Annotated in this window: 48 protein-coding genes, 3 pseudogenes and 1 other annotated feature (1 of these 52 cut by a window edge); of the genes and pseudogenes, 7 read left to right on the top strand and 44 right to left on the bottom strand. The window is 43.7% G+C overall.

The window, feature by feature from the left end; genetic code table 11:
* The 24 genes and pseudogenes from REC12_RS17735 to REC12_RS17620 form a co-directional block, all read right to left on the bottom strand.
* Nucleotides 1-745, bottom strand: the 5' end (the start) of a protein-coding gene (locus REC12_RS17735) for a hypothetical protein (protein ID WP_308896773.1). 764 nt of this gene lie to the left of the window's left edge; 745 of the gene's 1509 nt are visible here — the first part of the coding sequence; it begins with the start codon at nucleotides 743-745; its stop codon lies off the left edge, out of view.
* Between the two features lie 176 nt (nucleotides 746-921).
* Nucleotides 922-1518, bottom strand: coding sequence for a hypothetical protein (locus tag REC12_RS17730; protein WP_308896747.1), 597 nt, complete (start codon nucleotides 1516-1518; stop codon nucleotides 922-924).
* Nucleotides 1519-1904: 386 nt separating this feature from the next.
* Nucleotides 1905-2087, bottom strand: coding sequence for a HepT-like ribonuclease domain-containing protein (locus REC12_RS17725; RefSeq protein WP_308896771.1), 183 nt, complete (start codon nucleotides 2085-2087; stop codon nucleotides 1905-1907).
* Entirely contained in the window at nucleotides 2029-2337 is a 309-nt protein-coding gene (locus tag REC12_RS17720) for a nucleotidyltransferase family protein (protein WP_308896746.1), read from the bottom strand. The genes REC12_RS17725 and REC12_RS17720 overlap by 59 nt, the downstream gene beginning before the upstream one ends.
* A 234-nt stretch (nucleotides 2338-2571) precedes the next feature.
* Nucleotides 2572-3069: a phospholipase D-like domain-containing protein gene (locus REC12_RS17715; protein WP_308896745.1), complete on the bottom strand. Its 498-nt coding sequence runs from the start codon at nucleotides 3067-3069 to the stop codon at nucleotides 2572-2574.
* 61 nt (nucleotides 3070-3130) lie between these two features.
* Nucleotides 3131-3250, bottom strand: coding sequence for a ribonuclease H family protein (locus REC12_RS17710; protein ID WP_374214225.1), 120 nt, complete (start codon nucleotides 3248-3250; stop codon nucleotides 3131-3133).
* 378 nt (nucleotides 3251-3628) lie between these two features.
* Nucleotides 3629-3817: a hypothetical protein gene (locus tag REC12_RS17705; protein WP_308896743.1), complete on the bottom strand. Its 189-nt coding sequence runs from the start codon at nucleotides 3815-3817 to the stop codon at nucleotides 3629-3631.
* A 620-nt stretch (nucleotides 3818-4437) separates the two neighbouring features.
* A complete protein-coding gene (locus tag REC12_RS17700) occupies nucleotides 4438-4653 on the bottom strand; it encodes a nucleotidyltransferase domain-containing protein (protein WP_308896741.1) in 216 nt (71 codons plus the stop codon).
* Between the two features lie 328 nt (nucleotides 4654-4981).
* Entirely contained in the window at nucleotides 4982-5161 is a 180-nt protein-coding gene (locus REC12_RS17695; RefSeq protein ID WP_014904112.1) for a transcriptional regulator, read from the bottom strand.
* A 2-nt stretch (nucleotides 5162-5163) separates the two neighbouring features.
* A pseudogene (locus REC12_RS17690) lies at nucleotides 5164-5493 on the bottom strand (VOC family protein); the annotation flags it as partial.
* Nucleotides 5494-5515: 22 nt separating this feature from the next.
* A complete protein-coding gene (locus REC12_RS17685) occupies nucleotides 5516-10384 on the bottom strand; it encodes a RecQ family ATP-dependent DNA helicase (RefSeq protein WP_374214224.1) in 4869 nt (1622 codons plus the stop codon).
* Between the two features lie 226 nt (nucleotides 10385-10610).
* The gene (locus REC12_RS17680; protein WP_308896737.1) at nucleotides 10611-13667 is read right to left on the bottom strand and encodes an SIR2 family protein; all 3057 of its coding nucleotides are present in this window, start codon (nucleotides 13665-13667) and stop codon (nucleotides 10611-10613) included.
* Between the two features lie 397 nt (nucleotides 13668-14064).
* Entirely contained in the window at nucleotides 14065-15348 is a 1284-nt protein-coding gene (locus REC12_RS17675) for a HEPN/Toprim-associated domain-containing protein (protein ID WP_308896735.1), read from the bottom strand.
* A gap of 200 nt (nucleotides 15349-15548) precedes the next feature.
* Nucleotides 15549-16151 (bottom strand): hypothetical protein, encoded by a 603-nt coding sequence (locus REC12_RS17670; protein ID WP_308896733.1) that lies wholly within the window; start codon nucleotides 16149-16151, stop codon nucleotides 15549-15551.
* A 278-nt stretch (nucleotides 16152-16429) separates the two neighbouring features.
* Nucleotides 16430-17152, bottom strand: a complete 723-nt coding sequence (locus tag REC12_RS17665) for a RelA/SpoT-related domain-containing protein (protein WP_308896732.1) — start codon at nucleotides 17150-17152, stop codon at nucleotides 16430-16432.
* A gap of 6 nt (nucleotides 17153-17158) precedes the next feature.
* Entirely contained in the window at nucleotides 17159-18274 is a 1116-nt protein-coding gene (locus REC12_RS17660) for a ParA family protein (protein ID WP_308896730.1), read from the bottom strand.
* Nucleotides 18275-18409: 135 nt separating this feature from the next.
* On the bottom strand, nucleotides 18410-18649 hold the full coding sequence (locus REC12_RS17655; protein WP_308896728.1) for a hypothetical protein: 240 nt from the start codon (nucleotides 18647-18649) through the stop codon (nucleotides 18410-18412).
* Nucleotides 18650-18663: 14 nt separating this feature from the next.
* Complete coding sequence (locus tag REC12_RS17650; RefSeq protein WP_308896726.1) at nucleotides 18664-19743, bottom strand: DUF429 domain-containing protein; 1080 nt, start codon at nucleotides 19741-19743, stop codon at nucleotides 18664-18666.
* A gap of 83 nt (nucleotides 19744-19826) precedes the next feature.
* Nucleotides 19827-20228 (bottom strand): ribonuclease H family protein, encoded by a 402-nt coding sequence (locus REC12_RS17645; RefSeq protein ID WP_308896724.1) that lies wholly within the window; start codon nucleotides 20226-20228, stop codon nucleotides 19827-19829.
* Nucleotides 20229-20540: 312 nt separating this feature from the next.
* Nucleotides 20541-20837: a hypothetical protein gene (locus tag REC12_RS17640; RefSeq protein WP_308896723.1), complete on the bottom strand. Its 297-nt coding sequence runs from the start codon at nucleotides 20835-20837 to the stop codon at nucleotides 20541-20543.
* Between the two features lie 23 nt (nucleotides 20838-20860).
* Nucleotides 20861-21118, bottom strand: a complete 258-nt coding sequence (locus REC12_RS17635; RefSeq protein WP_308896722.1) for a DNA helicase — start codon at nucleotides 21116-21118, stop codon at nucleotides 20861-20863.
* Nucleotides 21119-21287: 169 nt separating this feature from the next.
* Nucleotides 21288-22355 (bottom strand): alcohol dehydrogenase catalytic domain-containing protein, encoded by a 1068-nt coding sequence (locus tag REC12_RS17630; RefSeq protein WP_308896720.1) that lies wholly within the window; start codon nucleotides 22353-22355, stop codon nucleotides 21288-21290.
* Between the two features lie 271 nt (nucleotides 22356-22626).
* The gene (locus REC12_RS17625; protein ID WP_308896767.1) at nucleotides 22627-23442 is read right to left on the bottom strand and encodes a nitroreductase family protein; all 816 of its coding nucleotides are present in this window, start codon (nucleotides 23440-23442) and stop codon (nucleotides 22627-22629) included.
* 51 nt (nucleotides 23443-23493) lie between these two features.
* A complete protein-coding gene (locus tag REC12_RS17620; protein WP_308896718.1) occupies nucleotides 23494-24144 on the bottom strand; it encodes a flavodoxin family protein in 651 nt (216 codons plus the stop codon).
* Nucleotides 24145-24325: 181 nt separating this feature from the next.
* On the opposite strand from REC12_RS17620, the gene REC12_RS17615 reads away from it, so the two are divergent.
* Nucleotides 24326-24694 carry a winged helix-turn-helix transcriptional regulator gene (locus REC12_RS17615; RefSeq protein ID WP_308896716.1) on the top strand — a complete coding sequence of 123 codons (369 nt, stop codon included), beginning with the start codon at nucleotides 24326-24328 and terminating at the stop codon, nucleotides 24692-24694.
* Nucleotides 24695-24972: 278 nt separating this feature from the next.
* On the top strand, nucleotides 24973-26865 hold the full coding sequence (locus REC12_RS17610) for a cell wall-binding repeat-containing protein (RefSeq protein WP_308896715.1): 1893 nt from the start codon (nucleotides 24973-24975) through the stop codon (nucleotides 26863-26865).
* Here REC12_RS17610 and REC12_RS26540 read toward each other — a convergent pair.
* The 6 genes and pseudogenes from REC12_RS26540 to REC12_RS17580 form a co-directional block, all read right to left on the bottom strand.
* A pseudogene (locus REC12_RS26540) lies at nucleotides 26836-26967 on the bottom strand (HIT family protein); the annotation flags it as partial. The gene REC12_RS17610 and the pseudogene REC12_RS26540 sit on opposite strands and share 30 nt — an antisense overlap.
* An 89-nt stretch (nucleotides 26968-27056) precedes the next feature.
* Nucleotides 27057-27323: a hypothetical protein gene (locus REC12_RS17600; protein ID WP_308896713.1), complete on the bottom strand. Its 267-nt coding sequence runs from the start codon at nucleotides 27321-27323 to the stop codon at nucleotides 27057-27059.
* Between the two features lie 460 nt (nucleotides 27324-27783).
* Nucleotides 27784-32193: a coiled-coil domain-containing protein gene (locus REC12_RS17595; RefSeq protein ID WP_308896711.1), complete on the bottom strand. Its 4410-nt coding sequence runs from the start codon at nucleotides 32191-32193 to the stop codon at nucleotides 27784-27786.
* Nucleotides 32186-32887 (bottom strand): DUF6063 family protein, encoded by a 702-nt coding sequence (locus REC12_RS17590; RefSeq protein ID WP_308896709.1) that lies wholly within the window; start codon nucleotides 32885-32887, stop codon nucleotides 32186-32188. Before REC12_RS17590 ends, REC12_RS17595 begins: the two co-directional genes overlap by 8 nt.
* Nucleotides 32884-34545, bottom strand: coding sequence for a hypothetical protein (locus tag REC12_RS17585; protein ID WP_308896708.1), 1662 nt, complete (start codon nucleotides 34543-34545; stop codon nucleotides 32884-32886). The genes REC12_RS17590 and REC12_RS17585 overlap by 4 nt, the downstream gene beginning before the upstream one ends.
* 24 nt (nucleotides 34546-34569) lie before the next feature.
* Nucleotides 34570-35715 carry a hypothetical protein gene (locus tag REC12_RS17580; RefSeq protein WP_308896706.1) on the bottom strand — a complete coding sequence of 382 codons (1146 nt, stop codon included), beginning with the start codon at nucleotides 35713-35715 and terminating at the stop codon, nucleotides 34570-34572.
* A gap of 352 nt (nucleotides 35716-36067) precedes the next feature.
* Here REC12_RS17580 and REC12_RS17575 point away from each other — a divergent pair, with 352 nt between their 5' ends.
* Nucleotides 36068-36238: a hypothetical protein gene (locus tag REC12_RS17575; protein ID WP_308896704.1), complete on the top strand. Its 171-nt coding sequence runs from the start codon at nucleotides 36068-36070 to the stop codon at nucleotides 36236-36238.
* Between the two features lie 2 nt (nucleotides 36239-36240).
* Complete coding sequence (locus REC12_RS17570; protein WP_308896703.1) at nucleotides 36241-36654, top strand: type II toxin-antitoxin system death-on-curing family toxin; 414 nt, start codon at nucleotides 36241-36243, stop codon at nucleotides 36652-36654.
* A 243-nt stretch (nucleotides 36655-36897) separates the two neighbouring features.
* On the opposite strand, the gene REC12_RS17565 is transcribed toward REC12_RS17570, so the two are convergent.
* From REC12_RS17565 to REC12_RS17500, 14 genes and pseudogenes are all read right to left on the bottom strand, one after another.
* Nucleotides 36898-37770, bottom strand: coding sequence for a DUF7713 domain-containing protein (locus tag REC12_RS17565; RefSeq protein ID WP_308896701.1), 873 nt, complete (start codon nucleotides 37768-37770; stop codon nucleotides 36898-36900).
* A 431-nt stretch (nucleotides 37771-38201) separates the two neighbouring features.
* Nucleotides 38202-39419 carry an aminotransferase class I/II-fold pyridoxal phosphate-dependent enzyme gene (locus REC12_RS17560; protein ID WP_308896700.1) on the bottom strand — a complete coding sequence of 406 codons (1218 nt, stop codon included), beginning with the start codon at nucleotides 39417-39419 and terminating at the stop codon, nucleotides 38202-38204.
* Between the two features lie 162 nt (nucleotides 39420-39581).
* Nucleotides 39582-39821: a binding site (T-box leader), on the bottom strand.
* A gap of 341 nt (nucleotides 39822-40162) precedes the next feature.
* Nucleotides 40163-40912 carry an AAA family ATPase gene (locus REC12_RS17555; protein WP_308896698.1) on the bottom strand — a complete coding sequence of 250 codons (750 nt, stop codon included), beginning with the start codon at nucleotides 40910-40912 and terminating at the stop codon, nucleotides 40163-40165.
* Nucleotides 40913-40974: 62 nt separating this feature from the next.
* Nucleotides 40975-43581, bottom strand: a complete 2607-nt coding sequence (locus tag REC12_RS17550; RefSeq protein WP_308896696.1) for a polynucleotide kinase-phosphatase — start codon at nucleotides 43579-43581, stop codon at nucleotides 40975-40977.
* Nucleotides 43574-45013 (bottom strand): 3' terminal RNA ribose 2'-O-methyltransferase Hen1, encoded by a 1440-nt coding sequence (locus REC12_RS17545; RefSeq protein ID WP_308896694.1) that lies wholly within the window; start codon nucleotides 45011-45013, stop codon nucleotides 43574-43576. Before REC12_RS17545 ends, REC12_RS17550 begins: the two co-directional genes overlap by 8 nt.
* Nucleotides 45014-45352: 339 nt before the next feature.
* On the bottom strand, nucleotides 45353-46531 hold the full coding sequence (gene rbr / locus REC12_RS17540) for a rubrerythrin (RefSeq protein WP_308896692.1): 1179 nt from the start codon (nucleotides 46529-46531) through the stop codon (nucleotides 45353-45355).
* Nucleotide 46532: 1 nt separating this feature from the next.
* Nucleotides 46533-47204, bottom strand: a complete 672-nt coding sequence (gene rd / locus REC12_RS17535) for a rubredoxin (protein ID WP_308896690.1) — start codon at nucleotides 47202-47204, stop codon at nucleotides 46533-46535.
* Between the two features lie 347 nt (nucleotides 47205-47551).
* On the bottom strand, nucleotides 47552-48121 hold the full coding sequence (locus REC12_RS17530) for a flavin reductase family protein (protein WP_308896688.1): 570 nt from the start codon (nucleotides 48119-48121) through the stop codon (nucleotides 47552-47554).
* Nucleotides 48122-48498: 377 nt separating this feature from the next.
* Entirely contained in the window at nucleotides 48499-49080 is a 582-nt protein-coding gene (locus REC12_RS17525) for a Uma2 family endonuclease (RefSeq protein ID WP_308896686.1), read from the bottom strand.
* A gap of 478 nt (nucleotides 49081-49558) precedes the next feature.
* Nucleotides 49559-50050, bottom strand: a pseudogene (locus REC12_RS17520) (DUF3102 domain-containing protein); the annotation flags it as partial.
* Between the two features lie 334 nt (nucleotides 50051-50384).
* Nucleotides 50385-51224: a hypothetical protein gene (locus REC12_RS17515; protein WP_308896683.1), complete on the bottom strand. Its 840-nt coding sequence runs from the start codon at nucleotides 51222-51224 to the stop codon at nucleotides 50385-50387.
* Between the two features lie 60 nt (nucleotides 51225-51284).
* Nucleotides 51285-51890: a hypothetical protein gene (locus REC12_RS17510; RefSeq protein ID WP_308896681.1), complete on the bottom strand. Its 606-nt coding sequence runs from the start codon at nucleotides 51888-51890 to the stop codon at nucleotides 51285-51287.
* Nucleotides 51891-52558: 668 nt separating this feature from the next.
* Entirely contained in the window at nucleotides 52559-52732 is a 174-nt protein-coding gene (locus REC12_RS17505; protein WP_308896679.1) for a hypothetical protein, read from the bottom strand.
* A 61-nt stretch (nucleotides 52733-52793) separates the two neighbouring features.
* A complete protein-coding gene (locus REC12_RS17500; protein WP_308896677.1) occupies nucleotides 52794-54512 on the bottom strand; it encodes a cell wall-binding repeat-containing protein in 1719 nt (572 codons plus the stop codon).
* 500 nt (nucleotides 54513-55012) lie between these two features.
* On the opposite strand from REC12_RS17500, the gene REC12_RS17495 reads away from it, so the two are divergent.
* The 3 genes from REC12_RS17495 (at nucleotide 55013) to REC12_RS17490 (ending at nucleotide 57497) form a co-directional block, all read left to right on the top strand.
* Nucleotides 55013-56941: an oxidoreductase gene (locus REC12_RS17495; RefSeq protein ID WP_308896675.1), complete on the top strand. Its 1929-nt coding sequence runs from the start codon at nucleotides 55013-55015 to the stop codon at nucleotides 56939-56941.
* 1 nt (nucleotide 56942) lies between these two features.
* The gene (locus REC12_RS26535; protein ID WP_374214223.1) at nucleotides 56943-57092 is read left to right on the top strand and encodes a PadR family transcriptional regulator; all 150 of its coding nucleotides are present in this window, start codon (nucleotides 56943-56945) and stop codon (nucleotides 57090-57092) included.
* 78 nt (nucleotides 57093-57170) lie between these two features.
* Entirely contained in the window at nucleotides 57171-57497 is a 327-nt protein-coding gene (locus REC12_RS17490; RefSeq protein ID WP_308896673.1) for a hypothetical protein, read from the top strand.
* Nucleotides 57498-57671: the final 174 nt, after the last annotated feature.

Genomic DNA, 57671 nt, shown 5'->3' with positions numbered 1-57671 from the left:
CGCTTCCGTCATTCTCAATAGAGAGATTCCATTTATCCATAAAGAAACGGATGCGCTCTGCTGGAACCCGAAGGCAAAAATCCACGACCAAACCTTTACTGCAGGTGTAAATCGCTGGGATATACCAGGCTTCATCATCCCAGACAAACTGCTTAGCGAGAGAAATTTCCCTGCCGGCTCTTTCACGATCATGATGTCCCCAAAAGTTGCCGTCAAAGTAAACTTTCCATTCAGGTATCTTCGGCTTGACAGGAACCCACGCACAGTAATCTTCCGTATATTTGATGCGGCTGTAATCAAACCCGGCCTGCAGCTTTTTAATATAAGCAAAGGGCTGCTTCATAGGCGCAAGCAACAGCTTCTCCCGAATGGCATCCAGCACAGCCTGCTGCTCACCGGTGATGGGATTGTCCCGCAGGAAAGCGTCAAACTGCGCTTGATCCCAACAGTATACCTGCCCCAGTGCCACGGCATGACCGCAAGCCAGCAGGAGCCGCAGGAAGTCCTTAAAATCTCTTGCCACAGGATGCACATAACTTCCCGCCGTTCTCATCGGGCTGACGGCAAACATCATCTCACCAAAGCCGCGTACGAAGCAATAGTGAATACCATCCGTTCCTGCCCAACCGATCACTTTCGCACCCTTGGGCGTGCAAAAATAGTTGCTTTCGCTCTCGTCACGCTCCAAACCAACGCGGGAGCCGTCAATATTCAGTTTTAGATATTTTTCATAAGTGGTTGCCATCATGACCTCACATTCTATGTATACGTCTAAAAGTAAGAATAACGCGAACTGACGTTTTGTGTTAACAAAATAATTATTGGACAAAAGCAATCCATTCTAATAGCATAATAGCATGCAATTCACTTGGCCTCGAAAACAAGGGATAATTCACAATTGGACATACTCACTGCTATGACCTACTCGGCTAGATTCAAAAACTCTGTATAATTTGCCTCACCTATATCATTTAACTCACTTTGCAGTTGCCCATTGTCATTATACAGTTCAATGTTTTCCAAAGCTGATTCCCGCGTTGAATAGACTATATAAGCATTTCCTACTTTCTCCTTCACTATTTCGCCATTCTTAAATTTAACAACGATGTTTTGGATATCCACTGGCCTCTTTATGTCAGTGTCAGAGTCCCATTTAGAAGCATTGAAGGTTCCAAATACAACTGTCCTGTTATTGTACTCTATTACATTAGCATTAAAACACTGGCTAAGAGGTTCTAAAACTCCCCCTGCCATTTTTTCAACACTTTTATCACTCGCTATAATGAATAGATTTGTCATCGTATGTCCATCGCCTGGATATTTGGAAGCCAAAACTAACGTCTTGTCATCTAACGGCTTTTGATAGATAATTTTCAATTCCCCCTTATTTGATGGTTGTGTAATTTTGTAAGCCGAGTCAATACTTTCTGAGATATTATCAGTTTTCCGATTAGAGCATCCTGCCAAAGTAAGCAAACTTAACAGCGCGATGGCACTAAATACATAAAGTCTTCTCATCTGAAGTTCACCCTCTCCTGTACCTTACAGACAACGTTTGACGTAGTTTCTTTTTCGCCGAACTTTTATCTTTTCCTTCCATCATTCACCAAATAATTCAAAAACTATAGAAAAGGGCGCCAGTCAGTCTTAAAAACTGATTGGCGCCCTTTTCTATTTTCAAGCCACACAATGATAATGTTACGTAGTATAAAATCAAACTTTAATAACACCACTTAATCTGTTTTCCCTATGGCCTAGAGAACAAAATCAATCCTTACTCAATGATTCCAATAACTCCTGCAGATAGTTGATTTGTTCCGGTGAAAGCTTTCTGGCTGTATCCATAAGACGTCGAAGTTCCGGCTCAAGCTGCGGACGTTCCTCGGCAAAAAATTCTGTAAAGATTACGTAAGAACATCAGGCTGTTGAATTATGCCGGAACAATAGTCCTTAAGTTTCGGAATATCACTTGTAATCGTTTCCCATAAGCTTTTATCGTCAATTTTACCATAGTTATGAACAACTACATTACGCAAGGCCTTGATATAAAAGCACTTCTTCCTTCTGGATTTTACGCAGAAAATCATCATCCAGACTTCCTGTTGTCAGAACATCGACTTTTATCTGTAAAGCTTCCTCAATTTCCGTATACAGCCCACATAAAGCAAACATCCCTTTAAGAGATCCTTTATCCACTCGTAAATCTACATCACTGTTTTCTGTAACATCTCCACGAGCATAAGAGCCAAATAAATACACCCGTTCAACGCCATATTTCCGGGCGATTGGTTCGACAACAGCTTTGATTTCTTCTATCGTATGCTTTTTAACCGGCATCGCTCTTACCTCCGTAGAATCAATTACGTGAATGGCACTATTTATATTAGTATATCACAAACCCTTTTAAAAAGGAGAATGCACTGTGGAATATTATGGTATATTTACATATTTTACAATCCATAGATATACTATTAAATGAGGACTACCGGTTAGACAAATAAGAGGTTTAGAGCTCTAATTCTATAATTCGCCATCACAGCAAGAATAAGAGACGGAAAGTACCACCTCCCATTACTTATTCTCCATACTCCATATCAACTCATTGGCAATATTCGGGCTATCAAGCCGCATGATACTTTCTTCCGCATTACCAAAACTCAAAAGATTTATGCTTCCGTACCATACAAGCCTTTGGTCAATAATTGCATATTTTTGATAAATCTGTGATTTAAAGATAATACTTATACCGGCATCTTTCATTAAACCCACTGTCTCCTGTAACCTACTCCTATCCTTTTCCTTAAAATCTTCACCAGGTCTGGTTACCACGATCACTCTCACTTTATTTTCCAAGGCAACCATAAGGTATTGCATCATTTGTAAGGTTCGCTTCCTGGTAAGGAAAGGACTGACAATCAATACTTCCCTAGCTGCATTGATAATATCATTAGAATATACCGAAAGGAAATTATCTTTATCAAAGATACTATTGTTGGACTCCTCCGCCATTGATTCACCTTTAGCTTTATAGCCAATCGCAGCATAGCCGTTAAGCCGTTTATGATACATCTTCTCCAACATCCTGATATTGATATCCACATAATCATAGATTTGAACTTCATTTTTATTCTCAAAAAGTCTGTGCAGCAATCCATTTCTGTTCAATGGCTTCTGTCAAATATTTCGAGTCGCTATTGATAGTCACGCGGCATTTTTTCTTTAAAACTTCCAGTTCTTTGATGGCAGCCATTAACTCCATCCGGTTATGGTTGTATTGGCGTACCTTACGGACAACGTTAACGTATAGTTTCTTTTTCTCCGAACTTTTATCATTTCCTTCCACCATTCACCAAATATTTAGCGCCTAAAACTGATTGACATCCCTTTGCTATTTTCAAGCTACACTATGATACGCAGCTTTATTTATTGATATGAATCAGGTAGGAGGCCACTCATTATTTGAGTGACCTCCTACCAGTCGAGTAGCCAAGAGGAGTTTCACCCCAAGGCTCTCACAGATCCGTACGTGAATCTCTCGATTCATACGGCTTCTATATATTCACTCATTAAAATTTCCCACCGAGAGCCCAATGTGCAAACAAGTTGGGCTCTCTTTTTCTTACCTGGACTAGCCATTCTTCAGCTCTCCGGCGGTGTCCACGAAAATTCTTGTACTTACATAGCCCACTTTATCAGGCGCCTCTGCACGCAGTCCAGCGCACGCTTCTGCATATCCTTCCTGTTCCGCAGGTATATTTTGCAGACAGCCTTCGGTTTGAAGTTTTCTGTACTTTGTTCCATCCTTGGTAACCTTCATTGACTGTCAACCTCCTAAAGTTCGGCCCTTCCCACTGACCGTCGACTGTTTGTGGTAATGTACTATGGCTTCTGCTTACTTCTCACGATAAATCTTGTTTCAACCGCGCTTCATACGCTCTGTTTCCGCACGTCCGTGAGACCTCCCCGGGTAAGGACGCAGTCTTTCCTTCCACCTATCTGACACATTTACACCGTAGACTTCCAGATAGTTTAGGGCTTTGGTTTGTCTTGCAACCTTACCCAGTCTACATATGCCTGATGTGATTTCTGTTCGTCAGACCAGAAGTTTGCCTCCAGCTTCCTTTAAACTCCACCTCGCGATGGATGCTCTTGCTCTTGGCTATGTGCTTGGCACTATCAACCCGCACTCGGGACTTTCACCCGTTAGACTGAGCCCATGCCGGGCGCACAAGCATAGGCCCCGCGCCGAAACGCGCGGGGCCTATGCTTATAAGGAAGTAAGATTACACTAAATCTTACTCCTTTATAATTCGTAGAGCTTTGAACGGTCAAGACCTATATAAGAAACTTGTATCACTTAAGACTCGGTAACATAGATAATCTCCTTTCTTGCTCTATGCAGCACTATGGGATTGGCATACCTTTCAATTACAATATCTATGTGCTTATTTGTAAGTTTTTGAGCTCATCTCTAAACACTGACAGTGATCGGTAATCAACATTGTCTTCAATGAGGATATCTATGTCATTAGACGTTTCTCCTCTTGCCATAGAACCGAATACTCCTAATTTGCTCAATTTGAATTTCTTAAATAGATTATTTTGAAGCATAATACTTTCTAATTCAGATATCTGATGATTTTGCCCAGGCATTCAGATCACATCCTCTTGTCATTATCTAAGACTTTTTTGTTTAATACCTTTGGCTAATTAATAAACTTAACGATTAACCCGGCATTTTCTCATCTCCAATTATTGGTATTCTCAGCATAGCATGCGGAAATTGTCCCGTCAATGTGCTTTTCTTGGTTTTAATCAGCGCATCAATATAAATCACCTATCTTAAAAGAACCCGGCCCAAAGGCCCTCCGTGTTTTATGTCGGAGGGCCTTTGGGCCGGGTTATAACCTTGTTTAATTATATTTCTATAATAAATGTCAATTAGGTCAGACGATAGAGTTCGAGATATTGAACCTTTGATTCAGTTGATAGGTTCCCATTTACATCGTACTGGAGAAGTAATCATATTTTCCTTTTTCAATTCTTTAAAAGCTTTATCAATTTCTTTACGGTCCAATCCAGTAATCTTCTCAATTTCTCCCGCACTCACAGGTTTTCCTGCTTCTTTCATTGCTTTCATTACATCTTCCAAGATACTCATTATTCATAGAAACGAACTACTCGCTGGCCCCAGGAATGTTCAAGGAGGGGATGAACATATTCAATATCTTTCATAAGGTTTAATTTGGCAGCAAAGCCGTCCATATCTTCTTCCTCAAAATATAACTCACAGGCATTGTTTCCAAAAACAATATCTTCATCTTGCTTATAAATAAAGCCTTTCCAAGTATCAGCAGTCTGCAAGGCAATACCACCTGTCAAAGTCACATTTGCCCCGAAATCTGCAACAATCTCTAACCCTAAAACATCGTGATAGAATTGCTTTGCTTTTTCTATATTTCTTACAGCAAGCAACGTGCAAGTATACTTCATTCTCATGATCCTCCCATGCAGATTAGTTCTGATTAATAATCATGGGCAATATTTTCTCAAAGTAAAGCTCCGGCAAAACAATCCTCACCTCGGCCTCCATATTTTCTTTCCGCCAGTAAACAATAAACCGTATCTTGGCGGTTTTCAGCACATAATTCTTTTTCCCCATCAACTCGATTTGTTGCAAAAATTGCCGGGAGAATTTGAGAACAGCCTGGCCCTTGGCATTATAGCAACCCTTCCCGTCCACACCGAGGAACTCCCCGCTGTTCAGATCCTTAACCAGATGCCGGCAGGAGAGGAAAAAATCCAACTGAACGTCCCGATGGGATAATTGCATCACCAATTCCTGGGGCGGACCATAGGGTTGAGGATCAACAACCACTTGCATAGCCTCGGCTTTGATGAAATTCAAATAGTTCCCGTTATCATAAAGGGTAAGATTATTCCTGGCCCTGGTCAGAGCCACATAAAGCTGGCGTTTGGCCTCCTGGGTTCCCGGGTCAAAGTGGTCCAGCATCAGAAAGACATTGTCAAACTCCCGGCCTTTGGCCTTATGAATAGTGGACACAAAGATCGTTTCCACATTTTCGCCAATAAAATCCTCCAGCGCAGATTCGCGGATAAAGATCTCCAGGTCCGATTGATACTTATACTTGGGATTCGCCGCCTCAAAATCCTTAATCAGATTGAAACAACTCTCTAAATTCAAGCTGCCCCTAAACCGCTCCGCCAGTTTCCTCTTGGCAGTTTCCCAAAGATCATCACGAATGATATAAACATCCTCCATCAAATTTAGGCGGCTGAGGAAATAGCGGATTTCCAGCAGGTTATAGAGGTTAAACCCCTCATTGGACTGGATCAGCCTGGCCTGCCTGCCCTTCTTCATAAGCAGCCCGGCAATCTGTAAAGCTTCCTCATTCCTTTTGGTCAAAACACAGGTGCTGCCGGTCAGCCCCTGGGCCAGGAGGTCCTCGACTAAAGGCGTCAGCAAATACTGGCTGCCATAGCAGACCCGTTTAATCCTGCCGTTGTCACTCTTGACAGCCATAATCGGCGTGTGCTTTAAGCGGTTGGGCAGGCGCGTTAAAAACTGGTTGGCAAAATCGACGAGATTGCTTTTGCTCCTGTAGTTTTCCACCAGTTCAACCAGCACAGCCCCATGTTCGGTGATCAGGCTCTCCATATAGCGGGAACTGGCCCCCCTGAATTCAAAAATATTCTGGTCGTCATCGCCAACGGCAATGATCCGCATGCCCTCGTTCTGTTCCATCAAAGCCTTGATTAAGGCAAACTCATGGGCATCCATGTCCTGGGCTTCATCGATCACCAAGACGGTTTTCGTGATCCGGCCCGGTTCGACTTGTCCGTTCTTGATCCGCTTAATGGCTTCCTGGATGACATCCCCTGACTTTTCCAGGGAGCCGACTCTGCCCAATAAGTCAAAGCAGTAAGAATGAAAGGTTTTGATCTCAATATAGTTGGCCACATTGCCAATCAGCTTTAACAATCGCTTCTTAAATTCCGTCGCCGCCGATCTGGAAAAGGTCACCATCAGCAATTGCTCATGCTTGACATCTTCCATTAACAGCAGGGAGGCCAGCTTATGCACGAGAATCCGCGTCTTGCCGCTTCCCGGTCCGGCAGCGACGACCATAATCCTGGATTCCTTATCCTTGATGATCTTCAGTTGGGTCGGGGACAATTCGCCAAAGAGCTGTTTGAACTTGGCAGGGGTAATATTTCGTTGGATTTCGTCCTGCCGGCTGCCTGGAAAATATCGTTGCAGAAAGGACGTGTAATTCAGCTTAAAATAATCATCTACAAATTGGAGGGCCTCTTGATAGTTCCTGATCATTTTCCGGGCATATTCTCCAACAATGTGGATTTGCTGGACTTTATTCCGGTAATACTCCTCCAGCCTCTGATAATCCTCTAATTTGTAGCGCTTCTTGTTGTCCTGCTCCAGGCGTTCAATGGTCAGCCCATTATAAACCACCATAAAACCGCCCTCGATCTTCAGTGCTTCGATTCTGGAAAGATAGAAAAGGGCATCCTCGATCTCCGCCGTCGTCGCGCTGGTCTGAAAAAGGGTGGACCGCCGGTCGTATTGATCTTTCAGTTCCAAAACCGAAAAGGCTACCGGCACTTCCTCCCGGCTGCTTTCATCCGCAGCCGGGTCTGCCTGGCTTCGATCATAAAGCACATCCAAAATAAAGCGGGCAATATCGTTGCGTTTTTCCAGCTTAGCCGTCAAGGTTTCACTATCAAACAGCGACAGAACGGCCAGATGGTTTTTAGAGTGAGGTGTGGTCTGCCGCCTGATCCAGTTTTTGATTGCCCAGAGATTCAAAATAGTTTTGAGCTTATTGGGCAAAACTTCTGCACAGTCCGCCGCTTCCGCCTGCTCATTCAGCTCCTTGAGATGAATGATTTTTTCCTCATCACCGATGATGGTGAGGAGAAATTTTTCGATCTGCTCATAAGTTTTCAGAATACCCAAAGAATTCTTCCTGCTATCCTTTTTCTTAATAAAGGCATTCAGGTCTTTAGCATCCGCTAAAATCTTTTCCTCCCGCAAAAGGTTGACAATCTGGATGACGTCCTCTTTCACAATCCCCAGATGATCGGAGATATAATCGATCCTTGCTTCCGCCACTTCATCCCCGGAGCGTCCTTTGCTTTTACTGGAGATCAGTTTCTTGATGATCCGTGTGGCCTGTTCCTTTTGCTTAGCACTAAAACGACCGGAACGGTCAATCCTCTGAATGGCCTCTTCGGCATTTCTGGCTAAAATGCTGTTGGCATAGAGTCTCGGGCTATTCTGGCCTCTTTTCAGATAGCCGGCATTTTCCAAGGCGGCAATGGCCGTAGCCACTCTGGTACCGATTTCCATGATACTGTCATCCCAACCGGCCTTACGGGCAATTTCCAAAGTGGATTGAGACACCTGCTTCCGGGATCTGGTGAGATCTTTCACCGCTTTCCAGACCTGCTGGATTTCCTGTATGCTCAGCTTGGTCCGGTTCAGCATCTCAAAATGCTTACTCAAATCATCGTCATTAAACAGCACACAACAGGCGGCGGAAATCGTTTCGTCCCGTCCTGCCCTGCCTGCTTCCTGAACGTAATTCTCCAGGGAATCGGAGATGTCGTAATGGATGACCAAGCCCACATCTTTCTTATCCACCCCCATGCCAAACGCCGAGGTAGCGACCATGATCTGAAGTTCTCCCCGCATAAAGGCATCCTGATTTTCGCTCTTCTCCTGTTTGTCCATCTGACCATGGTAGGCTCCGGCCTGATAACCGTCTTGGCTTAAGTGCTGGGCCAATACCTCGGCTTTACGGGTCCGCGACACATAGATGATGGTCGGACAGTTCTTTTCTTCGATCATATTTCTCAGAGTATTGTACTTATCCTCCTCATCCCGCTTCGCGAAGACCTCATAATGAAGATTGCTTCTGGAAGCATTGGAACTGAAGACTTCCAGTTCCAGTGCTAACTTTTTCTTAAAATAGTCCCGGATGTCTGCGATCACCTTCTGCTTGGCTGTAGCCGTAAAACAGGAAACAGGAATCCCTTCCGCAAGGCCTTTCATTTCCTGATAGTGTTTGATAAAGTCCCCGATATATAAATAGTCCACCCGGAAATCCTGGCCCCAAGAGGAAAAACAGTGGGCTTCGTCGATGACGAAACGGACCACATTCCTGCCTAACAGCAAGCGTTCAATGGTCTTAGAGCGTAAAGACTCCGGCGAGATATACAGAATGGAGGCCGAACCATTTTCCACCCGTTCCAAAGCCTTGGCCCGTTCGATGGGGTCTAGCAAACCGTTAATCGTCACAGCATCTGTGATATTCAATCGTTCCAGATTATCCACCTGGTCTTTCATTAAGGACTGCAAAGGAGAAATAACGACGGTCAGCCCCTTGGTGCTGACTCCGCTCATTAAGGCCGGCACCTGAAAGGTAATGGACTTGCCGCCCCCGGTGGGAAAGACGGCCAAAAGAGATTTGTTGCCAACTGCGGCTTGAACGGCCTTCTCCTGTAAAGGTTCCCCGGCATAGGTCCGGTAATGATCAAAGCCAAAGAAATACTTCAGCCCTTGATGAACGTCCAGGGCCTGATCGCAATACCCACAGCCTTTCAGGCACGGGCTGCTTCTCAATAAAAACATGATTCGTTCTACTGCGGGATAGCTCTTCAAAACCCAGGGCGGCGTGATAGAATAGCGGTTATCCGTATGGATCAGCGCCAGACAGTAGGCCAGTTCGACGGGATAGTCCCCGATTATCCGGGCCAGGTCACTGTTGACACATATTTGGGAATGAAACTTTTCACGAATTGCTTTTTCGAGATGGATCGTGTCTCCTTGATAGCCCAGGAAATGAAAGAAGGAGACAAACTCCTTTTGCTCTCTCAAGACCTGATAAAAGATCTGTTTTAAACCGTCATCCGCCTGCTGAAAGGCCGCAATCTCATCAAAGAAAAGGTCTTTGGCCTTGATAGCGTCATTCAGCGGGTTGTTGGTGTCTTCAGTTTGCAGCTTATCGTCCTTGACCAGCTTATGATAAGTTTTGGCCGGAAAAAGCAGCGGGGAAAGAAACAAGGTATCAATAATTTTCGGATCATCAAGGCCGGCAGCAATGAGGGCCTGGCGAATGTATTGCAAATCATGCTTGAAAATATTGTGGCCGCAAACATAGTCCGACCCATGAAGAAACCTAGCGAAGTCAACCAGAGAATTGGAGTGAAAGGAACCGCCGTCGCCCTTGACACCGCCGATATCCAGCACTTTGCCACTTTTCGGTTCAATTTCGGTATCGATAAAGACGATGGGTTTCAGGTTCGTTCCCTCCTTTGTTCCTAATTGGAGAATGCAAGGCAACCCCTTTTTACATAGCCGGCATCAATAGTGTTATTATTTCCAATAATACGTTTTGTGAAAACAACTGCGCCACCCTTAACTTTTTCCTGATAAATTACCTAGATATTTAGGGACTTCCAAATTATTGGCCTAATACGGATGATGTGCGGTTCACAACGCAACAGAGTTAGACAGTTATATGGAAAATTCAAATACCTTCTAACAAAAGTTGTGAAGAAAACTATTTCTACATGAAATATCTGAAATCATACGGCTTATTATAAATCGCTTCGTCCTGCTTGGACATCCGTGAGAGTACTTTTGCAAAATCCAAAGTAACTGGCAATTGCTTATAAAGGCTGTCACCACTATTCCAGTTCATTTTTGAAAGCATCAGAATTTCATTAACCAATACATCTCCTGATGCTTTTCCATAAAACCGCTTAACTAGCAATGGCGAAGGTATACCACGCCCGCCTTTATAATAGTTGTGCCCAATCCCTGATAAGTCATTGTGTTGGATACACCCATGCGTCCATAGTAAAAAGCAATCATCATCCAACGGCATAGCTGTTCCTCGGTGGATAGCGAACCGCGCCGGATCCCTTTTGAAATCTATCGTATCATACCGAATAGCACGCCATGAAGCATATTCTTGAATCTGCAAAAGTTCGATATCATCGATACCCTCAAGGGCCTGTGTAAAACCCTTTATTTCTTCTTGAGTAAACGGTGTAGTCTTATGTACAACGATACGCCTTAACGGATTTGTCGAATCGTATTTGTAGTATTGATCACGAAGAGTGGACATCATTGACCTTGCCTCATCACTCTTCATATAGGGATTACGACCCCAGAATCCGGGATCATCAATTTTTCTAAGCAGAAGTCGAATCCCGGTTCCTGTCGAATCGAACAGTTGACTGCAACCGATACATGTACCTTTACTTTTCGAGATGGCATAACTTACGCCGACAAAGGCAGTCTCTTTATTCATTGTAACTGGTTGCCAAAGAATACCTGTCGCTTTTGCGTAAAGGCTGGTAGACAAACCCCACATAACCTTGCATTGATCATAGTAGTCTATGGACCTTTCCTCAATAAATTGCACTTTAACAGATTTGTCTGTCGCATATAGCTTTATGGCATCATGAAGATTGAAATCAGTCAAGTGATTTTCTCTGAATCGAGAGAAAACGGTGGGAATATATATGACAGCTATGTCAAAATTGTTTTGACCTGCGAGTCTGTCAATAGTTCTCTTTAAACCATTCGAATAGTCGACTTCGTTCATGTTGGAAGTACGGCTTTGAGAGTAAAGGAATACTTTGGTTGTATTATTTTCCGCAGGAATTGATAGGCCTCTCTTAAACACAGCATCAAATCCAGAATATTGTGTTAAAAATCCATCGTTAGGGTTCCGTGGCAAGGCCGGTTGATTAAGTTTTGACAGATGATTCAGAAGTTTTCTTATTTGTTCTTGCGGTGAAATAATAGCCAGTTCAATAGATGGTCTATGCGTTTGTTGCGTGTAATAGGAGCAATCAAGTGGAGCATATTTTGAAATACCTTTCAGTTGATTAACAGACCTTTTGCTTATGTCAGTAACACTAAACTGCATTTCCGGTTCAGAGAAACGATAGCATGTTTTAGTAGGCCAGCTTTGGACACGGGAAACACCGCCACTACTTATGGGGACTTTGTTAAAGGACAACGAAAAACTCTTATAGGAAAATGAAAAAGGCCTATTTTTTGAGAATAACAAATTCCAGAACTTTAGTTTTTCGTTATATTGTCCATTATATAGCTTCGACATTGCCGAATTGATTCTTCTTTGATTTTCAAAACGTTCAAATGTATTGCCACCGTAATCAGTAACAAAAACTGTGGGGACTGTGTTCAAATAAATTTTACCTTTGTAAACAGAAAGAGAGATTTCAATAGCTTCATAAATCAAGCAGTGGAGATCGTAATCCCTGCGGCTTACTGTGGGATCATAATATTTATTTCGCCGGAATTCAATCATTCCAAATTCACTAATCAATACCTTTTTTATAATGGAATATAGCATACCAATATAAATTGAATCGGTACAATACAAAATGCGGTTTGAAACCCTTTCTTGTTCTATTTGAGATTTGACATGATAATCGAAAACCCTGTTTATTTCATCTGTTTCATCAAAACAATATATACGACTAGCATAAAGCGCTGCTATAATTCTGCTATCGCCGATTACCTCTCTCAATTGTTTCCAAGAGGATATATCCGTATCAAATACCATACACGATGGGAAAGATGTTGATTCAAACGCGTTCAGTTTGGTAAAGTTAGTGTTCGGTGCTATTTGAAAACTGATGGGGAGTTTTCTATGGGCATAGTCTTTCCATAGATTCTCAATGACATCGTTCTTACTGATCTGTGTCGCATAGATACTGTGCATAAATTTATCGAAGCCTTGAATTTGCACTATGCCAGAATTTTCATTTACCTGACATACTCTTTCCATCAGAGCGCTTAGGCGGTCAGATAATTGCACACCTTCTGGTATTGTCCAAATCAGGCCGTATTTCAAAAAATCAGAATTTATCATTCCAGCTTCAAAAATACTCATAATGGATTCATCTGAACCTGAATACCCGACTACGACAAGTCCCTTGTTAACGAGAGATACTGAAAAGGCCTTTTGCATACTAGCTTCGAGTCTCTGGAGTTCAGTTGGCGTATTTTTTATATGGTCATATCGGTAATCGCCATGCAGTTTTATAACCGACGAAAGAGCATTGCTTGGAGCAACGCTTTTATTGGCACTGCTGTAGACATTAAAGCTATGATGTGGAACAAGCGTCTTGATACCCGCTTCAACAAGTTCATCAAAATTCGTTGTCCAAATGTTGACGACTTTCTTTTTGATAAATAGGTTGCCTAGACATAAATGTCCTATTGATGGCGAAATGTCATTAACTTTGCTCAGTATGTAACGTTCTCTTGCGATAGCAGTAGGATGGCATAGTTCAAAATAATGTGCATATTCTTCAGGTGCCCAAAGTGCAGGATGACCGCCTTGGAATTCAAAGTAATTTTGCAATTTTTTTCGTGTGATTTCAGCATTCAGATCTTTGAACAAATCTTTTGATACACTATTTTCTGTGCAATACAGTTCACGTTTGAAATCCCAAATCATTGTTCCTCCAGTGGGGATTCCGGCTTGAGCGGACGCGCCAGAACCCAAGAAGAAATCAATCTCTCCGTTGTTCATAACAGACAAATAACGAATCAGAGTAGCCTGATTGATTACTCGCATTGCCATATCCTCCTTGGGCTTGAGGCTGTATACCTTTTCTCTAATTACATCTTTAACCCATACCATTTTGTCTTTAGCTGTTGTTTATAGCATACAGACTCTGTTTTAATACGATCTAATGAAAACTAGTGGAAGCCCACATATTCTTGGTAACTCACCTTAGCATGTGCCATTTCATTTCTTTCGGTTGTAATTGAATCGGCTATTTTCATTACAATTTCATGCCGTTTTTGTTGATCATTCCAGTCTTTCCAAAATTATATATGTCGAGGTATATTGATTCATCAGTTATTTCATGGTCAGTATTCATTAAAAGATCCTTATAGCTCTTGAAAAGATATATTCGTTCATATAATCATCGAGATTCGATTTTTAACAGGAATCTTATAACATTAACTTATTTGCGTTTTTGTTCCCCTTCATAATTAATAAATGCCTGAAAAATTGTATTAAGCAACAAATCCATTTCCCTCCAGATTTCAAAGTCTATTATTCCATTTATACTCGTTGCTTCTGCTTTTCTATTAAACTTCTTTTGTACTTCACCCTTCTTAATAATTTCACCTTGGTAAGTACCTATTTTGTCTATATAACCTTTCCACATAATTGGAATCAAGTTTCCGTTTTCGGTTAAAACATCTCTTCCAAGGAATAGTTCTATTGAGCAAGCCTTTCTGTTAATATCAACGCATTCGTCTTTTGTCGGGCCAATGGTAGGGTAGTTTTCTGCAAGTTCGATATGTGGTAATGTAATTATTCTAAAGTTTAATGGAGGACTAATAGTTTTCAGTAGTTCGATTTCTGAACATCCTGTTGCATCATTATCATATAAAGCAATTATCCTATTTTGAATGCCAGCTCCGATAAAGGCCTTAACATAATGGGTTAAAAAGCTTGTGCTTCCTTGAACATTTGCTCCAGAAAAGTCTATAAATGAATAGTATTTTTTCATATACGGGTATAAAATTTGCATAGACTTTGATATTACATCCGCGTCGTATTTTCCTTCAGTTAGAATTATTGTTTTTTGTACGCTAAAATCACTATCTTCTGGAAATTCATTACACCATCCACCATTGAATAAGTCCGTATAGTCTAATACAATTTGCATATTAGGCTCAAAAGCATCCAATAATACTCTAAATATTTCCCAACGGGAAGTATATTCAAAATAGATGCCAAAGAAATGTTCATTGTCCTCAAATGGTAAGGAATCGAGCACAATCCGCTCTGCAACAGATAGATCTTTTCTTTTACGCTGTTTTTCTAAATTTTTATATTGGCACTTTGTATAAGCAAAATGGTCTTTTGATAGCATAAGCGCATACCGTTTTGCAGCTGTACACCATTTGTCAAATGTAAATTTTTCTCTTACTACCTTACTATCATATTGGTCATGCTTAGCATCAAAACATTCGTCGAGAAATTCAATTTCTTCTTGTTTACTTTTATCAAACGAATTTCTCGCAGCTTCAACGGTAAATCCCAAACAATCCAAGCTCTTTTTAGCCCGTTCAACAGTTGTAATAAATGAATAACAAGTATAAGATTCGCCGTCATCATCAGTACATTCTTTAACACATCTATCTTCCGGACAAAATATTGTTAATAAATCACCAAACGTGTTTTTGTATGATAGAAATTCATATGATCCAATTTTAATCCCTACAATTTCACCCATAAATGAATTTATCCCCTTATGTTATTATTTGAACTTCTAGTTTTAGCCTAAAGTAATCTTACTTATCTCCATTTGTTGCATCAACTTCTTCAAGAATCTTAAAGGAATACTCAACCTTCCCATTAATTAGCTTTATGTGAACATGAATAACTGGAGTCTTGATCTAAAGATCCTTCTAACCGGGTCGGCAAGACCTATCCCTAAAAGAAAGGACAAAAGACTTCATCTGGATACGGGAGGCGACTGTTATGGTACCTAATAAATTCAAGGTATCGCCTTACATCTGATCGAAGATCGTCAAATGAGCCTATCTTTCTATCTCTAAAGGAGTGAATTGCATTCCGCCTCTGCTGAACATGCAAAACCCATTCTTTCCACTCACTATCATTAAGCCAAATTCTTTTGATGAAAAACTGCCTAAGTTGCTCAAGCTCTAACCGATCGGAGTCAACTAATTTGTCACGTTTCTTAATTGCATTAACATCTTCCTGATAGTCCATGTAATAAACTGAAAGGAATAATTTCATAGTACCTTCAACGAGACTCCCTAGATTTGACCAGGCCAAAATCAATCCGCCGTCGTATTTTTCAGAAATTGGATCATCCTCCCATTCACTTAGGTAGTGAGCTAAAGATACTTGCCAGTCAAGACGGGATTTGGTCAATAACTGTGCTGCCTCTATTGGGGCCCATCCCTGAGCACTCGACCAAAATTTATTTAGCTCTTCAGTAAATCGGATAATACGGTGAATTACTTCCGCTATGTTCATTAAATTAACGTTATTATGATTAGAGAACTTCATCTATGTGCTTCACTCCTGACACTATTAAATTGACCTAGGCATGTCATCTTACTGCTGAATTTGCGAATAATCTTTTGGATAACCAACCAAATATATCCAGAAAGTTATTACGAAAATAGTCCCTTTCTCTAAAAACAATTACTTATTATTTATCCCTTACAAATATGTCCATATTTGGACTTCTGCTAATTAGCCAAACTGGTATATGGATAATGGAAAGTTCATCCGCCTGACAATAGAAACAACTGGTGATCCACCATGGAATATGGAATTTACAATTACAAATCTTTATCAGTTTTTTCAACGTATTCTTTATAGGATCTGAAAATAGAATCTGACAGCCTCGTTCCAGTAGAAACAAGTTTAGATAACACCCTAAGTTGTTCAGCACAAGCAATACTTTCGACTTTATGTGGATAATTAATGGCGTGGTCTATTTCTCCCCATATTTCTTCAAACAACGTTCTCACTTGTATTTCACAGCATATATCGCTTTTATTATTGGGTTTCACAAGATAATGAACACTTGTATAGTATGAATCTCGGACTTCTGTTAAAATACCTAAACGGCCAAAAAAGGCTTTAGTTTCTGGATCCCAAGTATAGGCTTTTGGATCCTCTCCCAAAACCCAGTCTCCACAATCAACCTTTCTAATTATCTCTGTATGAATTGTCTCGAACTGATCTTGATATAAGTGTAGCACACGTACACCCGCCAGATCTGTGACTTCACAAAGCAATGAATTCTCTGTTACTTTAATTCCTTTTTCGGCTTTGCGTTTCAGTTTATCTCGAAGGTGCTCCGGGTCTTTTAATCTAGCTTTAATAGAATGAGCAACCGGAAATGGAGGAGTATGTAATGTTGGATTCAATTCAAAAAAGGTTTTTACTTGATTCAGAAATTGCTCTAAAAGAAATTGTGTCTGCCTATTACAATAGAATTTAATCACGGGATCCACAAGGTCAACCTCAACAATTTCTTTCTTTTCGAGAAGCTCCATTGCTATTTATAGCACCTCCGCCCGTCCAATAAATTCCTTGGCAAAAACATGATAATTTTCTTGTGTTTCTTTATATTTTTTAAAATGGCCCGGATTGGGCTCTTCGACTAATAAAGAGTCCAGCAATTCCGGATTATTTTCCTGATAATATTTATAAGTTTGAGGGACAAGCCACATTGGACACTTCAGCGACTGCGCCACAGAGGGAAATGTGTTATGAGAATGCATAACCGCATCACCTCCTATTGGATTCATAATGTCAGCAATAGGAGCTCTGTTTTGAGGCATTATATATCGATCAACGATTTTCGGCATTTCTTTTGCGTATGCATAATGTGCAACTGCCAAATCGTACTCATTAAGATTCTTAGACTGCTTTTTGGCATTGTATATTGTATATCCAAGGAATTGAACAAACTTTTTAGGGAACCTTGCCCTTTTATCTTCGGATATAAGTTTATATATCGTCTCAAACTCTCTCTGCCATTGTTGCAGAGAATTTCCTATGTTACGAATACCATATACACTAAACATATCTGGCAGGGCAGGAATTATAAAGCCATCAACTGTGGAAATGATCACTTTATTAAGAATTCCCAAACTAGGGGAAGTATCTATCAAGACATAGTCATATCCATTAAGTTTCTTATAAATTTCACATAATCTACGAATATTCGTCACGTACCTAATACTCACATTATCGCTTTGGTATAATCCGCTCCAACGCTCTGCAAGTTTATTTTCATATTTATGTAGGGAGAGCCGTCCAGGGATTAAATCCACATTATTATAGAGTTTAATTACCGGCGGATACTTTGTCAGTTCATTTAATCCATCCTCTGTAGGTTTAAGAAGAAAGTGAATTGACCTAGAGGTATTTATTATTTTCTCTAAGCCATATCGTTCAACAGTTGGTCCGTAATCATCGATAAAATCATCTTCTTCTTGCCAAATCTGATGCAGTCCGTCTTCAAACATACCAGAAATAGTCATATTACACTGGGGGTCTAAATCAATAAGAAGAACCTTTTTTCCAATTTCACCCAGTGCACATCCCAAGTGAAAACCTAACGTTGATTTTCCAACGCCGCCTTTATTATTAAAAAGAGATACAATCTTCATTTCTTACCCTCCCTTTATAATCTAAAAATGCTCCTATATCAATATCATTAGCTTCAATATTTTATTTACTAAACACTCATGCAGACTACAAAAATCGTACTCACAAATATACTAATCATGAATCTATATCCTATATTATAGAAGAAACCCTGTTGGAATTATGATAGGTTTCACCGTCAATCTCGATGGCGATTTTAAGTCTTCGCTTTCCAGCGCAAAATCAATGGAGCGTCTATGTCCATAAATATCTGTGACCGGATACTGAAGAAAGAGATACTCCGCTTGTTCCGGACCAAAGGTATCACAGAACAGCTCGACAAAGAGATCTTCAGTGACGCTGCCCAGGCTTCCCTTCTGCATGATCTTTTCTGTCAATTTCCCTCAACCTCTCAGTCGTCCCTAACTTCTTTCAGCAGGAGCCTATCCCGGAAAGCGCCTCTCTCCTCAACCTTTTGCTTCCTGATACTCTCGAATTCCTGCCGGGAAACCCCTTTATAATCCAGGATGGCATAGACCACTTCCACTAAATCCGCTAGTTCTTCAACCTTTTGGCTGTCCAGGTACTCCTGAAGCTCTTCCCCTAACTTTAATAAGTCCAGGTACCCTGTACCCGAAACCTTTTCGATAATGGCTTTCTTGCCACTGTCTTCGATGATCTGAGGTATCTTATCACGAACCAGTTTGTTGTACACTTTTATCCTTTCTGATTTGCCGTCACGGACTTCCTTCTCATCTATTACCGGAATAGTAATGAAGCCATCTCGGTCATCGCCAATCACCTTTCCCTTATGCCTGGCGAGCCAATAGGCGGCGTAAGCACATAAAAAAGCATCCAGCCTGTCCTCAAGGTTCTTATACCCCTTTTTAGACATAGCTTGAATGCCCTGTGAATGATCGAAAAAATTGTCTATATTACGGATGGGAGGATCAAAGTCCCCCAGCCTTTGCAAAAGGCTGACCATCCGCCCCATTTCTGTCTTGGTTGTTTCAAAAGCAATCTTATGTTTAATCTTATATCTAACTTGAAAAGCATCGGGAAAAAGACCTAAGGTTATTCCCGTGGGAAAGGTTTCCACAATCACGTGCTCTTTATTGCTCAAGTCACCAGTGAGGGCAAAAGCCGGCATCCGCTTTTGAATGGTTTTGACCACTTCTTCTCCCCTGACTGCCCCGAAGTGCTTGAGCATAAAGCGTCTGCTGCAGGTGAAAACGGACAGATTTCTGCCATGAATTTTTTCTCTCATAATAGCACTGTCACAGTACCGGGCACCTGTCTCGTTATTCACGATTAAAGGAGCATCAATCCCCACGATGGCTCCTGTCCGGGCATACTCTGCTACGATATCCCCAATCATTTCATCGCTGAAAACCTTGGACTCGCAAGAGATGATTTCCCCATTGTCAGCAATCACACAAATTCCCGATTCATTGGCATAGATCCAGGCTAAGTCGATTCCGATATAATGCATTTATTTACCCCCAAAAGCCCTTGGTTTTAAGTCACTTTTTAAGTGAATCTATCATACGGTCTTTATTAACACCAAAAGTGTGATCAATTAAGAAGGTCCATGCCGATTTGGGAAAAGCCTTGAGCCTCTTCTCTGATGTCTTCCTCCAAGTCGGGCATATTCATAGCTATTGTCGCTAATTGGTCACAGCGCTCGTTTTCCGGATTCCCTGCATGACCTCGTACCCAATGAAACTTGACTTCATGTTTTTGGATCATCGCCCACAGTCTTTTCCATAGATCTACGTTCTTGACCCCTTCCGTCTTACTCCTCATCCACCCTTTACGCATCCACTTAATGATCCATTTCCGTTCAATGGCTTCTGTCAAATATTTCGAGTCGCTATAGATAGTCACGCGACATTTTTCCTTTAAAGCTTCCAGTCCTTTGATAGTAGCCATTAACTCCATCCCGTTATTGGTTGCATTGGCGTACCTTACGGCCAACGTTTAACGTATAGTTTCTTTTTCGCCAAACTTTTATCTTTTCCTTCCACCATTCACCAAATAATTCAAAAACTATGCAAAAGGACGCCAGTCAGTCTTAAAAACTGATTGGCGCCCTTTCCTATTTTCAAGCCACACAATGATAATGACACGTAGTATAAATGAAGCTTCAATAGAACCACTTACTCTTTTTTCCTATGGCCTATAGAACAAAATCAATCCTTGCTCATGGACTCCAATAACTTTTGAAGACAATCAATTTGTTCCGGTGACAGCTTTCTGGCTGTATCCACAAGACGTCGAAGTTCCGGCTCAAGCTGGGGGGCGTTCCTCGGCAAAAAATTCCGTTAGGGTGATATTGGACTTTGCCATCCAATTTTTTAAAATAGGCATAACTAACCGCCATCCTGGCTGCGGGGCGGTTAGTTCTTTTTCCGGGGAATCCTTCAACTCTTCAACTGCCTGGCTGCAGTTCAAATTCGGATTCAAATCCGAATTTGAGGAGGCAAGCTGTCCGGCTCCGTACTCTGTGAAGATACGCATCAGTTTATTGGCCCTGTTCCGGGTATCCGTCACGATTCGGGATATCAGGGTGATCGCTATGACCACCAATTCTTTACTCCATCTACCGGTTATAGGCCTTTTAGGACATCATGATGTCCTACGGCTCGTAAAATAATGGTATCACTTATCCTTTCAAAGATTATACGAATATCCATATTGGCATAGGCTTCAATAAACGGGGTGTCTTCAATCTTGTGAGTTTGCAAAGATAGATGCCCTGGGTTATCGGCAAGGAAGCGGAGGGCCTTTAAAACCTGTTTTTGCTCTTTTGGCGTTAGTAATAGATAGTCTGTATCAAATGGTTTGTTTCTTATTATGATTGGCATGGGGAAGATCCGCCCCTGACTTAAGCAATTTGCCCACAAAAAAGGGGAGCCTTTGCAACTGCACTCAGTTCCAAAGGCCCCCCTTCTTTTATCTTCATTCCCAGATACCGGAAAAGCAATCGTTCCCTTTTGTTCGCCTTACCTCATTTTCCCAACCGCCATAATCTTATTAACGATCTCTCTCATAAGGAGTTATTGCCCATTTGACGCAACCGTCTTTTTGGCCTCCAAAAACTTCGTAGCCTTCCAAAATATCATTTAAAGGTCTCGTATGGGTCAGCATAAAACGTGGATCAAGTTTTCCTTCTTGTATTTTTTGAAGCATTTCTCCAATACCCTCCCCTTTATGAATTCCCATTCGTATTGTAAGGTTCTTAGAGAAAATTTTATCCATGTGTACGGTTAAAGGTTTAGAAAATACTGCAACTGTAGATACGATTCCGCCGAATTTAGTAATTCTTGTGGCGAGTTCAAAGGTTTGTTGGACACCACCCGATTCAATGGTTGCATCCACACCGGCCCCCTTGGTGATCTCTTTAATTCTCTCTTTAACATTTTCAGTGCCTGAATTAATGACCGCATCAACTGCCTGATTGTGCAGTAAAAGCTCTAAGCGTTCAGGCAGCAAATCAATAGCAATCACTTTCTTGGCCCCAAAAATTGATTTGGCAATTAAACAAGCCGACATTCCGACGGGTCCCACACCGACAACGGCTACTATTTTTTCAGAATTCACTTCCGCATTTTTTACGCCAAACCAACCTGTTGCCAACATATCGGGGACAAGAATGACATCTTCCTCTTTTAAGCTGCTTGGTATAGGCAGGCAGAACAGGTCGGCTTCGGGTATCCACACATATTCCGCTTGCGACCCTTCGAGTTCCCCAACACCAAATATCCCATACTTTTCACATAAGCCGGGTAATCCGCTTTTGCACATTTTACACTGGCCGCAGAATACCGCCGGAAAAACAACACAACGCATCCCAGGTTTTAACGATTTAACTTCAGAACCGGTTTCGACGATTTCCACGCAGAACTCATGACCTACAATTTTGGGCCTGGGAGCGGTTGGAATATGGCCTTGCACCATATGAATATCGCTTGTACAGATTGCTGCTAAAGTCACTTTGCCAATAGCATCCCTGGGGCCGGTGATTTTAGGTACCGGCACATCATCTAAACTATAGTTGCCCGGCCCATGATAGACCAGAGCTTTCATTGTCTCCTGCAACATCTCTTCAACTCCTCCTGGTAGTTTCCTTTTAAAATCAACTAGAGAATGAATATTCATTCATAATCTTCTCAATATTATAGCACATAAAGTAAAATTTTAAATATTCTTAACTCATCTTTTTACAATCATAACGACGTATTGTACTTTGCAAATAAACAAGGGCCTATGCTCATTCAAAGCATGGCCCTCTGGATAAACTAATTAAACTGTGCTCCGGACATTTATCGGGAAGTGAGAAAAACACTTGACTATACCCGGAATTCTCTCTCCTTTAGCCCCACCACGACACTTGCAAGGGATTTCTGTCCACTAATCGTTTATAAGTATACTTTGGAAAGCCTACTAACAATCCACCGGTGACTACCATCTTTTCCGGCAGGCTCAAGATACTCAACAATGGTTGATAATTGGCAGAGGCGCACCCTTCAAAGAATCCCGCCCAACATGTTCCCAACTCGATAGCCGAGGCGTAGAGTTCAGCGTATGCAAGGGAAAAATGTGTATTATCCCGTCCACGGAGATAAAAGTCCTTTGGAGTCATAGCTACAATCAGACATGGAGCGTTCCGTAATATGACATCTTGACCGGTTTTGCGATAAGTGTCCACCACTCCACTATAATACTGTGCCCATGCAGAACCCTTTCTTAATTGTTCTTCCATCCAATCAACTGTAGCAGCCGTTATTTTGCCTAGTATTTCAGCGTTATCAATGACGAGATAAGCAACACCTTGGGTGTTGCCTCCGCTTGGTGCCAAGCGCGCTATATCGAGGAGCTGCATTATTTTTTCCCGGGGTACAGGATTTTCTTTGTAGCGGCGAATAGACCGTCGGGAGCGGAGAAAGCGGGCTGCAGTGTCAGCGTCAAGAACAGGTACATTTTCAAGGGGCAACTGTTTGGCGAACGGTGCCTTAACGTTATCTATTGCCGCCGCGGGACACACAGCTACGCAGTGTCCACAGGCAATACAATTCCGCTCTGTGGCCCGGGGCATTTGGTTCTCGATAATGATACTTCCTGAGGGGCAGACTTCTGCACAGATTCCACAGCGGATACATTTTTCCCGGCTAACTTGAATCAGATCCATATTCAAACTTTCATCACTCCTACTTTCTACTTTTTCCGGTCTTTTGCAAGGTCAGATCTCATCAGATGCAAGTTTTACTCCCATTTCAAAAGCCCTTTGGCAATCAAGCGGAAATTGTTCAGCTTTCTGTTTTGCCTTAGCCTCTTCGGAGAACATCGACGACTCATATTTTTCATAATCAGAAAATTGATAAGTATCATAGCTATATAGGCTTGTAACAGGTTTTCCTATGGTTTTTTCAATCATTATTTCATGTAAATTCAAACTTTGCTTAAGTCCAAATTGCTCAACTTGTTTTTCTGTTGCGTTCATAGTATAAATAAATCCAGCTTGAATTTTCCTGGGATAAACTGTTGCTATTTCCGGATTATAAATGCTATGGGAAAACAAAAAACGCTCTAAAAGTGCGGTCATTCCAGCTGTAATGCTCATATAGTAAATCGGTGAACCAAAAATAATCGCATCAACCGTTTCTAATTTTTCAAGAACCTCTGCTAAATCATCCTTCACGGCACATTTTCCATGCTGCCCGTCTTTTCTTTTACACGCAAAGCAGCTGACGCACCCTTTGTAATTCAAATCATTAAGATGAATTAATTCAGTTTCAGCTCCTTGTGAAGCTGCCCCTTCAAGAGCTTTGCTTAGTAAGGTTGCTGTATTCCAAGTTTTTCGTGGGCTGCCGTTAAGAGCAATAATGTTCACTATATTTCTCTCCTTTAATTATGTTGAATTATTGAATACTACTTAACTTTACGAATAACATTTTTCACAGCTATTTTCATAACCTTACTTCATGATATAATTATATTACTTGGTCAAAACTATACAAGTACGCAAATTATTTTGACTAAGTATATTATATTTGACCAAAGGGGTCCGATCTATGGGAAATAAAAGAATTGATAAGCCCTTAACTACCCCTGTACAATATTTACTGCAAGTACTCGGCAGCAAATGGAAATTGCCTATATTGTGTCTATTAAGCAAAAAAGAGGTCGTACGGTTTAATGAGTTAAAAAGAGAATTAGCTGGAATTACTAATATGTCCCTGAGTAACTGCCTGCAGGAATTAGTGTGTTATAAAATAATCAATCGTGTCCAATACCTGGAAATTCCGCCTCGGGTGGAATATTCCTTAACAGACAATGGCAAAAGTTTGCTTCCTATATTAGAGGATCTTGATGAATGGGTCAACAAGCAACTGGAAATTAATTACGAAAAGGCACCGGAAATAGAACAGGGGGGCTCTTAACAATTTCAATGACAACCCTATTTGGCATGATGATTGTCGGCCGGCAGGATGATGTCCATAGGCATAACTTTTTCCCCCAATTGTCCGGCGGTTCAGTTCGCAATAATCCTACCTCTGTTCCGCCCCATTTACTCACCTTACTTCCCCTTGCCACACGTTGGATTATTATTATTCTTCCTGGTCTAATTTTCCAAAAGGAATTCTTCTTCAACAAACGAATAAACGTTTGTATTTGTTTTAACGCATAAAAAAGCAACCGAAGAAGGAGCAATGACACATTGAAAAAGGGCAAAATCAGCCTCAGCCTCATAATCGGTCTGTTCATACTATCTTCAATCATCACTGCCCAACCTGCCTTTGCCGCTGATTCTTCAACGGCCCCTCTGCTTTCCATCAGTACCAGACTTGCCGGTTACGACCGCATTGATACGTCAATTGCTATTTCTCAAGCCATGTTCCCTGCTGATTCCAGTGCCGGTGCCGTACTTCTTGCCACCGGCTTTAATTATCCGGATGCTTTAGCCGGTGCAAGCCTCGGTGTCTCAGAAAAAGCACCTCTTTTACTGGTTGACACTTACGGAGATAATCAGAAAACCCTTGCGGAAATTAAGCGGGTTCTCAAACCGGAGGGCAAAATCTATATTCTGGGCGGCACGGCAGTCGTACCTGCAGCACTGGAAGCGGAGCTCAACGCTCAGCCGGCTTATCACTATGCTGTCCGGCGCCTCTCCGGAGTCACGTGTTACGGAACAGCGGCGGAGATCGCCAAAATTACCAAACCAACCGGAGGCGGCGAAGTGATCATTGCCACCGGGGATAACTTCCCGGATTCTCTCTCCATCTCCCCTTATGCTTCGGCACATGGTATCCCCATGGTCCTCGTTCAAAAAAGCAAGATCCCTGCGGAGTCTTTGGCCTGCCTCCAAGACCTTAACCCCACGGAAATCACCTTGATTGGAGGAGTGGGTGCTGTTGGTTCTGAGGTTGAGGAACAACTCCACAGCCTTTTCCCGGCTGCCGGTTTCCGACGATTCGGAGGTTATGACCAGTATGATACCTCAGCGATGATCGCCGATGCTCTCTTTGGTGATCAGAGTCCTAACCTTTTCGTGGCAACGGGGACAAATTTCCCCGATGCTCTGGCCGGTTCAGTTTTCGCCGGTTCGACCCAATCCCCCATTGTCCTGGTTAAACCCAACGAGATCCCTGAGAATCTAAGCTCCGTCTACCTCAGCTTTCTTTCACCCAAGACCATCGTTGCCTTAGGCGGTACCAGCGTCGTTTCAGATAATGTCTTTAACAGCTTAAAATCCCTGCACAACATTGATCCCGGTAATATTCAAAGCAACTTGCGCAACCTGGGACTAGCCGCCGCCAATGATGGCTGGATCTACTATACAAGTGGTTTGGATAACCGACAGTTATATAAAATGAAACCTGATGGGTCGCAAGCGACTAAAGTCTTAAATTATAGTGCCGGATATCTAAGTGCAGTTGGCAATTCTATCTATTTTGTTAACGCGCAAGCCTTATATAAGAAAGTCCTCAGTGATCATCAACCTGATCCTTCTCTGATAGCCACAACCGGTATCCGCTATGTCTACGGGGTCTACAAGCAGGTATACTATGCCAATGATGGGGGGCTGTTTACTGATGGCAATGGCTTTTATGCTTCGCAACGAATTCTGAGTAATCCCCGCAACGTCGTTATGGACTCCGGTTATATTTATTATCAGCCTGCCTCCGTCATGGGGCCCTTTTCCATCAACCGGGTGAATCCGGATGGGTCCGGGGATACAGTGCTTGTGAAGGATGATGTCAACTCATTTTGTATCAGTGATCAGAAGATTTTCTATATCAGTAATAACGATGGTAAAATTTATTCTGCCAATCTTGATGGTTCCGGTATAAAAGCAGTTACCAATGACGCTGCGGGAACCTTAAATGTGCATAACGGCTGGATTTATTACAGCAATCAAGCAGATGGCTCCAGGCTTTACAAAATTCAAATTGATGGTTCTGGCCAAACAAAGCTCGCGGATCAGAATGAAATCAACGCGATTAATATCGTCGGTGATTGGGTCTTTTGTACAAGAGGGTTGTCCGTCACGACAGGTGACTCGTCGGTCTATATGATGAAATTAGACGGGTCTGGACAGCGAAAAATATGATTTCTCAATTTTAATTCTATGAACGAGGCCCAGAACTTCTTCTTCGGTTAGGTCAAAGAAGCTTGCGACATGCCTCTTGGGAATAATCAGAACATGCCCTTCATTGACCGGGAACTAATCAAAAAAGGCCAGGGCCAGATCGTTCTGGACAAGGATAGCTATCTCTGGGAGTTTACAAAAAATACATTCACTTATTTTCCTTCCCCTTCTTTCTTAACGATGTGATTTTCTCTCTTGCCTGCCTTTTTCCGAAATGCCTTTTCTTGTCGTTTTTCATACATTTCCCGGATCCAGACACTTACAGGAGCCTTCCATTGTTCACTTTTACTAGGTATGTTTTTAATTAAGCTTCTGGGATTTAGTCCCATTTCTTTAGCCATTTTCAAGGTTTCTTCGTTAAGCCTGCACTTCTTTTTTGCTTCAGCCCATTCTGCATCCTTCTTAATACTGTTAGCCAATGCGCTTACCCTTTCTCTTTGCTCACTTTATATCACAGGTAATCTGGTTGCATATTTACAATCTATGGATATTATATTAAATAAGGACTGACGTGTTGCAAGCACGCCGGCCCGGCAGATTGTCTAACCGAACGGTTAGCCGGATTTACGGGTTATAAGAAATAACCGCAAACCTTGGGGGCGGTTATTTCTTCTTCATGATCATAACAATGAGCGCCGCAAATGCAATCATGAGATACATCGCTTCAAACATTGAGATCATCTTACCACCCTAACCGTCCCTCGACAACCTGTTACAAGTATTATGTCATAATTTTCCAAAACAAGATGAAAGCTCTCTGCCTATTCCACTGGGTTCGGGCCGTCTCATAACACGAGGCGGCTTGTTTTATTCCTCACAGCAATGTGTACTCTATACTGAACTTGGAATCATACATGTTGAAGCACGCCTTGCCACTACCTACTCAAATAAATTCATCTGCTTATTCTCCGTCACCCTGAAGATGGCCTTTTCCAGCTTCTCATCATGATAAACGGCACTTTCATCGCGGATAATTTCTTCAAACTTCAAATACTCATTGGTACCGATGGAACTGGGTCTGATCTTCAGCATAAAAATCAGGTTAAAACAATTGAGGATGGAGTTTTGTTTCAGGTCGGACAGACAAATAAGCTGAGTCCGGTGTTTGCGGGCAATTTCAAAGAGCGGGTTGAGCAGGTGTTCCGAGGAAATGGGACCAAAAGGGTTATCCATGACCAGAACACTGGAATCCTTGTCTTCCTCGGCGCCCGCAGCCTCCAGAGTCCGCGACCGGGTATAGGCCATTAAGGCTGAAAGTACGGAGAAGTAGACGACGAACTTTTCCCCGCCTGAGTTCTCCCGCATGGCATCCTCCCAGGTTTTCAGGCCGCTGTTTTGCATGTTGAGGTCAATCTTAAAGACTTTGACCGGAATATGAGAAGTATTCAAATAAACATTCAATAATTCCCGGCTGTACATCAGTTTAGCAATCGACTTTTTAACCTCATCCTCACTCTTTTCCTGCCGGGTTTCCTCCCGGACCTTGGCAATACATTCCTCAATATAGTCCTTCATCCGGGTGCCTGCCGCCTCATGGGAATCCAGGGATAGCTCAACCTTGAGCATTTGCACGGGTCTGCTTCTTCCCTGCAGACGCACCTTGGAACAATCAGATATCCAGTCGATTTCCTCGTAAAATCTCATGGCCTGAAGCAGACTCTGCTGGACCATGTCCTTTTTGTTGCGCTCCAAATTGGAGAGCTGAGTTTCATGAAGCTTGATCAGCTCCTTAAGCTTTTCTTTATGAAGGCTCATCCGTTCATAAAGGTAATAGAAATCCTCAAAGGTCATCCTGGCCTTATCCCAAAGCTGGTCCAGGCCCTTGAAAATATTGCTGATATTCGGATTTCTTTCCCGGTAATTTGCTTTCAGGCCTGTGTAGTTATGTCTCAGCCTGTCTGCCTGGGCTTTAGTTTGATTCTCGACGGTGCGATAGCCTTCCCCTAAGCTCCCAGTTTGAGCCTTAACATCCTGCTCCGGCTTAAAGTCTTTCTCCGCTTCAATCGTCAGATCCTTTACATAGGAAGTGATTTGATCCACCAGCTTGTTATAGTCGTTCATCTGACGGAATAAGCGGCTGTTTTCCTGCTCCAAATGGGTTTGCCGTGCAGCCAGCTCCTGAAGGCGCTCCCGGAAATCACCTTTAATATTTTCCGGGCTGAGAGGGGCTTCCGCTCCCAGCTTTTGCACTTCCTCCCCGGCAATTTGACATGCTTTCCGGGCCGCACTTTCAATTCTGGCGGCCTCCAGGGTTTCTTTCTGCAGCTTTAGACGCAACGCTTCAAGCTTAGCGACTTCCGAATTAATGGCATCAAGCTTTTCTTCTGCGTAGACTGCTTGACTGTAGTCGTCTGCGGAGAGTCCCAATTTAGCAAGTTCTTTTTCCTTTTTACTGCCTTCTGAAAGCAGATCTTTCCGACGTCTTTCCAGCAGTTCGATTTCCCCGCTATACTCCCTTTTTAAGGATTGCAGCCTTTCTTCCAGTTCTTCAAGGGTTCCCGGGACGATTTCCGCTTCAGGAGCCCCTTGGTAGAGGAGTAGTTTTTTATCTATTGCTTTGGATTCCGTCTTCTTGTTCTCAATCTCTAAGATTAAGCCCTGAATCTCCTGTTCGAGCCCTTTCTGACGTTGGGCTAAGCCGGACTTTCTGCCCTCTGCTTCCGAAATCCCTTCGCTCACTGCAGACAATCTCCGCCGGCAGGCCTGGTAATCCTTCTCCTGCCCTATCCAGGCGTCAAACATTTCTAAAGCTGCCTGAGCTTTTTGCTGAGACTCATTGTTGGCAGTAATTTTTTGTCCCAGTTCTTCCTGAGTCTGGCGCAGGTTTTCTATTTCCTGGGTCAGACCTTTTAATTCCCGGTCCAGCGTATGAATCGTAGTTTCACTGGCGGCCATCTTCTTGCCTAAGAGATAACGGTGATCCGCCTTATAAGCAAAACGCCCGCAGATGGTTTGTTTGGCAACAACGTCATTGCGTTCCCCCGTATAGTGCTGATACTGTTCCTCAGCCTCAGTTTGTTTTTGTCTCAGTTCTTCTTCCAGCTTTATTAAGCCGTCATTATCAAATACCCTGCCTTCATACAAACAAACTAAGGAAATTCCTGTCTCCGTCTGAATCAAATGATCCATCTTAGTGGCTAGGCGCACATTCAAATCCTCATAAGCAATGACCGGAATAGCCCGGCGCAGAGTCAGGTTCTGAATGGACTCAACCAAAAGTTCAATCCCCTCTTGGGGCAGTATCAGGGCATAGGGCAGAACCGGATTGCCTTCCAGCAGCCTCTGCCTGAGTTCCGGGGTTTGATTGCGCAAATAAGCTTCACCGGTTTCATAGGGAATATCCTTATCGGCCAGAACCGCGATCAATTCTTCCGGTACATGCAGTCGTCCGTGTTTCAGAGAAAGCAGGGACTCCGCTGAAGCGTCCCGCAGACGCACGGCCTCTTCAAGGCTGCGGGCCAGATGTTTGAGCAATTGGTTGAAGCTTGTGTGCAGGCGTTCCTTGTCAAAGCGAAGTTCCGGGTCAAACCCATACTTTTGGAGGATTCTCCGGATTTCTTCTTCCTGCTCCTCGTAGTCGGCAATCTCCTTCACCAGGGAGCGGAGTACGTTCTTTTCACTAAGCTGTGTTTCCCGCTTAATTTGAATTTCCTGGGCTGCCTCAAGTTGTCGTTGTTCAAGTCCGGCCTTTTCTTCCCTGAGCTTTTGCCCTTCCAGCTGGAGATCGTCCCAAGCCTTCTTAAACCGGACTCTTGTTTGGGCGATGTCACTCTCCGCTAATTCTCCCAGCAGATTTCTGTTGAGATTAAGTTTGAGCTTAGCTCTGACCTCCCGTTCTTTAACTTCAAACTGTAGCCGTTGCTGTTCAAGGCGGCCTTTCTCCCCCTCATAATTCCGCAATTCCTGTTCCAGATTGCCTGAGTCTTGTTTCACCTGCTCCAAGGCGCTTTCCCGCTCCGCCTTTGCCTGATTTAAGCGCAGCAAAGCAGACTCCAGGGTTTGGGAGAGTTCCTGAGTTAATTTTAGGAGAGTATATTCCAGATTTCGCATCCGCTCATCCGTATTATATTGGGATTTCGAAACCGCCAGCTTCTCATTAAGCCCGGCGAGCTCCACTTCTTTGGCCTTTATCTCGTCCCTGATTCCTGCAGCCTGCATGACCATGCGGTCGAATTTTAAGGCTTCCAGCGTTTCTTCGTTCTCCCGGCTCCGTTTTTCAGCTGCGGCAAGTCTTGTTTCGGCCCAGGCAAGCTCATCGTTTCTCTGCCAATAGGTGTTGGAGCGTTCCTCCAGGTTAATCTGCTGCTGCTCCAGTTTCATGGTCTCTAAAGTCTGCTTATTATCTTCCTGAGTTTCTTTAAGCCGGACGGTTTCCGAGTCCAAATGATGATGCAAAGCGGCGAGTTTTCCGGCCAGGCGTTTTTGCTCTTCCAAACCGTTCAGCAGGTCGACTAAAGTGTCCAACTGCTCACCATAACCCCCCAGGAATTCATCCAGAACAGCTTTTTCCAAAATAAAGCGTTCATTCTCAATGACTTCCCGCACTAAACCTTCCAGCATTTCCTCCAGGCGGTGTGCTTCGGAACGGTCTTTGTAGATGACCTTCTCGATGGTTTTGATAATCCATTCGTTTAAGAGCTGGCTGGAGTTTTTATACTTTTGGAAGATTTCATCGAGACCACCTTCGTGGTCATTAATTTTGGCAATAATATTGCGCCATTCATCCTGGGCAATCCCAAATTCAGCCAGACGTTTCCGGTAACGTTCTCCATCGTCATCGTAAAAACAGCCTACATGATAAGGATCTTTCCGCTCTCTCTCGCTCAGCATTTCCCGCGCTTCTTTAAAAGGCTTGATCTCCAGGATATTGCCTTTTTGACGAATCAACTCCATATGGGCCAGGTCAAAGGGGTTCGACGCGGTATAGTTTGAGGTAAAGGTAAAATACTTGATCCGGTTTTTCTCATCCTCCACCCCGGAAACTTCCGCCGACACCATCCCGATGCCTGTCAGCAAATAACCGGCGGCCGCGTCCAGCTTCCACTCGATCAAGACATAGACCGGCAAACGCTTTTTGCGAAAAAACTCCCTGATCTGCCGGCCCTGGATTTTAATTTCCGGAACAATAGGCTGAAAGAACAACTGGACCAGGACGCTTTTTCCCCCGCCATTGGCCAAACTGAGCAGGGCGTTTTCGCCGCCGTGAAAATTAAAGGTCTCGTCCTGAATATGCCTGGAATCATTATTGTAGGAAAAGTTGATAATGCGTAGGCGGTTGATTCTAGGCATCCGGTACAACTCCTTCGAAGAACTCTTTGATCTCTGTCACCCGGCTATCGTCCAGGTAATAATTTAACATTAAGTCATCCAGCTTTTTGGTGGGACGCAGTTCACGATCCTCATCCACCAGTCTCAGAAGATTTTCCCGCTCCAAAAGCCGGCAGCTGTTTAAAATCGTGCCGGTTTTTGTTTTGCGGCCTCTTTCCTCGAAATCCTGTTTGCTGTCCCAGAGCTCGGCGATTCTGGTAAAATTCAGGGCGTACTTTTCCTCAAGAACCTTAGTCTCTTCCCGGTCTGCTAAGGCCAGGGCAAATCGCCGGTCCAGCTCTTCAATGAGCTTGCTGATTCTCAGAAATTCCCGCTGCTTGGGATTGCGGTTCCGTCCTCCGTAAAACAAGTACAAAATGAACATGGCGATATAACTGAGCAGGTAGGCGTCAACCAGCCGGGCATCCGCCGCTACCCCTTCCCTCAAGTCCTTGGTAGTGAAGCCCAGGACTCCGTTCCCGCTGTTGGGCAGGAGATAGATGCTTCCCCCCACTTCGATGGCTTTAAAATCCAGTTCTTCCTCAAATTCCGCCAGGATGGCCCGCACCTCAACGTTGCGAAACTCCAGGAAGAGGTCCGCCTCGCTTTCCCGGTCCAACTGGCCCTTCTCCAGCAGCCGGCGATAGATCTTAAGAGCAGTTTTTATATCGCTCACTCCAAGTTCACCTCAATCATAAAATCGCTGATGGCGATCCGCCTGCTGAACAGCCCTTCCCCTATCTGGGTCTTAATCTCGTGTTCAAACAGTTGTTCATCCGGTTTGCTAATCTCCAGTTTTTTGATCCCATATAAATCTGGCTGATCATATTCAATCCTGTATAAACAGTAGCTGACATCAAGCTCTCCGGTGGCATTGGCTACCACATCCTCCTGCTGGGCTTGCCACTTCTTCAAATCAATCACCTGAAGATCATAAAGCTTGAGCATGGTTTTAAAGATCAAATCATCCCCTGTCAGTTCTTCAGATAAGCGGTCATTGGTCTCTAAATCCTGAAAAAACTCACCGAACCGGAAGGACTCTTTCCTCCGGTGCGCATACTCTAAGAGACCGCGGACAAACTCCAGATTAGAGTCATTAATCCTCTCGATTCTGCGCAGCTCCAGGTCTTCGCCTAATTCCTCCAGGAAAATACCCGGCGCAGCCTCTTCTTCCTTTCTCAGCTGGGCCTGCCTTTCATAAACCGTCAGCAAGTTAAGGATACGATCCGGATTGGGTTTAAATAAGGGATTTAATAACTGCCAGAGAGAAGAAAGCTTAGTTTCCGTACAAGTTTCCAGGGGTTTGAGGATGGTTTGCTCAAAATCATAGTAGCGGGCCCTGGATAGAGCAAAGGAATCGGCAATGGTTTCCTTATAGATTCTGGCAAGACTAAGCCGTTCCAGGATCAGTTCTTTTTGTTCGCTGATGGTTAAATGAATATTTCTGCGGATCACAGCAATCTCCGAGCGGGCTTTAGCCATTTGCTCATCTAAAGCTCCCCGGGTGTCCGCCTCTTCTCTGAGACGTTCTTCCGAGAGGACAATCATCTCCCGGATCTCGCTCATCATGCTGTATTCTTCTTCCAATAAGGTATAGGTGCCGGAAACCAGACGCTCAAACTCTTCAATATTGACTTCGTAAATGTTTTCCCGGACTTTCTGAACAAACTGGCGGATGTCGTTTTTCTTTTGCCGGATCATTTGCACAAGGTTGGCACTTTGTCCGATGGCCTTTTTATAATTTTTGCGCTTAATCAGTTCGCGCAGTTTTAATTCTTCAATCGTAAAACTGATTTCCTGCTCCACTTCCTTGGTGCGAAACAGCAAATCATACCCTTGGTCCGTCAATTGATAATTGATGCTGTAACCCCGCTGGTCATCGATCAGCTTATCGTCGATCAAGCGGATACGGATCCGCTCCATTCCCTGCCCGTATCTCATCACCGGATAATACCTGGCCTCGCCGCCATTTTGCAGGATATCCTTAACGATGTACTCAGCGAGCCTGCGCATAATTTCCGGAGAGCCTGGGGACAGACCCGCGGTTCTTGCCTCAGAAACAAAGGGCTTGTCCCCCTGCTCCGGGCTGAAATAGTCAGGGATAATCTGAGCCAGGAACTTGGCAATGCTGTCTAAGGTGCAGTCTTCATCCTCGGTCAGGGTTTTTTCCATAATAAAAACCAGGACCGAGAGGATGATATTATCCAGCTGACCCGGTTCAAATAATCTCTCCAGCTCCATATTCCGATTGCCGCGGTTAATAATAGAATCAATGGCTGCGACAAGCTTCATCCGTTGTTCAAAGCCTTCCAGCAATTCAAGTTGTGAGGTCATCACTTTGCCGCACCTTCGTTTCCCTTAGGTTAGTAGCTTCTCAGCAATTTGATAATTGATAATCTCTTGGGGTATGTACCTGCCGCCGGACAAGATTGCTCCCAGCTTCTTTTCTTCGGGCATCTCCAATAAGGAGAGAAATTCCGGAAGCGGACCAACCACGCCTCTTTGGTCCAGGGATTTCGGCAATTCCGCGGATTCAGCCAGCTGCAGCATCAGCCGGTATAGTCCGGCGCAAGGTTTCAGATCCAGGGCAGGGTTGGCATCTCTGGTTCGAAAAAACAGGCGAATCCCCTCCCAGTCGAGATCTCCGAAGTAAAGGAACCGGGGCTGTCTCCCAGCCATAATGGGCTCGGTCTCAGATTGTGTTGCAGTTGAAGTTATGCCAATAGGAACACGTTCACGCAATTTGTTATCTGCAGAAGAATTTTCTTGTTGATTGTAAACCTTTTCGACCCCCAACATAGTCGCGGAGTATTGTTCCAAGGCGCCTTTTTTCGTAATCTTGTTCCCTTCACCATAAAGGAGTACATCGACAGCCGTGCCGGCAATGATATTTTTTCCTGTTGCCTGCATCAGCTTGCGAAAGGTAAACCATGTGTCTTTATTCTCGATCACCAGAACAGTCCGTGATCCTCCTTGCGGATGATGATATTCAAAAAATGGTTCGGGCGTATCGTAATAATTAAGGAAATTTTCTTCCAAGTGATTATATTTCAGAACTTCTTTAACCCTTGCCAGATGCTCATCCAGGAACTTTTCCCGGCCCCAGATTGAAAATGAACGTTCCTTGCGAGACATGGGCCTAGCTAGTAAGTCCTGAGCAAACCACAAATATTTGCTGATGCCTTCCAGGATTGTCAAGTGTTTTTGATATAAATCCGGTCTTTGTAAATAGCCCGCGATATTCAAACCCGGATTGAGCCGGCGAATGGACTCAGCTAGGCCAGTATAATCCTCCTGGGGTTTAACAATCCGGTATTTATTATAGAGCGGCGGCAGGCGTCCATTCTTTTTTGAGGACTTTATTGGAACAAGAACTCCGTTCTCGACCAACTTTTCAACTTCAGTATGGAATAGATGGTAATCGGGTTCTGCAAAAAGGCGCTGCAATTCCTCGTCAGAAATTGTATTCTTAGCATTGCAAAGCAACTTATTTTTTGGTTCCATGCCAATCTCCTCTTAACCAAGTTCAACCAACAATTTCTGACAATTATAACATAACTATACCTTTTTCTATTAGCATTGACAACGATTAAGCTTGTTAACCCGAACCATCAACTGCGCTGTCGAAAAAAAAACGAAAATATCTTGTAAATAGGGGCTAAAAAGGCCCAAGAGATGGGCTTTTTCAGGGCTAACGACTTAGAAAATAACCATTGACGATATAAAAAAATTTTGGATGGATGAGCCAAACTTTTTCATACAGCAGCCACACTTATATTGCGGAAGACTATATTCCTTCCGCTTGAATAATAATAATGCTATAACAATTGTTCAATTTTACGAGGGGTGGTACAATATGGATAAAGGGAGTATAGATAACGAAAGGGATGTTAATATGGCCATAGCTAAAGAAGCTAAAAACAACGATCAACCAAATAATTCCAAGATCCATAGTCGTAAAATTTCTAAAGCTATCAAGGAAGTTACATCTCAACATTCAAAGCTCCTTAAGAAACTAGCCGAATAGTTATGGATAATATCGACCTATTATCTGTTAATGATATTCTTGAAATTCACAATGAGGCAATTAAAGTTTTCGGTGGAAGCTTCGGTTATTACAGTGATACTGCTTCTAAAATTCAAAGTATTCTTGACCAACAATACCCTCATTTTGGTTACGATAAATATCCCAGCCCTTTTAATAAAGCAGCAATGCTATGGTACTTTCTCACTAAAAATCACTGTTTTGTAGACGGAAATAAAAGGGTTGGATTTTATGCTGCAGTAATTCTTTTGAAGATAAACGGTTATTTAGACCAGGTCGACGACGATGATGCCTTTGATAAGGCAATTCAGATAACTGCCTCACAATTAATCGGCGATGACTTAGACAAATATATTAATGACCTATCATACTGGCTGGAAGAGCGATTTTCCGATTAACTCAGATCTCATTTTCGGGATCCAGGCTGAAATCAACGCAATCATATCGGCGGGGTTTGGGTCTTTTATACAAGAGAGCGCCCGCCATGACAGGTGGCTTATCGGTCTACATGATGAAATTAGACGAGTCTGAACAGGGAAAAATATGATTTCTCAATTTTAGTTCCACTAATGCGAACATCCTCTTCCGGTGAGAAGAGGATGTTTTTTCATTAAGCAGCATTCACTTGATTATTCTCTGTATCACGATTTTTTCCCAATCACTTGGTCAATCATCTCCACAAGATAATTCGGAAAATCATCTGTGTCATTATCTATAGCTGCGAGCCTCCTTTTCATCTTTCTCCCAACATCTTCCGCATCATCCCGGCTGCCATACTTGCATAGCAACTCCAATTCATCTATCCGTTCAAACAGGGCCTCTTCACAAGCACTTTTATGTTTGTAACTTAAAAAGTTATGCTCTAAAAACCATCCCAAAGTCCTCTCAAACCGCTCCATGATAACGTTGGAGTTGATACTTACCCTATGTAATACTGTATCTTTGCCAAGGACTTCATCGGACAGATCCCTTATCTGAAAATCCAGATTAAAGCCCTCAAAAGCCGTGAGTGCACGCCCAAAATCATCTAGAGAAATTCTTTTTCCATCCACAATCAAACATATATTTTCTCTTTTAGAGTATTGAATCCGACACGTGCCAACACTCTTAAGGCTATATTGCTCATTTTTTAGGTGAATTGCATTATCTATAAAATTACTATCCAGCCTACGTGAAAGCGTTTTGTATCCGAGACCAGTCAGTATCTTTTGATGCAATTGTTCAATTGCCCATACCTGATTTTCTTCCGGCTTTAGAAGTATTTCAAACTGATAACCACCATCGATTTCTTCTGCTTTCCATACAGAAAATCCCGGCATAATCATATTTGAAATCTCAAATTGATGCACAATCCTTTCGGCATCATTGAACGATACAATCTTAGAGAAATTATTCGTGATGCTTACTCCAAGTAACTCAGCCATATATTCATTATGGCAATCCAAGCAAAAATCGCCGATCTCTGCATCATGAATACTAGCTTCATTTGATTTGCATTTATGGCATTTTTTCATGATCGGGCTCCTTTAGATGCTTTTATTCGTTGTTCGTTAAGAATCGGCGAACTTGTTGGTATTCTTGCCGAGACATGCCCGCCATCATCTGACGAGCACGCACAAACACAATCCCACTATAATTGTCACTTCTTTTCTATGTTTTACCTCATCAATAATGCTCTCCAGACAGCTGTCCATTTCATCCAGTGACACTTCGGCACATCCAGCAGACGGTCTTCCTCAACAGCAGCAGTTCTTCGCACAGTTTCAGCATTTCTTTTGCGACTGGTAAAACGCCCCTATATTCATGACCACGAGATCACACCTCGCCATTTTTCGTATAATACATAGGCTCACCGGAAGACTTGCACAAAGTCGCAATTGCTTCATGTTTATTTTCTCTTTTGCTTTCTTCTTTACTATCTCATCAAACAAAAATCTCATGCCAATCAGGCCTGCTGGTACCCCTCCAGGAAATCCCCCAGGCGCTCACAGGCAATTTTCAATTCCTCAATTTTTGGCAAATATACGATACGGAAATGATCCGGCAATTGCCAGTTAAATCCCCGCCCATGGACCATGAGGATATGTTTTTCATGCAGGAAGTCCAGGATAAATTTTTCATCATCCGTGATGTTGAACCGCTTGGTATCGATCCGGGGGAAGACATAGAAGGCCGCTTTAGGCTTAAACACCTGCAGACCCGGAATATTGTTTAAGGTATTGACGATATATTCGCGCTGCTCATAGATCCGTCCTCCGGGTAAAAGGGTGTCGTCGCATTTATCGATGTCCGCCAGGGCTGTTTTAATGACGTATTGGGATTGTACATTTGAACACAACCGCATGGATGAGAGAATGTTTAAGCCATCAATATAGCCACGCGCCTGTGACTTGTCTCCGCTTAAGCACATCCAGCCGCAGCGGAATCCGGCGATCTTATGGGATTTGGAAAGGCCGTTCAAGGTTACAATAAATAAATCGGGAGCCAAGGAAGCGATGGATGTGTGCTGATTGCCGTCCATCACCAGACGGTCATATATTTCGTCAGAGAAAATAATCAGACTGTGCTGCCGGGCAAGTTCTACAATCTGCTGCAATAATTCGGTTGAATATAATGCACCGGTCGGATTGTTGGGATTGATGACAACGATACCCTTCGTCTTTGAGGTTATTTTTCTGCGTATATCCTGGATATCCGGATACCATTCGGACTGCTCATCGCAGATATAATGGACAGCTTTTCCCCCCGCCAGAGTGACAGCCGCCGTCCACAGCGGATAATCGGGCGAGGGAAGGAGAATCTCATCTCCGTTGTCGAGAAGTCCCTGCATGGCCATAAGGATTAACTCACTGACACCATTGCCGGTATAGACATCGTTGACTCCGACTTGCGGTATTTTTTTGAAATCACAGTAATCGACGATGGCTTCACGGGCTGAGAGAATACCCTTGGAGTCCGAATATCCTTCCGCCTTGTGCAGATTTTCCGTCATCTTGTGAATGATTTCTTGAGGGGCCTCAAATCCAAAAGGAGCCGGGTTGCCGATATTTAAACTCAAAATATCCACGCCTTGACTGCGCATGCGCTCCGCTTCCTCGAGCACGGGCCCGCGCACATCATAGCAGACATAATCCAGCTTTTTTGACATAGTAAATGTTCTCATTAAAAAATCACCGCTTTCCAAAATTTTTGCCATCTGCTTAACGGATGGCTTTATTTGTAATTCAGGAACTTACACAACTCTCTGCTTTAACGGCAAGGCAGCTTTGATTGGCTTCCTCAAGAGGCTAAAGCCCAAAATAAAAGCCCTAAGCTGACTTAATCAGCTTAGGGCGAATTGGCAAATCCGTGTTACCACCTAAATTCAGAGGTTACTCTGCTCTCTGCCGGCACAAAATGCCGCTTCCGTTATAACGGTCGGAACTCCGGTAAAGCTTACTGGACAGATATCACATTCGGCCAAACAGCTCAGAAATGGCTTCCCTGTTTTCTTCACGAAGATTTTCACCGGTCATCTTCTCTCTGCCATCCGAAAACAAGTACTCTTTTTCTTCATTGCTTTAATATTTTTAATTTTTGCTATTGTAGTTTATTCATCTAAAAAAGTCAATAACCTTTTTACAAGATCCTTTGACTCCATGTTTCATAATCGAACTTCCATCTTCTCTTTCCAGCAAAAAGGGACTTATTGCTGGAGGTTTCGTCTCTGTTTTTTCAGCTCGGCAATTTCCCTGACGGATAGCCCAATAGGAGTCCAGTCTGACAGAGGCCCGCTGACAGGATTGAAAAAGATTGTTTTGCCAAACTTCCTCCGCCTACCAGGACAGTCTTTATATGTACCTTTGCTGATGCCAAATGTCTGTAGTCGCAGCTTACTTCTGTGAACCGCGAACTGACTCCTTCCCATTATTCCAGCAGTTCTCTTAGCATCTTCTTAGGGTTATTGATAAAAGCACGCGTGACCTGATAATGTTCGGTATCCTCATACTTTACAACTTCAATTCCTTCTTTAATTTCGTATATCCGGGCCTGGGGATAGGCCATGATTATGGGGGAATGAGTGGCAATAATAAACTGAGACCCCTCCCCGACTAAATCATGCATTATGGAAAGCATGGACATTTGCCGCGTTGGCGATAAAGCCGCCTCAGGTTCGTCCAGAATGTACAGGCTTTTACCGCCGAACCTATTTTGAAACAGGGCAAAAAATGACTCGCCATGGGATTGCTCATGCAGCGATATACCGCCGTAAGACTTAATGATTGGCGGTCCGCCGGGTTCCGAATCCAAGTCATCTATGTTTGAGGCAAAATTATAAAAGCTTTCCGCTCTTAAAAAGAAACCATCCCGGGGCCTTTGGGTGCCTCTGACAACTTTAAGATAATGATTGAGCTTGGAATGAGTCGCTCTCGACGTAAAATTAAAATTCCTGGTACCGCCTTCAGCATTAAATCCATAGGCTACGGCTATGGATTCCAGGATCGTTGACTTGCCGGAACCATTTTCTCCGACAATAAAGGTGACCTGCGGATGGAAGGATAACCTCTGTAAATTCTTAATCGCCGGCAGATTAAAAGGATACTCGGAAAATGACGGGACTTTTTCTCTATCCAATTCGATATATCGTATATACTGCTTGATACCGTTGGCGTCCATTGCATCATCTCCTTAATTTCCTCATAAAGGCCGCTAAACCGAAATCTTCAAAGAGCTGGTTTTTAGAGCCTGGGATCAACCGGCTCCGCTTCTAAAGCCAGGGTTGCCAGCACGCATTCATGAATCCGGCTGAGGGGCTCCCGATTGACAAAACGCCTGACTGCTTCCGCTCCCAGAGCAAATTCCATCAGGGCATGACGCTGTTTACGTTTAACATTGCGCTGCTTTAAGCGCCTCAGGTTCTCAGGCTGCAAATAGTCCAGGCCGTATATAAGATGCAGATACTTCCGGCCGCGGACTTTAATTGCCGGTTGCACCAGCCGGCCTTTTTCATTCCTGGCGATAAAGGTTTCCGGCTTAACCACAAAACCTTCATGTCCCTTTGCCGTCATTTCCTCCCACCAGAGAACGGCTTCCTGCTCAGACTTTTCATCCGTCACAACTTTGTATTCAGTCTCCAACAAGAGAGAAGACAGCTTGGCGAGCTCCTTATTCCGCTCCATATGCCAGAGGTGAGATTGGTCAAAATAGGTCCGCCCCCGGTGAGCCAGGACATGAAAGGGCGCAATTTTGATTCCCTCACCCCCCCGGGTATCCCAGCAATAGTTTTGAAACACTTCGCGAAAGACTTGGGCATTCTCCACCTTTCCCCGGAACTCCCCGATCCAGGAGTCAACCTCCCAGCCGTTCAGCCTGGCCAGCTCAAGTTTTTCTAAAAGCTTTTGGCGGTCCAAGAGAGCGGCTTCGGAAACGTGAGCGTACTGAGAGCTAATCAACTCCTTGGCCTTTAAATTCCAAGGCAGAATCTCTGCATCCAACAGCACAAAATCCGTGTCGAATTTTGCAAAATACTGTCCCTGCTTCAGGTCTCTATTCAGTTGCCCGATGATCTTCCGTGACAACTCCTGTTCAAAAAACCCCCGGCCCGTCCTGGTATAAATAGTTCCCAACGTCGGTCTTCCGACATATACGAGCGCATCTGCTTCATCTCTGAATAAAAGCAGAATCCCCCTGCTGCCCATATGTTTCTTCTCCGCTATCATAGTGGTGATTCCCTGACTCCGATAGTAATTAAAAGCCTCGCGCGGATGTTCAAAATAATTATCCAAGGGCGACGGAGCGGGAGCGGGACTCATGGTAGGAGGGATATAGGGCAGTTCCTCCAGCGGGACCGTATAATGGGAAACCGTTTCAATCGCCGGTTTTACATAATCAGCCTGAATTTTAATTTCCCCATAATCTTCAGTCATTACGGAATAACCGGTGAGAAAACTCCGGATATTGGGAGGATTAAAGCGTTCTTTTTTCCATTGCTGCAGAAAGCTCTCCGGATCTTCGGCATAGTCTCTCTGAGCTTCAACCGCTGCAAACGTCTTTTCCGGGTAACGGTAAGCGGTTAACCTGCCGCCGAAAACGACGCCCTGGTCAATATTGATCGTGTTGTTGACCACCATCGGCTGGGGCCGCGGGTCATGCCCCCAGATAATCATTTCTCCCGATACATGGTTGACAAACCAGTCTTTGCGCACCGACTTCCCGCTTTCTCCGAAACCGTCCGTATCACCATAACGGCAAAAGTCGCTGATTTGTTCGGATTCCTTGCCGATGTAGTGATCCCGTATGCCGGCATGAACTGCGACAACCACTCTGACGCCGTTGCTCGTAAATACTAAATTTGCAGGTGCGCTTAGCAGCAGGCTTCTCACGTTTTCCTTCAATTCCGCCGCGGCTTCATGGCCGTGTTCCCGCTCATAAGCGGCAAACTCGACCGCAATCAGCTCATCCCCATGACTTAATTCGACCTTACGGCCGGACAGCCAGCGGGCAATCTTCCAGCCGTGGTTACTGTCGACCATGTAGGCTAAACCCTTTTCTACATGCTTAATAAAGAATTTGAGGCAGTCAATACTACGCGGACCCCTGGAGAGCACATCCCCTACCGATACGAGTTTGCGGCCTTGGGGATGAGTGTAGACTCCCTCTGCATCTGACCGGTATCCCAGTTTCTCCAGCAAAGCCAGAAATTCGCTATAGCAGCCATGGATATCCCCGATAAAATCAAGACCAGCCCCGACCTCTTTGAGCAACGGATTCGTTAAGCGGCTAAAACGCGCCTCTTCTGCTTCCTGTTCGTTTAAGATATAGGAACCGGAAAACCCCTCCGTCTTCAGGGAACGCAGATTACTTTTGAAGGTTCGTACTTGCTGTTTGATCCGCTGCCGTCCTCTGGGCTGCTCCCTGTGTTCGTCCCGCTCGAACAATAACCGGTCATCGATATCTAAGGCAACAGCCATGATGGGAACATGTTTGCGCCGGGCCAGATCAAGGTACTTCTTCCTGTCTTCCGGCCAAAGATGAGTTGCGTCTACTACAGTCAGCTTGCCTAAAGCGCAGCGGGACTCCAGGAGATAATCCATCGCTGCAAAGGCTTTTTGAGAAATCAACTGGTACTCCGCATAAAGCACGTCTTGCTCATCTTTAGAACGTTTATCAAGTTTTATAAATTCCGTATCGGCAACCAGGACCCTAAATTGATCCGAACTGACAATCTCTGAAGGCAGCAAAATCCCCTGTTTGACCAACCGCCTGAGTAAGGTCGTTTTGCCGCTGTTAGACGGCCCCACCAGCAAGACGATTCCCGCGTGAGGAACTCTGATTTCTTTACTCATTCTTCATTCCACCTTGTTCTGAGAAGATAGCTATTTGTGAAGGATGACCATACCCTTCGGCTTCCGCGCCGATGCCCTCTAATCGGACCTTATAGGAATAGTGCTCCGCCAAAGCATGGGCCCACTCCGCAAACTTAGCCCGGCTCCACTCAAAACGATGATCTTTATGGCGGAACTCCTGGTTTTCCATCTGATAAACCGCGTTATATTCTGCATTCGGAGTTGTAATAATTAAAACCTTGGGCTTGTAGCCGCCCAGGATGGTGTCCATCACCCGCGGCAGGCGGTCTTCGTCAATATGCTCGATGACTTCATTGAGAATCATCACATCTTTAGCACACAATTGCTCATCAAAATAAAATAAGGAGCCCCATAGCGGGGTCGGTGCCATAAAGCCCTCCTTGCGGCCCGCTTCTGAGAAGCGTTTGAGGGCCCGGAGCTGTTCCTTCTCTGTCGGCTCCACCGCTAAAATCTCTTTGACACCCGGTATAAAGCCAAGTCTGACGGACAACTTGCCTTCCCCTGCCCCGAAATCAACGATACGTTCTTTGGCCGGCAAACTTTGCACCAGTTTAACGACCCTTTGATAGCGCAGCTCATTTAATCTGACGACAGGTTGGGGGCTCAGAGTAGGTTCCGGTGTTAAAGCTTCATGGTCACCCTCTGTTTGAACGGGATTATCGGGATTATCGAGTTGATCAAGATGATTGGATTGGACAAGATGCCCTTCCATCCGCTCAATCAAGTCTCTAAAACGCAGCGTCCGTTGAATAATCAGCTCCTTCAGGGGGTGACCGCCCAGCCATCCTTCCCCATATCGCTCCAGCTTTTCTATCTCACGCTCATCGATAAAATAATGCCGGTAATTATCCAGGACCGGAATCAGCACAAAGAGATGTTTAAGAGCATTTTGAACAGTTTCCTTACCCTGTAAATGTATAAAACGGGCGGAGCTTCTCTCCTTGAGCTGGAAGTGATACGAGGCTTGTCCCCGCTCAATTTCTATTTGATAACCCAGCGGTTCAAACATTCGCTTAAGCGCAGCATCCGGCAAATCGGTAGCCACCGGTCCAAAGCCAACAGTCAGGTCAAAGGCATGTTTAGCCCACTCCAGATACTCTTCTTTGGGCCGGCCATTCAGAGCTGTTCCCAGGGCCGAACGAATCTGGGAGCAGAAAATACTGCTGACAACAAATTCCCTGTCATTGATATATTGAGTAATTTCATAAGTATCCGGGCTGTTTTTAACCAGTTCAACCGGATCGGGCGTGACAAAGATCACAGCTTCGACTTCACACTCACTAAAGACAGTATAAGTAAAACGAACGCGATGCCCCTTTTCCATTCGGTCATAAAGATTTTGCGGATTCTTGGACAAGAGAAACGAAAGCATTTTAGCTCCTTCTCCCGTCGCTTTTAGCGCTAGCTGCACATGAACAAACTCCTGTCTTTTTGAATTTTATACAATTATACCCTATAAATCGTCATTCCATAAATCATTATTTCAAGTCCCCCCACGCCCAAGATCCCTATTCTCTGCCCCTGCTGCTCCCCCTAAAAAAATCGGACCGCCTCCGATGAGTCTGGTCCGTAATCTGAGTCTGCCTGTCTTTTGCCACATATAGCAAAGCCAGAACGTCTAAGACGCTCTGGCCGCTAGTTATTCTCCATTGCCTGCTTTATTCATTACCTATGGAAAAAGCCGCGGCAACAAAAGCAGCTAAAAATGCCGTAAGTTCTTGGAGTAAAAACCGGTCTCAGATCATGACCATCAATAGTTTTCTTTCCTTACTTCAAAATAGCTCTGGGAATATTTACATACCGGACACACTTCCGGAGCTTTCCTGCCCATGACCAGATGCCCGCAGATACGGCATTCCCACATGGCTTCTTCACCTTTTTCAAACACCTGCTGCATCTCCACATTTTTCAATAACCTGCGATAACGCTCTTCATGGGCCTTCTCAATGGCCGCCACCCTGCGAAAACGTGCGGCTAATTCTCCGAATCCTTCCGCATCGGCATCTTTGGCAAATCTTGCGTACATATCCGTCCATTCATAATTTTCACCTTCGGCCGCATGTAAAAGATTCTCAGCCGTCTTGCCCAGATTTCCCAGTTCTTCAAACCAAATACGGGCATGTTCCTGTTCATTCCGCGCTGTTTTCAAAAAGATTTCCGATAACTGATCGTAACCCTCTCTTTGGGCGATCGAAGCAAAATAAGTGTACTTATTCCTGGCCTGGCTTTCTCCCGCAAAAGCTTCCAGCAGATTCTTCTCGGTTTTGGTTCCGGCATAGGAATTAAGGGCTTTAGCTTTCTCTTCGATGATTGCAAAGGCAGAAGCCGGCTGCTTGCATCTCGGGCATGTAAAGCCTTCCGCTAATTCTCCCTCGTGAATGTAGCCGCAGACGGAACAACGATATTTAGCCATTTTTTTCTCCTCCTGAACTTTAACTTTCTTATTTTTAAGTATCTCCAATAACCTTTCGACAGCGTCTGCCGGGAAATCTTCCGGCTGTGAGGCATTCAGCAAGGATTGAAGAAGGTCCTGAACGTTCTGACTCTGGGGAAGCATATAGCCGGCTTCCCGGAGAAGATCTTCCGCCATAATTCTATTTGATGTACTCAGAGCTTGGGCAAACCGGCTCAAAATAGGGTTAGCGGAGGTTTGCACAATGCCGGCGGCTATCTTTTCCTGTTTTGTCTTGCTTTCGGCCAAGGAAAGCAAGACTTTTTTAACTGCCTCCGTTTTTTCCTGCTGAGGCGGAAAATCCTCCGGAATCAGGGAAATCGCATGGGATGGGCAGGCATCAACACAGGCGCGGCAGCCCTTCAGACATTTTAAAGCATCAATCTGACCCGTTTCGGTATCGGTTGCTCCTGTAGGGCAAACATATAGGCAGAGACAATCTTTCGTACATAATCTGATGTTTCTCACTGCATGCATTTTATTTACCCCCTTTTACCTCTGTAATTTTCTTGTTGGGAACTTTGCAAACCGGACAAATTTCAGGGACTTCCTCCCCTATGTAGACAAAACCGCAAATCTCACACACGTAAACATGCGTATTTTCCAATAAGGCATCCTGTTGTTTTTCATACCTGTTCAGCAGGGAATTCAATAGTTTGGTTACTTTTTCCCCCCATGTAAGCGCCCTGAGTGCTCCTCTGTCGGCAGCGCCGGCGGCAACTGCAGTGGCTTGTGCATAGCCTGAACTTAAATTCTGCTGAATCAGTGCACTGAGATCGTTTAACCGACTTTCACCCTGCAGGCCGTTTTTACCTTCATAGTATCGGGCCAACTGGTTAAACAACTCAGCCTCCTCAGTTCGATACTGTTTTTCACATCCTTTGGCAAGATTGGAACACAATGCGCTCAGTTCCCCAAAGGACAGCTCCCGAAGTTCATCCCGGTCATTTTCTCCGGCGCTTAGCTCCGGTACAACAGGCTGACTGCCAACTTGTTGTTCAGCGAAGTCAGCTTTCGCTGCCCCACATAAGGGACAAACCCAGTCCTCCGGCACATCTTCCCATTTTGTCCCCGGCGCAATTCCTTTCTCCGGATCGCCCATAGCTTCATCGTAGATATAACCGCAAATAGAACATACGAATTTTTTCACAACCTAGCCCTCCTTTTCTTATCATCTCAGTCCCTGGTTACACCATCATTAAGGCCCCCCCTGGGCCGGAGGATTAACTTCCTGTCCCATTATATCACTCTAAATACGCTCAAAAAAGGGATATGGAAATATTTCCCGAGGCAAAACCTTCATCGTTTTTAAAGGAAATGGCAACCCGTTTTGCCCAATGTACAAATATTAAAAGTACTTGCCGGTTTCTAGCGATCCGGGCACAAATAGCAAAAGCCAGAACGCCTAAGACGCCCTGGCAGCTATTTTATAACTCTATCCGCCTAAAATGCCCTCTAATTATAATACTTGAGGTAAAAATTAATTTTTTTAATTCCCTACTTTATTCCGTTGCCGATGGAAAAGGCCGTGGCAATTTGCTTCCCTATGCCATAGTAATGTCTACCTTCGGGAGCATAAATCAAAGGCCGTAGTTGTTCCACAAGAGGCTGGTCTCCCTTTTCCTGCAGGCTGTCATCCATTTTAACATCCATAACCTCACCAATAAACTGAGTGTGCAGGCCGATTTCAACGACCTGGATTATTTTGCACTCTAAATTAATCGGGAATTCTTTGATATACGGAGCATCAACAAAATCACTTTTTACCGGTGTAAGACCGGTCTTGGCAAATTTGTCTTCCGTTCTTCCGGTTGCCATGCCAAAGTAATCGGCCTCTTTAATATTGTTTTCTGAAGGGATATTTATGGTGTAGGCTTTTTTCGACATAAGGTTGCCATAAGTATAAGTGGCTTTGCGCAGCGAAACCGTCACGCAAGGCGGAGAAGAGCAGCAAATCCCTCCCCAGGCAGCGGTCATGGCATTCGGCTTGCCTTCCTCATCATAGGTACCTACTACCAAAATCGGCGTAGGATAAATCAATGTTTTAGCACCCAAACTTTTTTTCATACTTTCACCTCTTCAATTATTGCCCCTATCCCATCAATAGAGAAGGGCATGTTTCTCGTTCTGAAACCAATCTTCTTTAAACTTAGCCCCATTATTGAGAGACAAAAGGATTACCTAAAAACACTAAGGATAGTGCAGGGTCCCCTTACTGTTATTAATCTTCACCTATTATTAATGCTTATTCTTGAAACCATTGCAATAGATCCGATTTCTTTTCTTTCCATTGTCCAATTATCTTTGCCAAAGTGAATAAAATAAAACCCTGCAGTATAACACTGGGGCTCACAAAGTATTCTTCATTCCTGTCTTTATGCTGTAAGACAAAATAAGGACATGTAAAGAAGAAGTGCAATAACGATACACAATATCTTAGGCACTCACTTAAATAACTCTTCAAGATTCATACTAAATCCTTGCAAAACCTCTGAATGGGCCACCCCTGTTTCCTTCAATACCTCGAGCTGCTGATACTGACCTTCCTCATTCAAACCATAGATCTGTACAGTATTCAAAAGAGGATTAACAATCCAATACTCTTTAACCCCGGATTGCATATATAAATTAAGTTTCTTAACGAGATCATGAGCTTGATTTGAAGGAGATAAAATTTCAACGATAAGTTCAGGTGAACCGGCATATTTATTTTCACCAAGTTTCGTTTTATCACAGATAACCGATAAATCCGGAATGACTACCTTGGTTTTTTCGATCTGATCTCCTTGATCAGGATCAGTTGTCCTAAGCTCAATGTCAAAGGGTGCGGTGAAGACTTCACATTCTTTCCCCTCAAGAAAATTGAATAACCTCGCCTGCAATCTGCCGGAAATTCTTTGATGCTTTGTCGAAGGAGATGGGGTCATATACACTATCCCATCGATATATTCCAATCGACCCTCGGAATTCTCCCTGAGTTTATTATATTCAGCGATTGTAATGACTTGAGGTTCAGTTAAACCCACTATAAACCCCCCTCATTGGCCAAGACTGATGGATTTACCATATTATAGCACAATTCAATTGTACATTCATTAATATCAAAGCAAGCCAGCAAAATCAGGCATTGGGTAGGGTTTGACAAATGATGGTGTGAGAAGCTCCATGCTTATCCCCAATGCGATCACGCGCATTCGTATTGAGGATAAGCATTTTATATGAGGTTTATTATACCCGTCTGGCCGCATAGTGCTGCCCGTAACACCCACTTAATCTGTCACAAGGTATTTTTCGACAAGATATGGGGGTAATCCTTTTTCGATTGCCTATAAGATAATGGTAAAAAACTTACCCTTGATGTTCTAAATCCATTCTCAAAGTATAAATAGTTCAAACAGGGAAATCCTTAAAGAGGAAAGCATTTCCCTGTTTTTTTGATGAAAAGAGTCTCTATGTTATAATATACTATGTTAGCTTAATATAGTTCAATTTGCATTATTACTAAGTGGTTAATTGGGCAAGTTCGCTGCTTTTCAAGATCAGGTCTTTTGGGAGGTCTTTTTTCTCCTGAATGGCCTGGTCTTTGTCCTTGACAGCCTGCTGCAATTCCAAGTTAGTCATGCTCTCAACACCATGCTCGGCGATAAACTCTTCCCGCTCCTCTTCCGGGATCCCAAGGAGGATGAGCGCCTGGGTGTAGGTCAGATTCGTTACCGGTGACGAATCTGGATGGTTGTCACTGTCGGAGGCGGCGAGCAGTTTCGTCCCGTACTCTTCGCAGAGCTGCATTAACCTATCGGCCGTTCGCTGAGAGTAACTGACCGATTCCTTCAACCAATTGCCCCATTCTCCATAGGGAAGCAGGTCCTTGGCCTCCTTCAGGCACCGGCCGATCTCAATGGCGCTGATAAGGAGGATTTTCCCTGCCCGATATCTGATCGTATTTATTTCAGCCACAATCACAAGCGGCGTACGTTCTGTGATCAAATCATTCATCCTACTACCTGTCCTTTCTGCTACTTTATTCACAGAATATGGAGCTAGGCTTAGGCGTGTGACAAACTGAAATAACTCTTCATTAATGGAGTAATCCTGATATATTGTCGATGGAGAATAATCCTATTTCGACCTCTCTTCCCCTCTGATTTTAGCAGAAATCGAGGTCAGACAAAAACGTTAAATAACTTCGAATTTGATACACCTTTAAAATTAAATACCAGTGATATCAATGGTTTGACTGAGGTAGCAGCTAAAGTGCTAGGTGACAGGCTCTAGTTTTGATGTCAATTAGCACTTTCTATGCTTGATCTGATGTTCACTCGTAGTCATGCTAATTTTTCTTTTTAAGATAATCCTGATACATACTCTCCATTTTTTCCCCACTAAAAGGTAATCCGAAAACTGTACCATTTGTAATGGGTTCTTTTTGAATGGTTCCATCTATTATATATTCGATAAATGGCCTAATGAAGTACACATCTGCATCCACCAATTCTGTGTCAAGATTACATTCTACTGTTTGAGTGGGTTTTAACTCAATGCCACTAATATCGTTAACCGTATTATTTCCTAACTTGAATGTTGCATTTTTTACAAGGACTTTATCCGAATTAAAACCGATATTAATTAGTTTTAGTGTTTTGGTCGATATATTTCTAAAGTCGAACATTATTTTGTTATTAGAAGATATATACATCTCCTTAGATGCAACTTCGAGGTTTTTCGGGGAATCATTAAACGCATTTATGAGCCAATCACTAAATTCATATTGTTTATCGGTTCCATCCTTAAATTTGATCCTCACGCCATGCACATTACAAACACCAGTGTTTTTAATTCTTAGCACTAAGCTTAAATTATTCAGCTTACAATCTTTATACTCACTGCCCTTGGAAACTTCCCATTTGCTAATTTCAGCCACATCTTTGTCGACTATTAATTGAACACTATCAACTATTTTTGCTATGTCCACATTTCTGTCCGTAATAAAGGTCAACGGGAAGGTCACTTCCTGCCCAACAAATGCTGAAATATAAAGCTTTGTCTTTATAAAACTAATGCTATAATCAGGCTTTGTGTTGTTCAAAGTTATTTTAACGTAAATTACTGATGTTAGCATAATACTAATAATTACAACTAATAGCACACGAAGAGTAGTCTTTTTTCTCATAACCTTACCTCTTTTTAAAAAAACTTACAGAAGTTCATTCAACGATATTAATTATTAGAATTAATTGTAAACAACCATTAGATAGGTATTGGCCAATGGTTCATATACATTGTTGTAATAAGAGGCGTCTACACGATAGGCGCTTCCTCCAAGGGGAAAACGTTTCTCAGTATACACATACTTTTCTGTGAAATCTGAGAAAAATCCCAATTTACTTAATCTAGTAGCGTCAGCTGGAAGTGTTATTGCAACAGTATATGTTGTAGTTCGAGTAAGTGTAGCTACAACCTGAGCCTTGATAGCATTTGTGACGTCAATAGTAGTTGACCCACCCAAAGACCAAGCTGTTGCTACTGCCTGACTCCAAGTATAGCTTGATGCATTAGCCCAACTACTTGTAAGATACTGTGAGAATAATTTGCTATCAGTACGTGCCCACTGAACAGCGCAGACGTAATAATACGTTGCAATATTAGGCTGGCTAATACTACTAGTTTTACTGGTATTTTGAGGAGTCATATCTACCTTCGGGATGTCAGTTTGATTTATATATCCTGTATTGACAGACCCCGCTTTGCTTAACAACTCGCTGTCTGTTGCAAACGCAAGTGAGGCCGATGAGGCCACCATGCAAAGTGCAAGTATAAAAGTTATAATCTTTTTCATTTATCTTTCCTCCCTCTAAATTGAAAAGAACCGTAATGAATGAACTTCTGTAAAGCAAATCTTACCTCTGTATCTTTTATGATCTCCTCCTCTACCTTAGTCCTTTGAAAATGTTACATTTAATCTAATGACGTAGACACTCTGGACTAACTTCTTACAATATATAGAGGGTTTTAGTACCCCAAAAGGTTACATATATTTAAATTATTTCTTCAAGAAGGATATTGGTAATATTAAGTAGAACTAACTATAAATATCAATTATGGGGGTGAAAGCATGGGGTCAACGCCTTCAGATCATTTGTTACTTTGCTGGTATGATGATCTGGGGGCGTCTTTATTTAAACGGCGAAAGCCATTCAAATACAATAGAGCCTACTCAACGCTTCAGCCGCTATTAATTTAATGACTTCGGGAAGTATTAGCGTTCATACTGATTTTGCTTTTTCTCTCCTTACAAACACCGAACTCCCTAGGTCGACTTCTTTGGAAAAATAAACCTTTTTCTTACCAAATTACTTTACTATAATCTAAATACTTTTGCACCGTAAATCGTACTGCAAGATACCGCAATTCGTTTGCGGTCACCGCAAGCCTATTTAATTACGACGAAAAAAGGGACCACGTGGCCCCTGAAATATTTTTAACCCTCATCATTTAAACCTATTACTATATGAAATCTCCATTAGGAATAAGACCGAGACGTTTGGCTTCATATATTGCTTCTGATCTCGAATGAACATTTAATTTCCCGAAAATTTTAGTCAAATTATACTTACCGGTGGCGTCCACGGTTACACTGTTGGGAAAATCCGGCTTGTAACTCGCAAAGTTGCTAATCATGGGGCTTTCTTCTATTTCTAAGATCCCTCAGAAATCTCAAGAAGTTAGCCGACGCGGGACACTACCCCAGAGACTGTTCAACAAACGTTCTCAACTCATTTGATGTGTCGTATGACCAGTTTGAGAACGGATCCAATGTCAGTTTTGTAAAGTCTACGCCCAAATATAGTCGGCCCCTAACAACTGGCCCATCTTCGAAATATAAGATGATTATATATTTTTTCACTGAATCCGGTGACGTATATCCCTTATTTTGCTGTACAGGGATTGACTTACTAACTAAATTGAGAAACGAATCCAGATCATTACTGCTTGATAATGTTAGCTGATGTACCCATTGATTTTGTTCCCATGGACCTTCAATTTCAACCTTTTTAACTCCTTTAAATTCTAAATCGTTTGCAATCAAACTTATTGGCATAAAATAACTTCTGTCGTTTAAGGACGCTACTCCTGGAGTGTATCCATCCAGGATTAAATAAGCACCTATAACGGCTCTATCGAAAAGGACATAAGCCTTAACTAAACCACCATTATATTGTGAAGTCTCTTTAAGAGTATAAACTAACGCCTTTACCTCTTTTCCCTTATATTCTGACAAGTCAAACCCAATTTTTAGTGATGCATCATTGAGCAGATCAACATTTCCTTCTAGTTTAAATGCCTGTTCTTTCGCAACATCTTTCGGGTGTAAGTCATATTTTGACAGCAGTTCTTCGGCTTGACCACTTAAGGTAGTAACGTCGGAATCCGCTTTTAGACCTATCCGTACATTCTCTGGAACAACGGATTCACCGCCGAGAGCAGTAACAATACTACTTGAAGTGAGTTTACTTCGTACGAAGGTAGCAGCATCAAAAGTGTGAATCGTTCCGTCCGTGAGAACAATAGCAGATTTCGTCTGCGCTGCAAGTGGTGCGCCAGCAATAGCATCAATGCCATTTACGATGTTAGCGATATAGACATTTTTAAAATCAAGGGATGAGCTAAAATCTGTGATAACTTGGTTGTTGGTGTCATAGGCTGTCTTGCCATAATGACGGGTAGCATTGGGAAATTGAGCCTTTACCGCATCACTGATGACACCAAGTCCGCCAATAACATCTGAGGAAGTAACATTCACGTTAGCAGTTAAGAACGCTTGAACACTAGCAGGAACTGAAGTTTTTTCGGTTAAGAGAATCGGCTCATTGGAAGCAGCTGCAATCGGAGCAATCGAGAGCGCGTCTTGGTTCGACCAACCGTTTGCAACGGCAACTTTAGTGACATGGGCACCAAGGGCAATCATTTCCCTAGCAATGTTCACGGATGTTTCGAAGCGATCAACCCCAGCGAGGGATATAACAGTAATACCCATGCCGGTCAATTGGTCAAATACTGTTTGGTTAATGACAGCAGCTCCACTGGTCACATAAACTTTCTTAACATTGAGCTTGATAAGTTCAGCTTTGGTGTCAGTATTCAGCATTGCTCCCGCTTCTTGCAATAGGATAGGGGCATTAAGGAACTTGGCTAGTGGACCGACGGTCAGTGCATCAGATTCGCCATAAGATTCTGAGGATGCTAGAATTGCAGTTCCAGCCCAGCCCGTCTGTTCTGCGATTACTGCTGCGGTTTGTGCTGCAGATGTGCCTGCTAAACGCGATGCTGCTGTTTCAGTAGCAAATACATTAGAAAGCAACATTGTCAACATAATAATTGCGATTGCGAAGAAATTTAATACTTTATTTAATTTTTTCATGCAGTCGAGCAAACATGACCAGTCTTTGGTAATAATCATGTTTAAGTGGCTCTCCTTAATTGTTTAGTAAATCACCTTAATAGGGTCGATAAATTGCGGGAAGTACCGATCCCTAGGGGAAAGGGTGGGATGCTTGCTCTTTTGCTTTCCATTGATTATTAGAACGACTAACGTCGTAAACGTTACGGCAAACATCAATGCCTGGTATGTACTTATAAGCCTCACCCCCTTTCCGGGGTTCGGCCGCCCACCCGCCTTATTCATTCGTACAAACCTAGAATACCATAATTATACTAATCATCCGAATAATTTTGTCAGCTCAACAAAATTAATTTAGACTCCACAGTACTGCCGGTGTTAGAGTTGTACCACAGACAGACCTCATGGCTCCTTCAGATTCTCTAAAGGATAAATAGTTTAAACGGGGAAATCCTTAAAGAAGAAAGCATTTCCCTGTTTTCTTGCTGAAAAAAGCTTTCATGTTATGATATACTATGTTATTTTAACATAACACCATTATGGCTAATTGGAGGTAGCGTATGTACGAGAAAGTATCAAGCACCGGAAAAATCGGTCGGGTTGAACTGAAAAACCGTTTCATCATGCCTGCAATGGGCTCCCACCACGGAAACGAAGACGGAACCGTGGGGGATGAGCTGATTGCCTACTACGCCGCCCGGGCAAAGGGCGGCTTTGGTCTGCTCATTACGGAATTCACAACCATTTCACCGGAGGGAAAAGCTCTTCCCGGCCAGCTGGTGAACTACTCTGCTGACTGCATCCCAAGCTTTAAAAGGCTGACGGAGGCCATTCATACCCAGGGAAGCAAAATTTTCATGCAGCTCCAGCATTCCGGCCGGCAGACTACTTCCCTCTTTAGCGGTTTGCAGCCGGTGGCTCCCTCACCCATCCCGTGCCCGGTGAATAAGGAACTGCCACGGGAGCTGACCGTCGCTGAAATTCAGGAGATTGTTGAAAAATTCGGGGACGCGGCGCTCCGTGCCAAAGCCGCGGGCTTTGACGGCGTAGAAGTCCACGGCGCCCACGGCTATCTGCCTGCCCAGTTTATGTCCAGCTACAGCAACAAGCGCATTGACGAGTACGGCGGCGATTTGTCGGGAAGAGTCCGCTTTTCCGTGGAGCTAATTAGGAATATCAAGCATAAATGCGGTCAGGAGTTCCCTATTATCTTCCGCATCAGCGGTGAGGAGCGGGTAGAAAGCGGGCGAAAACTGAAGGAAACCGTCTTGATCGCCAAAATGCTGGAGGAGGCAGGCGCAGACGCCATTCATGTATCCACCGGCGTTTATGCCAGCATGCAGTACATGGTCCCGCCGGCCAATGTACCTCAGGGATTTAATTTGGATGCGGCGCAAGCCGTCAGGCAAGGGGTTCATATTCCTGTCATTGCCGTTGGCCGCATCACCGATCCCAGTATGGCGGAGGATGTGATCGCCAGCGGCATTGCGGACTTCGTTGCCCTCGGACGGGCGTGCCTGGCTGACCCGGAATTTCCCAACAAGGTCGAGGAAGGCAGAGCGGACGAAATCTCCCCCTGTGTCGGCTGTTTAACGCGCTGCAACGGCGCGCCTGGTATTGACCCCAATGATCACGGCGTCTCCTGTATGATCAATCCCTTCACCGGACATGAGCTCTTCATGCAAATTGATAAAGCTGAAAAACCCAAACGCATCGTCATCGTTGGCGGCGGCATGGGCGGTCTGGAGGCTGCTTGGGTTTCCGCGGCCCGAGGGCATCAAGTCACCCTGTTTGAGAAGAATGAAAAGGCCGGCGGGCAGGTTATCCCCGGAAGCGTGCCGCCCTTCAAGCATGAACTGACCAGAGCAATCCGCTTTTATACCGCAATGTGCAGGAAATACGGCGTCGACCTGAGACTGGGCAGCGAAGCGGATGCCCAAGCTGTTCTTGACCTTAAGCCCGATGAAGTCATCCTGGCAACCGGCGCAACCCCGGCTGCGCCAGCCATCCCCAATGACGGCATACCGGTGGTGCAGGCTGTTGATGTGTTGAACGGGCAAGTCATGGCGGGCAAGCGTGTGCTGATTGTCGGCGGCGGGCTGGTGGGGCTTGAAACCGCGGAATACCTGTTGACCCAGAACCGTCAGGCAACCATCGTCGAAATGCTGGACCAGGCAGGCGCGGGACTGCACCCGAGCATTCAGTTTTTTGTTTTCAGGGCGCTGAAAGAGGGTAATGTGGATATTCTGACCAATACCCAGGTGAAAAAATTTCTTGCCGACGGCGCAATCTGCTTCACTCCTTCCGGCGAGCTGACGCTCTCAGGCTACGATATGGTGATTCTGGCGGTGGGCTCAAAAGCCTACAACCCCCTTCAAGCAGCACTGGAAGGAAAAGTACCCTCCCTCCACGTGATCGGCGATGCGGATAAGCCGCGGAGAATTGTGGATGCCATTGAGGAAGCCGCCCGGTTGGCTGTAAAAATCTAAGATGTGCTATGACATATTTATTCTCGGCTGCCTGATGGACGGGCCGCACCACGGGTATAACATCAAAAAGCTGCTTTCGGAGCGGTTCAGCGCCTGCACCACCATTAACAACAATACGCTGTACTCCTTGCTCAGACGCTATGAGCAATAGGGCGATATCACCAAAAAAGTTGAGCTTGGCGAAGGAAAACCGAACCGCAATATTTTCAGCATTACCGCTAAAGGCGGAATGCAGTTTATCAGTATCTTACGGGACATCCCCGAGACAGTGATAAAAAACCGCGACGAATGCATGATGCGGCTGTATTATTTTCATCTGCTGAATATCCCCACGCGGGAAAAACTCCTCAAAGCGCGGGAAAAGTATCTGCTCGACTCCCTGGACTGCGTGGCAGCCCAGACTCATATGGAAGAGACCCTGTTTATGCCGCTTAAGGTCGAGTTGCAGGAATTTCACCTTAAACTCCTGCATTCGGAGCTGGAGCTGATTGCGCAAATAAAAGAAACGCTGGATGCGCCTTGCCCTGTGTCGGATGACGGCAATCTCATGCTATAGCCAAGCTTCTATCATTTGCTTCCATTAATCACCAATCCTTGAAGCCACCCTTTAGCTAATGAACCCTCCTACCACCGCATTTCGGCATCAGGAGGACACTCGAATATCCATTCCTTATTAATATTTTTGAGGCATAGGTTTCTATTTCCCAGAGTTAGGCATCAAGATCCGCCT

Origin of the sequence: Candidatus Desulfosporosinus nitrosoreducens, from assembly GCF_030954495.1 — a bacterium.
GTDB lineage: Bacteria > Bacillota > Desulfitobacteriia > Desulfitobacteriales > Desulfitobacteriaceae > Desulfosporosinus > Desulfosporosinus nitrosoreducens.
The sequence above is the reverse complement of the archived record's forward strand: the minus strand, read 5'-3'. Positions and strand labels throughout refer to the sequence as shown.

Excerpts from the sequence above, each read along its gene's own strand:
- REC12_RS17730 (WP_308896747.1), bottom strand. The coding sequence starts at position 1,518 with ATGAGAAGACTTTATGTATTTAGTGCCATCGCGCTGTTAAGTTTGCTT.
- REC12_RS17725 (WP_308896771.1), bottom strand. The coding sequence starts at position 2,087 with ATGATTTTCTGCGTAAAATCCAGAAGGAAGAAGTGCTTTTATATCAAG.
- REC12_RS17720 (WP_308896746.1), bottom strand. The coding sequence starts at position 2,337 with ATGCCGGTTAAAAAGCATACGATAGAAGAAATCAAAGCTGTTGTCGAA.
- REC12_RS17715 (WP_308896745.1), bottom strand. The coding sequence starts at position 3,069 with ATGTATCATAAACGGCTTAACGGCTATGCTGCGATTGGCTATAAAGCT.
- REC12_RS17710 (WP_374214225.1), bottom strand. The coding sequence starts at position 3,250 with ATGGCTGCCATCAAAGAACTGGAAGTTTTAAAGAAAAAATGCCGCGTG.
- REC12_RS17705 (WP_308896743.1), bottom strand. The coding sequence starts at position 3,817 with ATGAAGGTTACCAAGGATGGAACAAAGTACAGAAAACTTCAAACCGAA.
- REC12_RS17700 (WP_308896741.1), bottom strand. The coding sequence starts at position 4,653 with ATGCCTGGGCAAAATCATCAGATATCTGAATTAGAAAGTATTATGCTT.
- REC12_RS17695 (WP_014904112.1), bottom strand. The coding sequence starts at position 5,161 with ATGAGTATCTTGGAAGATGTAATGAAAGCAATGAAAGAAGCAGGAAAA.
- REC12_RS17680 (WP_308896737.1), bottom strand. The coding sequence starts at position 13,667 with ATGCGAGTAATCAATCAGGCTACTCTGATTCGTTATTTGTCTGTTATG.
- REC12_RS17675 (WP_308896735.1), bottom strand. The coding sequence starts at position 15,348 with ATGGGTGAAATTGTAGGGATTAAAATTGGATCATATGAATTTCTATCA.
- REC12_RS17670 (WP_308896733.1), bottom strand. The coding sequence starts at position 16,151 with ATGAAGTTCTCTAATCATAATAACGTTAATTTAATGAACATAGCGGAA.
- REC12_RS17665 (WP_308896732.1), bottom strand. The coding sequence starts at position 17,152 with ATGGAGCTTCTCGAAAAGAAAGAAATTGTTGAGGTTGACCTTGTGGAT.
- REC12_RS17660 (WP_308896730.1), bottom strand. The coding sequence starts at position 18,274 with ATGAAGATTGTATCTCTTTTTAATAATAAAGGCGGCGTTGGAAAATCA.
- REC12_RS17650 (WP_308896726.1), bottom strand. The coding sequence starts at position 19,743 with ATGCATTATATCGGAATCGACTTAGCCTGGATCTATGCCAATGAATCG.
- REC12_RS17635 (WP_308896722.1), bottom strand. The coding sequence starts at position 21,118 with ATGCCAATCATAATAAGAAACAAACCATTTGATACAGACTATCTATTA.
- REC12_RS17630 (WP_308896720.1), bottom strand. The coding sequence starts at position 22,355 with ATGTTGCAGGAGACAATGAAAGCTCTGGTCTATCATGGGCCGGGCAAC.
- REC12_RS17625 (WP_308896767.1), bottom strand. The coding sequence starts at position 23,442 with ATGGATCTGATTCAAGTTAGCCGGGAAAAATGTATCCGCTGTGGAATC.
- REC12_RS17615 (WP_308896716.1), top strand. The coding sequence starts at position 24,326 with ATGGGAAATAAAAGAATTGATAAGCCCTTAACTACCCCTGTACAATAT.
- REC12_RS17595 (WP_308896711.1), bottom strand. The coding sequence starts at position 32,193 with ATGCCTAGAATCAACCGCCTACGCATTATCAACTTTTCCTACAATAAT.
- REC12_RS17585 (WP_308896708.1), bottom strand. The coding sequence starts at position 34,545 with ATGACCTCACAACTTGAATTGCTGGAAGGCTTTGAACAACGGATGAAG.
- REC12_RS17580 (WP_308896706.1), bottom strand. The coding sequence starts at position 35,715 with ATGGAACCAAAAAATAAGTTGCTTTGCAATGCTAAGAATACAATTTCT.
- REC12_RS17575 (WP_308896704.1), top strand. The coding sequence starts at position 36,068 with ATGGATAAAGGGAGTATAGATAACGAAAGGGATGTTAATATGGCCATA.
- REC12_RS17570 (WP_308896703.1), top strand. The coding sequence starts at position 36,241 with ATGGATAATATCGACCTATTATCTGTTAATGATATTCTTGAAATTCAC.
- REC12_RS17565 (WP_308896701.1), bottom strand. The coding sequence starts at position 37,770 with ATGAAAAAATGCCATAAATGCAAATCAAATGAAGCTAGTATTCATGAT.
- REC12_RS17560 (WP_308896700.1), bottom strand. The coding sequence starts at position 39,419 with ATGAGAACATTTACTATGTCAAAAAAGCTGGATTATGTCTGCTATGAT.
- REC12_RS17555 (WP_308896698.1), bottom strand. The coding sequence starts at position 40,912 with ATGGACGCCAACGGTATCAAGCAGTATATACGATATATCGAATTGGAT.
- REC12_RS17550 (WP_308896696.1), bottom strand. The coding sequence starts at position 43,581 with ATGAGTAAAGAAATCAGAGTTCCTCACGCGGGAATCGTCTTGCTGGTG.
- rbr (WP_308896692.1), bottom strand. The coding sequence starts at position 46,531 with ATGCATGCAGTGAGAAACATCAGATTATGTACGAAAGATTGTCTCTGC.
- REC12_RS17530 (WP_308896688.1), bottom strand. The coding sequence starts at position 48,121 with ATGAAAAAAAGTTTGGGTGCTAAAACATTGATTTATCCTACGCCGATT.
- REC12_RS17515 (WP_308896683.1), bottom strand. The coding sequence starts at position 51,224 with ATGAGAAAAAAGACTACTCTTCGTGTGCTATTAGTTGTAATTATTAGT.
- REC12_RS17510 (WP_308896681.1), bottom strand. The coding sequence starts at position 51,890 with ATGAAAAAGATTATAACTTTTATACTTGCACTTTGCATGGTGGCCTCA.
- REC12_RS17505 (WP_308896679.1), bottom strand. The coding sequence starts at position 52,732 with ATGATTAGCAACTTTGCGAGTTACAAGCCGGATTTTCCCAACAGTGTA.
- REC12_RS17500 (WP_308896677.1), bottom strand. The coding sequence starts at position 54,512 with ATGATTATTACCAAAGACTGGTCATGTTTGCTCGACTGCATGAAAAAA.
- REC12_RS17495 (WP_308896675.1), top strand. The coding sequence starts at position 55,013 with ATGTACGAGAAAGTATCAAGCACCGGAAAAATCGGTCGGGTTGAACTG.
- REC12_RS26535 (WP_374214223.1), top strand. The coding sequence starts at position 56,943 with ATGTGCTATGACATATTTATTCTCGGCTGCCTGATGGACGGGCCGCAC.
- REC12_RS17490 (WP_308896673.1), top strand. The coding sequence starts at position 57,171 with ATGCAGTTTATCAGTATCTTACGGGACATCCCCGAGACAGTGATAAAA.